The 55617-nt window shown below is 59.2% G+C and carries 57 protein-coding genes (2 of these 57 running past the window's edge); 26 read left to right on the top strand and 31 right to left on the bottom strand.

The genetic code is table 11. The annotated features are described in order from the left end of the window. The 3 genes in view from sdhA to sdhC are tightly spaced (at most 3 nt apart) and all read right to left on the bottom strand, a layout consistent with a single transcriptional unit that may run on beyond the window. Positions 1 to 1343, bottom strand: the 5' portion of a protein-coding gene (gene sdhA / locus PSEBG33_RS17830; RefSeq protein ID WP_005786572.1) for a succinate dehydrogenase flavoprotein subunit. It extends 430 nt beyond the left edge of the window; the window shows 1343 of its 1773 coding nt (coding positions 1-1343); its start codon is at positions 1341 to 1343; its stop codon lies beyond the left edge, outside the window. Between the two features lie 3 nt (positions 1344 to 1346). Beyond that, complete coding sequence (gene sdhD / locus PSEBG33_RS17835; protein WP_003172805.1) at positions 1347 to 1715, bottom strand: succinate dehydrogenase, hydrophobic membrane anchor protein; 369 nt, start codon at positions 1713 to 1715, stop codon at positions 1347 to 1349. Beyond that, positions 1709 to 2083 (bottom strand): succinate dehydrogenase, cytochrome b556 subunit, encoded by a 375-nt coding sequence (sdhC, locus tag PSEBG33_RS17840; protein WP_003190005.1) that lies wholly within the window; start codon positions 2081 to 2083, stop codon positions 1709 to 1711. The genes sdhD and sdhC overlap by 7 nt, the downstream gene beginning before the upstream one ends. Before the next feature lie 365 nt (positions 2084 to 2448). On the opposite strand from sdhC, the gene gltA reads away from it, so the two are divergent. Then, positions 2449 to 3738: a citrate synthase gene (gene gltA / locus PSEBG33_RS17845; protein WP_005786568.1), complete on the top strand. Its 1290-nt coding sequence runs from the start codon at positions 2449 to 2451 to the stop codon at positions 3736 to 3738. Positions 3739 to 3919: 181 nt separating this feature from the next. On the opposite strand, the gene PSEBG33_RS17850 is transcribed toward gltA, so the two are convergent. The 3 genes from PSEBG33_RS17850 to PSEBG33_RS17860 all read right to left on the bottom strand — a co-directional run bounded on the left by PSEBG33_RS17850 (position 3920) and on the right by PSEBG33_RS17860 (position 6996). After that, a complete protein-coding gene (locus PSEBG33_RS17850; RefSeq protein ID WP_005786566.1) occupies positions 3920 to 5578 on the bottom strand; it encodes a cation acetate symporter in 1659 nt (552 codons plus the stop codon). Beyond that, the gene (locus PSEBG33_RS17855; RefSeq protein WP_005786564.1) at positions 5575 to 5886 is read right to left on the bottom strand and encodes a DUF485 domain-containing protein; all 312 of its coding nucleotides are present in this window, start codon (positions 5884 to 5886) and stop codon (positions 5575 to 5577) included. The genes PSEBG33_RS17850 and PSEBG33_RS17855 overlap by 4 nt, the downstream gene beginning before the upstream one ends. Before the next feature lie 258 nt (positions 5887 to 6144). Next, a complete protein-coding gene (locus tag PSEBG33_RS17860) occupies positions 6145 to 6996 on the bottom strand; it encodes a glycine betaine ABC transporter substrate-binding protein (RefSeq protein ID WP_005786563.1) in 852 nt (283 codons plus the stop codon). A 333-nt stretch (positions 6997 to 7329) separates the two neighbouring features. Here PSEBG33_RS17860 and PSEBG33_RS17865 point away from each other — a divergent pair, with 333 nt between their 5' ends. Beyond that, complete coding sequence (locus tag PSEBG33_RS17865; RefSeq protein ID WP_005786561.1) at positions 7330 to 8883, top strand: glycosyl hydrolase family 17 protein; 1554 nt, start codon at positions 7330 to 7332, stop codon at positions 8881 to 8883. Between the two features lie 106 nt (positions 8884 to 8989). On the opposite strand, the gene PSEBG33_RS17870 is transcribed toward PSEBG33_RS17865, so the two are convergent. Then, positions 8990 to 9358 carry a hypothetical protein gene (locus PSEBG33_RS17870; protein ID WP_005786559.1) on the bottom strand — a complete coding sequence of 123 codons (369 nt, stop codon included), beginning with the start codon at positions 9356 to 9358 and terminating at the stop codon, positions 8990 to 8992. A 234-nt stretch (positions 9359 to 9592) separates the two neighbouring features. Between PSEBG33_RS17870 and PSEBG33_RS17875 the strand changes: the two genes are divergently transcribed. Together PSEBG33_RS17875 and PSEBG33_RS17880 are read left to right on the top strand one after the other, a co-directional pair. After that, positions 9593 to 10891, top strand: a complete 1299-nt coding sequence (locus PSEBG33_RS17875) for a serine protein kinase PrkA (protein ID WP_005786557.1) — start codon at positions 9593 to 9595, stop codon at positions 10889 to 10891. After that, positions 10884 to 11672 (top strand): VacJ family lipoprotein, encoded by a 789-nt coding sequence (locus PSEBG33_RS17880; RefSeq protein WP_005786555.1) that lies wholly within the window; start codon positions 10884 to 10886, stop codon positions 11670 to 11672. The genes PSEBG33_RS17875 and PSEBG33_RS17880 overlap by 8 nt, the downstream gene beginning before the upstream one ends. 55 nt (positions 11673 to 11727) lie before the next feature. Here the strand turns inward: PSEBG33_RS17880 and PSEBG33_RS17885 are convergent, their stop codons facing one another. Further along, positions 11728 to 12642: a DUF808 domain-containing protein gene (locus PSEBG33_RS17885; protein WP_005786553.1), complete on the bottom strand. Its 915-nt coding sequence runs from the start codon at positions 12640 to 12642 to the stop codon at positions 11728 to 11730. Positions 12643 to 12776: 134 nt separating this feature from the next. On the opposite strand from PSEBG33_RS17885, the gene PSEBG33_RS17890 reads away from it, so the two are divergent. Together PSEBG33_RS17890 and PSEBG33_RS17895 are read left to right on the top strand one after the other, a co-directional pair. Beyond that, positions 12777 to 13382: a TetR/AcrR family transcriptional regulator gene (locus PSEBG33_RS17890; protein WP_005786551.1), complete on the top strand. Its 606-nt coding sequence runs from the start codon at positions 12777 to 12779 to the stop codon at positions 13380 to 13382. A gap of 203 nt (positions 13383 to 13585) precedes the next feature. Continuing rightward, positions 13586 to 14044, top strand: coding sequence for an REP-associated tyrosine transposase (locus tag PSEBG33_RS17895; protein WP_005786549.1), 459 nt, complete (start codon positions 13586 to 13588; stop codon positions 14042 to 14044). Positions 14045 to 14174: 130 nt separating this feature from the next. On the opposite strand, the gene PSEBG33_RS17900 is transcribed toward PSEBG33_RS17895, so the two are convergent. Beyond that, positions 14175 to 14615: a GlcG/HbpS family heme-binding protein gene (locus PSEBG33_RS17900; RefSeq protein WP_005786547.1), complete on the bottom strand. Its 441-nt coding sequence runs from the start codon at positions 14613 to 14615 to the stop codon at positions 14175 to 14177. Positions 14616 to 14870: 255 nt separating this feature from the next. Between PSEBG33_RS17900 and gcl the strand changes: the two genes are divergently transcribed. The 9 genes from gcl (at position 14871) to PSEBG33_RS17945 (ending at position 25733) form a co-directional block, all read left to right on the top strand. After that, positions 14871 to 16646 carry a glyoxylate carboligase gene (gcl, locus tag PSEBG33_RS17905; RefSeq protein WP_005786545.1) on the top strand — a complete coding sequence of 592 codons (1776 nt, stop codon included), beginning with the start codon at positions 14871 to 14873 and terminating at the stop codon, positions 16644 to 16646. Positions 16647 to 16656: 10 nt separating this feature from the next. Further along, positions 16657 to 17439 carry a hydroxypyruvate isomerase gene (hyi, locus tag PSEBG33_RS17910; RefSeq protein WP_005786543.1) on the top strand — a complete coding sequence of 261 codons (783 nt, stop codon included), beginning with the start codon at positions 16657 to 16659 and terminating at the stop codon, positions 17437 to 17439. A 135-nt stretch (positions 17440 to 17574) separates the two neighbouring features. Continuing rightward, on the top strand, positions 17575 to 18465 hold the full coding sequence (locus tag PSEBG33_RS17915) for a 2-hydroxy-3-oxopropionate reductase (protein WP_005786541.1): 891 nt from the start codon (positions 17575 to 17577) through the stop codon (positions 18463 to 18465). 179 nt (positions 18466 to 18644) lie between these two features. After that, entirely contained in the window at positions 18645 to 19925 is a 1281-nt protein-coding gene (locus tag PSEBG33_RS17920) for a glycerate kinase type-2 family protein (RefSeq protein ID WP_005786538.1), read from the top strand. After that, positions 19915 to 21330 carry a pyruvate kinase gene (gene pyk / locus PSEBG33_RS17925; protein ID WP_005786536.1) on the top strand — a complete coding sequence of 472 codons (1416 nt, stop codon included), beginning with the start codon at positions 19915 to 19917 and terminating at the stop codon, positions 21328 to 21330. The genes PSEBG33_RS17920 and pyk overlap by 11 nt, the downstream gene beginning before the upstream one ends. A 137-nt stretch (positions 21331 to 21467) precedes the next feature. Beyond that, on the top strand, positions 21468 to 22343 hold the full coding sequence (locus PSEBG33_RS17930) for an urea transporter (RefSeq protein WP_005786534.1): 876 nt from the start codon (positions 21468 to 21470) through the stop codon (positions 22341 to 22343). A gap of 31 nt (positions 22344 to 22374) precedes the next feature. Next, the gene (locus tag PSEBG33_RS17935; protein WP_005786531.1) at positions 22375 to 23199 is read left to right on the top strand and encodes an ion transporter; all 825 of its coding nucleotides are present in this window, start codon (positions 22375 to 22377) and stop codon (positions 23197 to 23199) included. A 94-nt stretch (positions 23200 to 23293) separates the two neighbouring features. Beyond that, positions 23294 to 24295 carry a sulfate ABC transporter substrate-binding protein gene (locus PSEBG33_RS17940; RefSeq protein ID WP_005786529.1) on the top strand — a complete coding sequence of 334 codons (1002 nt, stop codon included), beginning with the start codon at positions 23294 to 23296 and terminating at the stop codon, positions 24293 to 24295. A 241-nt stretch (positions 24296 to 24536) separates the two neighbouring features. Beyond that, positions 24537 to 25733, top strand: a complete 1197-nt coding sequence (locus tag PSEBG33_RS17945) for an MFS transporter (RefSeq protein WP_005786527.1) — start codon at positions 24537 to 24539, stop codon at positions 25731 to 25733. A 117-nt stretch (positions 25734 to 25850) separates the two neighbouring features. Here PSEBG33_RS17945 and PSEBG33_RS27120 read toward each other — a convergent pair whose 3' ends face one another. The 16 genes from PSEBG33_RS27120 to ccmA form a co-directional block, all read right to left on the bottom strand. After that, positions 25851 to 26450 carry a M10 family metallopeptidase C-terminal domain-containing protein gene (locus tag PSEBG33_RS27120; RefSeq protein ID WP_050989033.1) on the bottom strand — a complete coding sequence of 200 codons (600 nt, stop codon included), beginning with the start codon at positions 26448 to 26450 and terminating at the stop codon, positions 25851 to 25853. After that, positions 26447 to 27595 carry a hypothetical protein gene (locus tag PSEBG33_RS29295; RefSeq protein WP_157264137.1) on the bottom strand — a complete coding sequence of 383 codons (1149 nt, stop codon included), beginning with the start codon at positions 27593 to 27595 and terminating at the stop codon, positions 26447 to 26449. The genes PSEBG33_RS27120 and PSEBG33_RS29295 overlap by 4 nt, the downstream gene beginning before the upstream one ends. Before the next feature lie 238 nt (positions 27596 to 27833). Next, complete coding sequence (locus PSEBG33_RS27110; protein ID WP_005786525.1) at positions 27834 to 29546, bottom strand: M10 family metallopeptidase C-terminal domain-containing protein; 1713 nt, start codon at positions 29544 to 29546, stop codon at positions 27834 to 27836. Between the two features lie 882 nt (positions 29547 to 30428). Beyond that, positions 30429 to 31553 carry a M10 family metallopeptidase C-terminal domain-containing protein gene (locus tag PSEBG33_RS28185; RefSeq protein WP_005786523.1) on the bottom strand — a complete coding sequence of 375 codons (1125 nt, stop codon included), beginning with the start codon at positions 31551 to 31553 and terminating at the stop codon, positions 30429 to 30431. A 305-nt stretch (positions 31554 to 31858) separates the two neighbouring features. Then, on the bottom strand, positions 31859 to 33391 hold the full coding sequence (locus PSEBG33_RS17950) for a M10 family metallopeptidase C-terminal domain-containing protein (protein ID WP_005786522.1): 1533 nt from the start codon (positions 33389 to 33391) through the stop codon (positions 31859 to 31861). 417 nt (positions 33392 to 33808) lie between these two features. Continuing rightward, positions 33809 to 34372, bottom strand: a complete 564-nt coding sequence (gene phnN, locus PSEBG33_RS17955; RefSeq protein ID WP_005786520.1) for a phosphonate metabolism protein/1,5-bisphosphokinase (PRPP-forming) PhnN — start codon at positions 34370 to 34372, stop codon at positions 33809 to 33811. Positions 34373 to 34692: 320 nt separating this feature from the next. Next, on the bottom strand, positions 34693 to 35088 hold the full coding sequence (locus tag PSEBG33_RS17960) for a hypothetical protein (protein ID WP_005786516.1): 396 nt from the start codon (positions 35086 to 35088) through the stop codon (positions 34693 to 34695). Positions 35089 to 35104: 16 nt separating this feature from the next. Further along, the gene (ccmI, locus tag PSEBG33_RS17965; RefSeq protein ID WP_005786514.1) at positions 35105 to 36289 is read right to left on the bottom strand and encodes a c-type cytochrome biogenesis protein CcmI; all 1185 of its coding nucleotides are present in this window, start codon (positions 36287 to 36289) and stop codon (positions 35105 to 35107) included. Next, a complete protein-coding gene (locus PSEBG33_RS17970) occupies positions 36282 to 36755 on the bottom strand; it encodes a cytochrome c-type biogenesis protein (protein WP_005786512.1) in 474 nt (157 codons plus the stop codon). Before PSEBG33_RS17970 ends, ccmI begins: the two co-directional genes overlap by 8 nt. After that, positions 36752 to 37288, bottom strand: coding sequence for a DsbE family thiol:disulfide interchange protein (locus PSEBG33_RS17975; RefSeq protein WP_005786510.1), 537 nt, complete (start codon positions 37286 to 37288; stop codon positions 36752 to 36754). Before PSEBG33_RS17975 ends, PSEBG33_RS17970 begins: the two co-directional genes overlap by 4 nt. Further along, positions 37285 to 39273, bottom strand: coding sequence for a heme lyase CcmF/NrfE family subunit (locus tag PSEBG33_RS17980; RefSeq protein ID WP_005786508.1), 1989 nt, complete (start codon positions 39271 to 39273; stop codon positions 37285 to 37287). The genes PSEBG33_RS17975 and PSEBG33_RS17980 overlap by 4 nt, the downstream gene beginning before the upstream one ends. A 3-nt stretch (positions 39274 to 39276) precedes the next feature. Then, positions 39277 to 39735, bottom strand: a complete 459-nt coding sequence (gene ccmE, locus PSEBG33_RS17985) for a cytochrome c maturation protein CcmE (RefSeq protein ID WP_005786506.1) — start codon at positions 39733 to 39735, stop codon at positions 39277 to 39279. Further along, positions 39732 to 39908 carry a heme exporter protein CcmD gene (gene ccmD / locus PSEBG33_RS17990; RefSeq protein ID WP_005786504.1) on the bottom strand — a complete coding sequence of 59 codons (177 nt, stop codon included), beginning with the start codon at positions 39906 to 39908 and terminating at the stop codon, positions 39732 to 39734. The genes ccmE and ccmD overlap by 4 nt, the downstream gene beginning before the upstream one ends. Then, a complete protein-coding gene (locus PSEBG33_RS17995) occupies positions 39905 to 40660 on the bottom strand; it encodes a heme ABC transporter permease (RefSeq protein ID WP_005786502.1) in 756 nt (251 codons plus the stop codon). The genes ccmD and PSEBG33_RS17995 overlap by 4 nt, the downstream gene beginning before the upstream one ends. A gap of 88 nt (positions 40661 to 40748) precedes the next feature. Then, on the bottom strand, positions 40749 to 41417 hold the full coding sequence (ccmB, locus tag PSEBG33_RS18000) for a heme exporter protein CcmB (RefSeq protein WP_005786500.1): 669 nt from the start codon (positions 41415 to 41417) through the stop codon (positions 40749 to 40751). Then, positions 41414 to 42049 carry a cytochrome c biogenesis heme-transporting ATPase CcmA gene (gene ccmA, locus PSEBG33_RS18005; protein WP_005786498.1) on the bottom strand — a complete coding sequence of 212 codons (636 nt, stop codon included), beginning with the start codon at positions 42047 to 42049 and terminating at the stop codon, positions 41414 to 41416. The genes ccmB and ccmA overlap by 4 nt, the downstream gene beginning before the upstream one ends. Before the next feature lie 200 nt (positions 42050 to 42249). On the opposite strand from ccmA, the gene PSEBG33_RS18010 reads away from it, so the two are divergent. Beyond that, positions 42250 to 43827, top strand: a complete 1578-nt coding sequence (locus tag PSEBG33_RS18010) for a flagellar hook-length control protein FliK (RefSeq protein ID WP_005786496.1) — start codon at positions 42250 to 42252, stop codon at positions 43825 to 43827. Beyond that, a complete protein-coding gene (locus PSEBG33_RS18015; RefSeq protein WP_005786494.1) occupies positions 43824 to 44153 on the top strand; it encodes an EscU/YscU/HrcU family type III secretion system export apparatus switch protein in 330 nt (109 codons plus the stop codon). Before PSEBG33_RS18010 ends, PSEBG33_RS18015 begins: the two co-directional genes overlap by 4 nt. A gap of 65 nt (positions 44154 to 44218) precedes the next feature. Here the strand turns inward: PSEBG33_RS18015 and glp are convergent, their stop codons facing one another. Together glp and moaB are read right to left on the bottom strand one after the other, a co-directional pair. After that, on the bottom strand, positions 44219 to 45445 hold the full coding sequence (gene glp, locus PSEBG33_RS18020; RefSeq protein WP_005786492.1) for a gephyrin-like molybdotransferase Glp: 1227 nt from the start codon (positions 45443 to 45445) through the stop codon (positions 44219 to 44221). Further along, on the bottom strand, positions 45429 to 45968 hold the full coding sequence (moaB, locus tag PSEBG33_RS18025) for a molybdenum cofactor biosynthesis protein B (RefSeq protein ID WP_005786490.1): 540 nt from the start codon (positions 45966 to 45968) through the stop codon (positions 45429 to 45431). The genes glp and moaB overlap by 17 nt, the downstream gene beginning before the upstream one ends. 76 nt (positions 45969 to 46044) lie before the next feature. On the opposite strand from moaB, the gene mobA reads away from it, so the two are divergent. Beyond that, positions 46045 to 46647, top strand: a complete 603-nt coding sequence (mobA, locus tag PSEBG33_RS18030) for a molybdenum cofactor guanylyltransferase MobA (RefSeq protein ID WP_005786488.1) — start codon at positions 46045 to 46047, stop codon at positions 46645 to 46647. Between the two features lie 79 nt (positions 46648 to 46726). Further along, positions 46727 to 46948, top strand: a complete 222-nt coding sequence (locus PSEBG33_RS18035; RefSeq protein WP_005786486.1) for a YgdI/YgdR family lipoprotein — start codon at positions 46727 to 46729, stop codon at positions 46946 to 46948. A 55-nt stretch (positions 46949 to 47003) separates the two neighbouring features. Here the strand turns inward: PSEBG33_RS18035 and PSEBG33_RS18040 are convergent, their stop codons facing one another. From PSEBG33_RS18040 to PSEBG33_RS18050, 3 genes are all read right to left on the bottom strand, one after another. Next, the gene (locus PSEBG33_RS18040) at positions 47004 to 47894 is read right to left on the bottom strand and encodes a pseudouridine synthase (protein WP_005786484.1); all 891 of its coding nucleotides are present in this window, start codon (positions 47892 to 47894) and stop codon (positions 47004 to 47006) included. A gap of 69 nt (positions 47895 to 47963) precedes the next feature. Beyond that, entirely contained in the window at positions 47964 to 48299 is a 336-nt protein-coding gene (locus PSEBG33_RS18045; RefSeq protein ID WP_003189932.1) for a hypothetical protein, read from the bottom strand. 74 nt (positions 48300 to 48373) lie between these two features. Next, complete coding sequence (locus tag PSEBG33_RS18050; RefSeq protein ID WP_005786480.1) at positions 48374 to 48610, bottom strand: glutaredoxin family protein; 237 nt, start codon at positions 48608 to 48610, stop codon at positions 48374 to 48376. Between the two features lie 153 nt (positions 48611 to 48763). Here PSEBG33_RS18050 and PSEBG33_RS18055 point away from each other — a divergent pair, with 153 nt between their 5' ends. Next, a complete protein-coding gene (locus PSEBG33_RS18055) occupies positions 48764 to 50500 on the top strand; it encodes a cation:proton antiporter (RefSeq protein WP_157264135.1) in 1737 nt (578 codons plus the stop codon). On the opposite strand, the gene PSEBG33_RS18060 is transcribed toward PSEBG33_RS18055, so the two are convergent. Continuing rightward, positions 50487 to 51695 (bottom strand): ammonium transporter, encoded by a 1209-nt coding sequence (locus PSEBG33_RS18060; RefSeq protein WP_005786477.1) that lies wholly within the window; start codon positions 51693 to 51695, stop codon positions 50487 to 50489. The genes PSEBG33_RS18055 and PSEBG33_RS18060 overlap by 14 nt on opposite strands. A 345-nt stretch (positions 51696 to 52040) precedes the next feature. Here PSEBG33_RS18060 and PSEBG33_RS18065 point away from each other — a divergent pair, with 345 nt between their 5' ends. The 6 genes from PSEBG33_RS18065 to PSEBG33_RS18090 form a co-directional block, all read left to right on the top strand. After that, on the top strand, positions 52041 to 52355 hold the full coding sequence (locus tag PSEBG33_RS18065) for a DUF883 family protein (RefSeq protein ID WP_005786475.1): 315 nt from the start codon (positions 52041 to 52043) through the stop codon (positions 52353 to 52355). 2 nt (positions 52356 to 52357) lie between these two features. Then, positions 52358 to 52762 carry a phage holin family protein gene (locus PSEBG33_RS18070; RefSeq protein ID WP_005786473.1) on the top strand — a complete coding sequence of 135 codons (405 nt, stop codon included), beginning with the start codon at positions 52358 to 52360 and terminating at the stop codon, positions 52760 to 52762. Beyond that, positions 52759 to 53097 carry a hypothetical protein gene (locus PSEBG33_RS18075; protein WP_005786471.1) on the top strand — a complete coding sequence of 113 codons (339 nt, stop codon included), beginning with the start codon at positions 52759 to 52761 and terminating at the stop codon, positions 53095 to 53097. Before PSEBG33_RS18070 ends, PSEBG33_RS18075 begins: the two co-directional genes overlap by 4 nt. A 163-nt stretch (positions 53098 to 53260) precedes the next feature. Then, positions 53261 to 54592: a deoxyguanosinetriphosphate triphosphohydrolase gene (locus PSEBG33_RS18080; RefSeq protein ID WP_005786469.1), complete on the top strand. Its 1332-nt coding sequence runs from the start codon at positions 53261 to 53263 to the stop codon at positions 54590 to 54592. Between the two features lie 169 nt (positions 54593 to 54761). Continuing rightward, positions 54762 to 55142 (top strand): response regulator, encoded by a 381-nt coding sequence (locus PSEBG33_RS18085; protein ID WP_005786468.1) that lies wholly within the window; start codon positions 54762 to 54764, stop codon positions 55140 to 55142. Positions 55143 to 55411: 269 nt separating this feature from the next. After that, positions 55412 to 55617 carry the 5' end (the start) of a response regulator transcription factor gene (locus tag PSEBG33_RS18090; protein ID WP_005786466.1) on the top strand. Its footprint extends 421 nt past the window's final position, so only the first 206 of its 627 coding nucleotides appear in the window; the start codon lies at positions 55412 to 55414; its stop codon lies off the right edge, out of view.

Here is a 55617-nt window from a genome sequence, read left to right as displayed (position 1 = left end):
GCGTTCAGGCGCGCCAGGGCCGCTTCGATGTTGGCGTCGGTGGCGTCATCGTATTCGATGCCGTCGGTCAGCGCCTTTTCCAGATGCAGGCCGGCCGCGCGACCGAACACTACCAGGTCGAGCAACGAGTTGCCGCCCAGGCGGTTGGCACCGTGAACCGATACACAAGCCACTTCACCTACCGCGAACAGACCATGGATGATCTCGTCCACGCCTTCGGCATTCTGGGTGATCGCCTGGCCGTGAATGTTGGTCGGTACGCCGCCCATCATATAGTGGCAGGTCGGAACAACCGGAACCGGAGCAACCACTGGATCAACGTGGGCAAAGGTCTTGGACAGTTCGCAGATGCCTGGCAGGCGGCTGTGCAGCACTTCTTCACCGAGGTGATCGAGTTTGAGCAGTACGTGGTCACCATTCGGGCCACAACCGTTACCGGCAATGATCTCTTTAACCATCGAACGGGCCACGACGTCACGGCCAGCCAGGTCTTTGGCGTTCGGAGCATAACGCTCCATGAAACGCTCACCATGCTTGTTGATCAGGTAACCACCTTCACCACGGCAACCTTCGGTTACCAGTACACCGGCGCCGGCGATGCCGGTGGGGTGGAACTGCCACATTTCGATGTCTTGCACCGGTACGCCAGCACGCAGTGCCATGCCGACGCCGTCACCGGTGTTGATCAGGGCATTGGTGGTCGAGGCGTAGATACGGCCTGCACCGCCAGTCGCCAGCACGGTAGCCTTGGCGCGGATGTAGGTGGTTTCACCGGTTTCGATGCAGATGGCGATCACGCCGACGAACTCGCCCTTGCCGTTCTTCACCAGATCAACAGCGTAGTACTCGTTCAGGAACGTGGTACCGGCTTTCAGGTTGCCCTGATAAAGGGTGTGCAGCAGCGCGTGACCGGTACGGTCGGACGCAGCGCAAGTACGGGCAGCCTGCCCGCCTTTACCGTAATCCTTCGACTGGCCGCCGAATGGACGCTGGTAGATACGACCCTGCTCGGTACGCGAGAACGGCAGACCCATGTGGTCCAGCTCGAACACTGCGGCCGGGCCTTCCTGACACATGTACTCGATAGCGTCCTGGTCACCGATGTAGTCGGAACCCTTGACGGTATCGTACATGTGCCAGCGCCAGTCATCGTTCGGGTCGGCGGAGGCGATGGCGCAGGTGATGCCACCCTGGGCCGATACGGTGTGGGAGCGCGTCGGGAACACCTTGGTGATCACGGCAGTCTTGTGACCACCCTGGGCCAGCTGCAGCGCAGCGCGCATGCCCGCACCGCCGCCACCAATAATGATGGCGTCGAATGAAATAGTTGGAATGTTAGCCATGAATCAGATACCCCAAAGAATCTGCACACCCCAGACGAAGTAAGCGAACATCGCGACGCCGCATACTGCCTGGAAGAGGAAACGTACTGCAGTCGCGGACTTGCCCAGCGCCATCGGCGTCAGGTAGTCGGTCGCGATGGTCCACATGCCGACCCAGGCGTGTGCGCCCAGGGCTACAAGGGCCAGCAGACTGAAGATTCGCATCGCATTGTGGGAAAACAGGCCATGCCACTGCTCATAGCCGATGCCCGGGTTTGCGACGAGGTATCCGATCAGAAAAATGAAATAAGCCGCGAGAACGACCGCAGACACACGCTGTGCCATCCAGTCATAGAGGCCCGAACGCGACAGATTCGTTACGCTGGTTACCATATCCAAACTCCTGCCAGAACGATCAGCACCACGGAAATGGCGATGATGATTTTCGAGCCCAGGCGGCCGCCTTCCAGCGTCTCACCGATGCCCATGTCCATGATCAAGTGGCGCACACCGGCTACCAGGTGATACAGAAGAGAGGACAGGAGGCCCCATGCTACGAACTTGGCCAGCGGGCTGGTCAAGCATGCCTTCACCTCGGCGTAACCTTCCTCGGAACCCAGGGATTTGCTCAATGCATAAAGCATGATGCCCAAGCCCAGGAACAGGATGATGCCGGAAACACGGTGCAGGAACGACGTAACGCCGGTGATGGGGAGTTTGATGGTCCTTAGGTCTAGGTTTACAGGTCGTTGGCTATTCACGGCTTTTTTTCACACTGAAGAGCCCCTAACAATCAGGGCAAAGTTGTTGGGGAGTGCGACTGGTCAGGTAAGCACCACCCAGGGAGTGCGACCCCCAATGAAAGCAAGCCCAAAAGCCCTTGGCGGTCGGTGGCCGAGTATAGACAGTTAGGTTACTAATGACAACGCGCGCACCTCACCCTAATAGCTGATTGCGCTGGCGGGATAAAAGGCGTAAATGGCAGGCAATTTCGACGAAAAAGTACGGTTAAAGCCTTCTGGCGCAAGACTTTAGGCAAATTGACATCTGGATTTATATCAATATAGTGGTGCGGGCCCTGCGTGGGGGGTCTGTCTGATGATTTGAAGCATAAATAGGAGGCCACATGGCTGACAAAAAAGCGCAGTTGATCATCGAGGGCGCAGCCCCCGTCGAGCTGCCCATTTTAACCGGCACCGTTGGTCCCGATGTTATCGACGTACGGGGCCTGACGGCCACGGGCCGTTTTACTTTCGACCCAGGCTTCATGTCGACCGCTTCCTGCGAGTCGAAGATCACCTATATCGATGGTGACAATGGCATTCTGCTTCATCGCGGCTACCCGATCGAACAACTGGCTGAAAAGTCGGACTACCTGGAAACCTGCTACCTGCTGCTAAATGGCGAATTGCCAACAGCCGAGCAAAAGGCCCAGTTCGTCAGCACCGTGAAGAACCACACCATGGTTCACGAGCAGTTGAAGACCTTCTTCAACGGCTTCCGTCGCGACGCCCACCCGATGGCCGTCATGTGCGGCGTGGTCGGTGCCCTGTCGGCCTTCTATCATGACTCCCTGGACATCAATAACGCCGAGCATCGCGAAATTTCCGCGATCCGCCTGGTTGCCAAGATGCCGACCCTGGCCGCAATGGTTTACAAGTACTCCATGGGCCAGCCCATGATGTACCCGCGCAACGATCTGACGTACGCGGAAAACTTCCTGCACATGATGTTCAACACCCCGTGCGAGATCAAACCGATCAGCCCGGTGCTGGCCAAGGCAATGGATCGGATCTTCATCCTCCATGCCGACCACGAGCAAAACGCCTCCACTTCTACCGTCCGCCTGGCCGGCTCTTCGGGTGCCAACCCGTTTGCCTGTATCGCCGCCGGTATCGCCGCACTGTGGGGCCCTGCCCACGGCGGTGCGAACGAAGCCGTATTGACCATGCTCGATGAAATCGGCGATGTATCCAACATCGACACGTTCATCGCCAAGGCCAAGGACAAGAACGATCCATTCAAGCTGATGGGCTTCGGTCACCGGGTCTACAAGAACCGCGACCCTCGCGCGACCGTCATGAAGCAGACCTGCGACGAAGTGCTGAAGGAACTGGGCATCAAGAACGATCCGCAACTCGAACTGGCCATGCGCCTGGAAGAGATCGCCCTGACCGACCCGTACTTCATCGAGCGCTCGCTGTACCCGAACGTCGACTTCTACTCGGGGATCATCCTCAAGGCGATCGGCATTCCAACCAGCATGTTCACCGTGATCTTCGCCCTAGCGCGGACCGTAGGCTGGATTTCCCACTGGAAAGAAATGCTCTCCAGCCCGTACAAGATTGGCCGCCCACGCCAGCTGTACACCGGCTACGAGTCGCGTGACATTACCAAGCTGGAAGATCGCAAGTAAGCATCGACTGGCGATAAAAAAGCGGCCTCCTTCTCGGAGGCCGTTTTTATTTGTGCAGGAATTGAGAAACTGTTTTGTCTGAAATGTTTGCCCCCGATGAGGCCAGTAGCAGCCCCAATAAACCCCAGACAAAAAAATACCCCGGCCTTTCGACCGGGGCATTTTCTATCCAGCTATAACCTTAGTGGTTAACCGCCCCACTCGCCCCCAGGCCAGTCTGCGAACGCACAAACTGCGGGAAGTACAGCGCACGCTCCTTCTCTGCCGCCGCCGACTTGTCGGTGATGGAGAAGAACCAGATGCCGATGAACGCAATGATCATCGAGAACAGCGCCGGGTATTCGTACGGGAAGATCGCCTTTTCATGGTGCAGGATCGAGACCCAGATGGTCGGGCCGAGGATCATCAGGCCCACGGCACTGATCAAGCCCAGCCAGCCGCCGATCATGGCGCCACGGGTGGTGAGGTTTTTCCAGTACATGGAAAGCAGCAACACCGGGAAGTTACAGCTGGCGGCAATCGAGAACGCCAGGCCGACCATGAACGCAATGTTCTGGCTTTCGAACAGGATGCCCAAGCCAATCGCCAGCACCGCCAGGGCGATGGTGGTGATCTTCGATACGCGAATTTCATCCTTCTCGTTGGCCTTGCCTTTCTTGATCACGCTGGCATACAGGTCATGGGACACCGCCGAAGCACCGGCCAGGGTCAAGCCGGCAACCACCGCAAGGATGGTGGCGAAGGCCACGGCCGAGATGAAGCCCAGGAAGATACTGCCGCCCACCGCGTTGGCCAGGTGCACCGCCGCCATGTTGTTACCGCCAAGCAAGGCGCCTGCTGCATCCTTGAACGCCGGGTTGGTGCTGACCAGCAGAATCGCGCCAAAGCCGATGATGAACGTCAGGATGTAGAAGTAACCAATGAAGCCGGTTGCATACAGCACGCTTTTACGCGCTTCCTTGGCATCGCTCACCGTGAAGAAGCGCATCAGGATGTGCGGCAGGCCGGCGGTACCGAACATCAGGGCCAGCCCAAGGGAGAATGCCGAGATCGGGTCTTTCACCAGCCCACCCGGGCTCATGATCGCTTCACCTTTAGGGTGAACCTTGATCGCCTCGGCAAACAGCGTGTTGAAGTCGAAGTTGACGTGCTTCATCACCATCAGCGCCATGAACGAAGCACCGGAGAGCAGCAGCACTGCCTTGATGATCTGCACCCAGGTGGTCGCCAACATGCCGCCGAACAACACGTACAGGCACATCAGAATGCCGACCAGAATCACCGCCACATGGTAATCCAGGCCGAACAGCAGCTGGATCAACTTGCCCGCGCCAACCATCTGCGCGATCAGGTAGAACGCCACCACCACCAGCGAGCCACAGGCCGACAGGCTGCGGATCTGGGTTTGCCCGAGGCGATAGGACGCCACGTCGGCAAAGGTGTACTTGCCCAGGTTACGCAGGCGCTCGGCGATCAGGAACAGAATGATCGGCCAGCCCACCAGAAAGCCGATCGAGTAGATCAGGCCGTCGTAGCCGGAGGTGAACACCAGCGCGGAAATCCCCAGGAAGGACGCGGCCGACATGTAGTCGCCGGCAATCGCCAGGCCATTCTGGAAACCAGTGATCTTGCCGCCTGCCGCATAGTAGTCAGCCGCCGACTTGTTGCGCTTGGACGCCCAATACGTGATGCACAGGGTGGCGCCGACAAACGCGACGAACATCACGATGGCCGAGACGTTCAGCGGTTGCTTGTGCACTTCACCGGTCAATGCGTCCGCCGCCCAGACGGCCGGAGCAAACAGCGAAGCGCCGAATATAGCCAATAGACGCCGGATCATTGCGCAGCCTCCTTGAGAATCGCATTGTTCAGGTCGTCAAATTCGCCGTTGGCCCGGCGTACGTAGATGCCGGTGAGAATGAAGGCAGACACAATCAGCCCGACGCCCAGGGGAATGCCCCAGGTAATCGAGGAACCGGGGCTGATCTTGGCCCCCAGTATTTGTGGCCCGTAGGCAATCAACAGGATGAAAGCGGAGTAAAGCCCTAGCATGATCGCCGAGAGAATCCAGGCGAATCTTTCCCTTTTCCTGACCAGCTCCTTGAAACGCGGGCTGTTTTGAATCGAGAGGTAAATGCTGTCGTTCATTGTTTTTATCCTCGCAGCACAGCTTTTTTATTATTTTGGAACATATCCACTGTATGCGGCTGCGGAAGAGGTTCCAGACGACCTTAGTAGTAGATCGAGTGTAGCGAGGGATGACCAAAGCGCAGGAAGATTTGAGGCGGTGCGAAACCAATGTGGGAGGGGGCTTGCTCCCGATAGCGATGTGCCAGTCAAAAAATCTGTGACTGGCCTACCGCTATCGGGAGCAAGCCCCCTCCCACAGGGGTACATCAGCGGCTTTTATTTAGCGGTCCACTCAGCGACGCGCTCAGGGTGCTTGGCCACCCAATCCTTGGCCGCTGCGTCTGGCTTGGTGCCTTCCTGGATAGCGAGCATGACTTCACCGATTTCATCCTTGGAGGCCCACTGGAATTTTTTCAGGAAAGCTGCCACTTCCGGCGCTTTCTTTTCCAGGCCCTTGCTGCCGATGCTGTTGACGGTTTCAGCAGCACCATAAATCCCTTTTGGGTCGTCCAGGAAACGCAGTTTCCACTTGGCGAACATCCAATGGGGCACCCAACCGGTCACCGCAATGGATTCCTGCTTGTCTTCGGCACGTGTCAGCTCAGCGATCATCGCCGCGCCCGAGCTGGCTTGCAGTTTGTAGTCAAGGCCGTATTGCTTGATGGCGTCGTCGGTCTTGAGCATCACGCCTGAACCGGCGTCGATGCCGACGATCTTGTTTTTGAAGGTGGTGTCGGTCTTGAGGTCTTCGATGGATTTGGCCTTGACGTACTCCGGTACGATCAAGCCAATTTTTGCATCCTTGAAGTTGGGGCCGTAGTCGACCACCTTGTCCTTGTTCTTGGCCCAGTATTCACCATGGGTCACCGGCAGCCAGGCAGACAGCATGGCATCGAGCTTGCCGGTGGCGACGCCCTGCCACATGATCCCCGTGGCGACCGCTTGCAGTTTCACGTCATAACCGAGCTTTTGCTTGATCACTTCCGCCGCCACATGGGTCGTGGCAACGCTGTCGGACCAACCGTCCACGTAACCGATGCTCAGGGTTTTGCTGTCGGCACTGACCAGTGTGGAGCCCATCGCAACTACCAGCGTGGCAGCTGCGCCCAAGAGTCGTCGCATCTTCATATGTACTTCCCCGAAAGTGCTGCGCCCGACGGATGCCGAGCGACATCAACCTGTTGTTATGCGGTGCACCGCGCCCCCTTCACGCGCATCGATCCGGTTGCTGAGGCATCAGTGGAGTACTGACAGTTTTATCATCAACCTGCGTAGGCCTTTGCCCTGCTCTGTGGGCGACCTTGGTTGAGCAAGAAACGACATCACATCGCCAGCAGGACGTTTTGTAGGAGTTATCCTCAGAATCCCGCCCGAAGTTTGCATGTCAAAATTATGCAGCCGCACTGGCACGCGCCAAATCCGGGTAAGATGCGCGCCTTTGCTCCCCCAGATAAGCCGACCATGCCTGCGACTGCCCGCTTTCCTGCCCTGCCCTATTTTCTTGCCTTGATCCTTGGTGTGCTTGCCCTCGCCGGCTACTGGTATGGCCTCGGCCGGCCGGTAGTGCTGCCGGATGTGGCGAGCGCCAGTCACAAGTTGCAGTGTGCGTCCTACACGCCCTTCGACAAGGACCAGTCGCCGTTTGACCAGCCATTCAAGCTGCGCCCCGAACGCATGGATGCCGACCTGGCCTTGCTGGCCACACGCTTTGAATGCATCCGCACCTACTCCATGACCGGCCTGGAAGCCTTGCCGGGCATGGCGCGCAAGCATGGTTTGAAGGTCATGGCCGGCGCCTGGGTCAGCAGTGATCCGGTGGCGACCCAGAAAGAAATCAACGAACTGATCGCGGCGGCCAACACCAATCCCGACATCGTCACTTCGGTGATCGTCGGCAACGAGGCGCTGCTGCGCAAGGAAGTCACGGCCAAGCAACTGGTGGCGCTTATCCATCAAGTCAAAAGCCAGATCAAGCAACCGGTCACCTATGCCGATGTGTGGGAGTTCTGGCTGCAACACCCGGAAATCGAGCCGGCGGTGGACTTCCTGACCATTCACCTGCTGCCGTACTGGGAAGATGAGCCGTCCGGCATCGACCAGGCGCTCAAGCATGTAGGCGATGTACGCCAGACCTTCGGCCACAAGTTCGCGCCCAAGGACATCGTGATCGGCGAGACCGGTTGGCCCAGCGAAGGCCGTCAGCGCGAGACTGCTGTGCCGAGCCGGGTGAATGAAGCCAAGTTCATGCGCGGCTTTGTCGCCATGGCCGAAGCCAATGGCTGGCGCTACAACCTGATCGAAGCGTTTGACCAGCCATGGAAACGTGCAAGTGAAGGCGCAGTGGGCGGTTATTGGGGGCTGTTCGATGCAGACCGCCAGGACAAGGGCATCCTCGCAGGGCCGGTGACCAATGTGCCGTACTGGCCGTTGTGGCTGGGCGTAGGCGCAGTGATTCTGCTCGGCACCCTGGCGCTCGGTGGCCGCGTTCGCAGCAAGCGCTCCGCGGTGCTCCTGCCACTGCTCGGTGCGGTGGCTGCCTGCTCCATCGGCACCTGGGCCGAACTGACCCGCGTCACTGCGCGTTTCAACGATGAATGGGTATGGGCAGGCTTGCTGGTGGTCTTGAACCTGTTGGTGCTGGCCCACGCCGCCCTGACCCTCGGCGCCCGTGACGGGTGGCGTGAGCGAGCGTTCAACTGGCTGGAGCAACGCGCAGGCTGGTTGATGGCAATCGCTGGGTTTGCGGGAGCCGTCATGATGCTGGCGCTGGTGTTTGACCCGCGTTATCGCAGCTTTCCAAGCGCGGCGCTGGTGCTGCCAGCCCTGGTGTACCTGGTGCGCCCGGTGACCGGGCCGCGTCGGGAGATTGCGCTGCTGGCCTTCATTATCGGTGCCGGCATTGCGCCACAGCTGTACCGTGAAGGTCTGTTGAACCAGCAGGCTTGGGGTTGGGCGGTGGTCAGCGTGCTGATGGTTGCGGCTTTGTGGCGTTGCTTGCGAGTGCGCAAGGCTTAAGATCGCTATCGCAGGCAAGCCAGCTCCCACATTTGACCGTGCTCACAGATAGAAATGTGTGAACCCAATCAACTGTGGGAGCTGGCTCGCCTGCGATGAGGCCACATCAGGCGCCGCCAGGCTTCCTGACCAACCGCAATCCCGCAATCACCACCGCAAACACCGCAAACGTGGTGTTATACAACGCCAAGGCCGGTAACCCGAACACCATCCCCAGCACCGCCAAGCCCCACCCCGCACGCCCCGGTACAAAAAAGCCCAACACCGAGGTGATCAACGCCGCCCAGCCCAGCACCTTGAAGTGAATCATCAACCCCAGGTTCGCACGCACCTGGCACTCCCAGCGGCTGGCCTCCTCTGCGCAGAGGCCGACCCACTGCCCATCCTCCATAAAGCCATAACGTGCGGCATAACTGGCAGCCAGCCATAACGGCAGAGCAACAAGCAGCAAAATCAACGGCAAGCGGCGGGACATGGGGCACTCCGATAGGCAAAAACGGCGCTCAGCTTAATCCCACCGCGGCCGTTAGCAAGGTGTTCGCGCAGATATCTGTTCAACAATGCATGGCAAAGTGTATCGTCTGGCTACTATTACCCCGATTCCGACGTTTTTTCCGACTTTTCGTGCCGCTGCCTGGCACTTCGGTGGCAACGCGGTGGTCATAGCCTGCGAATTTCATTCAGCACGTTTCCTCTTAGGGATTAAGTCATGCTCCGTTCCTTGCGCTGTGCTGCCTTGCTGGGCAGCCTATTTTTGAGTGCGTCAGCACTGGCCGTCGATATCGACCAAGCCAGCTATGGCTACCCTTTGACCAACCCGTTCGAAGCGACCATCGCCACCACGCCTCCCGATCTTCGGCCAACCTTGCCGACCGATGATGAGATCAACCAATCCGATTACACCCTGAATATGCGCCCCGAGCGTGAGTTCAGCCTGCCCGATAACTTCTGGGCAGTGAAGAAGCTCACCTATCGCATCGCCAAGCAGGACCGCGCCGCGCCGCTGATCTTCCTGATCGCGGGCACCGGTGCGCGGTTCGACAGCAGCATCAACGAATACCTGAAAAAGCTGTATTACCAGGCCGGCTACCACGTGGTGCAGTTGTCATCGCCCACCAGTTTCGACTTCATCAGCGCCGCCTCGCGCTTCGCCACCCCGGGTATCACCCAGGAAGACGCCGAAGACATGTACCGCGTGATGCAAGCCGTGCGTGCACAAAATGCCTCGTTGCCGGTGACCGACTTCTACCTCACCGGCTACAGCCTGGGCGCCCTGGATGCAGCGTTTGTCAGCAAGCTGGATGAGACCCGCCGCAGCTTCAACTTCAAGAAAGTGCTGCTGCTCAACCCGCCGGTCAACCTCTACACCTCGATCACCAACCTCGACAAGCTGGTACAGACCGAGGTCAAGGGCATCAACAACACCACCACCTTCTACGAGCTGGTGCTGAGCAAACTGACCCGTTACTTCCAGCAAAAAGGCTATATCGACCTCAACGATGCCCTGCTCTATGACTTCCAGCAGTCCAAGCAGCACCTGAGCAACGAACAGATGGCCATGTTGATCGGCACCTCGTTCCGCTTCTCGGCTGCCGACATTGCCTTCACCTCGGACCTGATCAACCGCCGTGGCCTGATCATTCCGCCTAAATACCCGATCACCGAAGGCACCAGCCTCACGCCGTTCCTCAAGCGTGCCCTGCAATGCGACTTCGACTGCTACCTCACCGAGCAAGTGATCCCGATGTGGCGCGCCCGCTCCGACGGCGGCAGCCTGCTGCAACTGATCGATCAGGTCAGCCTGTACGCCCTCAAGGACTACCTGCGCGACAGCCCGAAAATCGCCGTAATGCATAACGCCGATGACGTGATCCTCGGCCCTGGCGATCTGGGTTTCCTGCGTAAAACCTTCGGCGATCGCTTGACCGTCTACCCGCTGGGCGGCCACTGCGGCAACCTCAATTACCGCGTCAACGCCGACGCCATGCTGGAGTTCTTCCGTGGCTAAATATCTTCTGCTGCTCGCCGCACTGATGTGCGCAGGCGTGGCCAATGCCGACAACAGCAAGGCTCAAGAGCCCATCAAGGTCGATGCCGACGGCTTCAAGGAGCCGCTGACCAAGCTCAAGTTCAACCCGGGCCTGGACCAGCGTGAATTCGAGCGTTCCACGCTCACCGCGCTCAACGTCTACGACCCGCTGGAGTCGTGGAACCGCCGCGTTTACCACTTCAACTACCGCTTCGACCAATGGGTGTTCCTGCCGGTGGTCAATGGCTACCGCTACGTCACGCCGAGCTTCCTGCGCACCGGTGTGAGCAACTTCTTCAACAACCTGGGCGATGTGCCCAATCTGTTGAACAGCCTGTTGCAACTCAAGGGCCATCGCTCCCTGGAAACCACCGGGCGCCTGCTGGTCAACACCACCATCGGCGTCGCCGGCCTGTGGGACCCGGCAACGGCCATGGGCCTGCCACGCCAGAGTGAAGACTTCGGCCAGACCCTGGGCTTCTACGGCGTACCGGGCGGTGCCTATGTGATGTTGCCGATCTTTGGCCCGTCGAACCTGCGTGATACCACCGGCTTGCTGGTGGACTACACGGCAGAATCGCAGATCAACTTCCTCAACGTGTCCGAAGTCAGCTCCAACCACCCGGAAGTCTGGGCCCTGCGCGCAGTGGACAAGCGCTACCAGACCAGCTTTCGCTATGGTCAGATGAACTCGCCATTTGAGTATGAGAAGGTGCGGTATATCTATACGGAGTCGCGTAAGTTGCAGATTGCCGAGTAATTCGCGCCAATAAAAAAGGCCATTCGATTGAATGGCCTTTTTTGTGCCTGCTACGTCATGCCCTGAGCGCTTTCCAGCCCTTGCCCACGATGCTGACCGCCGCCAGCACCACAGCCCCGGCAATAATCCCCGCCACCGCATTCAGCAACGTCGGCATCAGCCACGCCAGCGCCCCTGTGCTTTGGCTGACTGTCTCGATCCAATGGTGCACCACCGGCACGCCATGGGTGAGAATCCCGCCGCCGACCATGAACATCGCCGCCGTGCCAATCACTGACAGGCTCTTCATCATGTAGGGGGCCGCACTCAGAATCGCGCCGCCAATACTGCGCGCCACCTGACCCGGCTTCTGCGTCAGCCACAGCCCCAGGTCGTCGAGCTTGACGATACCGGCGACCAAGCCGTAAACGCCAATGGTCATGACAATGGCGATACCGGACAGCACGATCACCTGTTGAGTCAGCTGCGCATCGGCAACGATGCCAAGGGTGATGGCGATGATTTCCGCTGAAAGGATGAAGTCGGTACGGATTGCGCCCTTGATCTTGTCCTTTTCAAAGGCCACCAGATCGGTTGCCGGGTCGGCCACGGCCTCTGCCAACTGCGCGTGTTGGGCTTGGTCTTCAGCCTTGCTGTGCAGGAATTTGTGCGCGAGTTTCTCAAAACCTTCGAAACATAGATAAGCGCCGCCAAGCATCAGCAAGGGGGTCACTGCCCAGGGCGCGAAGGCACTGATCAGCAACGCGGTCGGCACCAGTATCAATTTGTTGAGAAACGAGCCTTTGGCCACGGCCCATACCACGGGAATTTCGCGCTCGGCACGCACGCCGGAGACCTGCTGGGCGTTGAGCGCCAAGTCATCCCCGAGCACCCCCGAGGTCTTCTTCGCGGCCATTTTTGTCATCAGTGCAACGTCATCGAGTACCGCGGCGATATCGTCGAGCAAAACCAACAAGCTGCTTCCTGCCATGAATCGGGCATCCGTCAAGAAAAGGTGCTGCGAGCATAGCGCGGCGCAAGGGGTTGCGGGCAGATTGTTGAGGCCCGCGGATGGCCGGTGCTACCATGCGCAACCGCCTGTCATGGCAAGGAAACGTCTGGTTTATGAGCAGCATTCGCGAGCGCAACAAAGAAAAAATCCTGCGGGCGGCGAGCGAGGAGTTTGCCGACAAGGGCTTCGCCGCGACCAAAACCAGCGACATCGCCGCCAAGGCCGGGCTGCCCAAGCCCAACGTCTACTACTACTTCAAGTCCAAGGACAACCTCTACCGCGAGGTGCTCGAAAGCATTATCGAGCCAATCCTCGCCGCTTCCACGCCGTTCAACCCCGACGGCGAGCCCAAGGAAGTATTGAGCAACTACATCCGCTCCAAAATCCGCATCTCCCGCGACCTGCCGTTCGCCTCCAAGGTGTTCGCCAGCGAAATCATGCACGGCGCCCCGCACTTGAGCACCGAGCAGATTGAACAGCTCAACGCCCAGGCCAAGCACAATATCGATTGCATCCAGAACTGGGTGGATCGTGGGTTGATTGCGGCTATCGACCCTAATCACCTGATGTTCAGCATCTGGGCGGCGACCCAGACCTATGCGGACTTTGACTGGCAGATCTCTGCCGTTACCGGCAAGGCCAAGTTGGATGAAGCCGATTATGAGGCGGCGGCGCAGACGATTATCCGGCTGGTGCTCAAGGGGTGTGAGCCGGACTGATAGACCGCGGCGAGGCTATCGCAGGCAAGCCAGCTCCCACACGGATTTGCGCCGGACACAAAATGTAAAGTGGTCACAATCCCCTGTGGGAGCGGGCTTGCCCGCGATAGCGCCCATCCAGACACATCCTGCTAAAAGCCTGCCGATCAGCCTTCGCCCCTCAGTCTAGCCTCTCAGAACACCATCTGAAGAGAGGCCAAGGAATGCCCGATCTCCCTGCTTCAAATCACCTGCGCATCGGTCGCTATAACGAATCCAACCGCATTTACCTGCTCACCACCAACACCCTTGAACGCGAGGCCATCTTCAGCGACTTCAAACTCGGCCGTCTGGTCGTACAACAATTCAGGATCGCTCAATATAAAGGGCTCGCAACATCATTGGCCTGGGTAGTAATGCCTGATCATTTCCATTGGCTTGTTTCTCTGGAGAAAGGTTCGCTTGCCGACTTGATACGCCAAGTTAAATCCAAGAGCACCCGAGTGGTGAATGCGGTGGCTGGCCGCCAAGGTCGCCTCTGGCAGCCTGGCTTTCATGATCATGCTGTGCGTCGAGAGGAAAGCCTTGAGGGGATTGCTCGTTACATCGTAGCCAATCCACTCAGGGCCGGGCTGGTAAAGAAATTTGGCGACTATCCGCTATGGGATGCCATTTGGGTTTGACTGTAGACCGAGTCGACTGCATCGCAGGCAAGCCAGCTCCACACTGAGTGGGCTCACACAGTTAGATCTGTGAACACCGTCAATGTGGGAGCTGGCTTGCCTGCGATAGCTTACTCACAGTCAGAACGATTCAAGCAGACACCCCCGCATCCGCCATCAACCCCACCCCCTCAATCGCCGTGATCGCACACTGCTCGTCAATGTCCGACGTATCCCCGGTGATTCCAATCGCCCCCAACACCACCCCCGACTGATCCCGTATCAACACCCCGCCCGGCGCCGGCACCACACTGCCCTGCCCCAGGCTGTTCAACGCTGCGATAAACGCCGGCCGCTGCTGCGCATCCAGTGCCAGTAAACGTGAGCCCTTGCCCAAGGCAATCGCCCCCCAGGCCTTGCCGATGGCGATTTGCGGGCGCAGCAGGCTGGCGCCGTCTTCGCGCTGCAAGGTAATCAAGTGCCCTCCGCTATCGAGTACCGCGATGGTCAGCGGCGCTGCAGAAATCGTGCGGCCTGCGGCGATGGCCTGGCCGGCCAATTGGGTGGCGAGTTTCAAGGTTAAAGCGCTCATGGTGCCGTCCTTCTTTTGTTATTGGAAAGCGGTGGAGTTCTGTTTGATCAGATGCTCAATCGAATAAATAGAACACAATGACATTTATTTTTGTATACAATATTTTCAAACAAAGGCTCCATACGTCGAAAAAAGCCGTTCCGACGAACGCAAAGGCCGTTTCATAAAATGCATTGACCTGCGCAGTCCGCCGTGAATACACTTTGGACAGACACCACTTGTATACAATTACAAAACGCAAGAGGCACCAAAACCATGAGCAAAATGAGAGCAATCGAAGCCGCTGTCCTGGTGATGCGCCGTGAAGGTGTGGATACCGCCTTCGGTATCCCGGGCGCCGCGATCAACCCGCTGTATTCAGCCTTGCAGAAGGTGGGTGGCATCGATCACGTCCTTGCTCGCCACGTTGAAGGCGCCTCGCACATGGCCGAGGGCTATACCCGCACCAAGGCCGGCAATATCGGCGTGTGCATCGGCACTTCGGGCCCGGCAGGCACCGACATGGTCACCGGCCTGTACAGCGCCTCGGCCGACTCGATTCCGATCCTGTGCATCACCGGGCAAGCGCCGCGTGCACGGATGCACAAGGAAGACTTCCAGGCCGTCGATATCACCAGCATCGTCAAGCCCGTGACCAAGTGGGCCACCACCGTGCTCGAACCCGGCCAGGTGCCCTACGCGTTCCAGAAGGCTTTCTATGAAATGCGTTCCGGGCGCCCAGGCCCGGTACTGATCGACTTGCCGTTCGACGTACAAATGGCCGAGATCGAATTCGATATCGACGCCTACCAGCCACTGCCCCTGGTCAAGCCGTTGGCCACTCGCATTCAGGTCGAGAAAGCCCTGGCGATGCTGGACCAGGCTGAGCGCCCATTGCTGGTGAGCGGTGGTGGCGTGATCAACGCCGACGCCAGCGAGCTGCTGGTGGAGTTCGCTGAGTTAACCGGCATCCCGGTAATCCCAACCCTGATGGGCTGGGGCACCATTCCCGATGACCACCCGCTGATGGTCGGCATGGTCGGCCTGCAGACGTCCCACCGTTATGGCAACGCGACGATGCTCAAGTCGGACGTGGTGCTGGGTATCGGCAACCGCTGGGCCAACCGTCACACCGGCTCGGTGGAGGTGTACACCGAAGGGCGCAGATTCATTCACGTTGACATCGAGCCGACGCAGATTGGCCGCGTGTTCACCCCGGACCTGGGTATCGTCTCCGACGCCGGTTCCGCGCTGACGATGTTCATTGAAGTGGCCCGCGAATGGAAAGCCGCCGGCAAGCTCAAGGATCGCAGCGCCTGGCTGCACGACTGCCAGCAACGCAAAGCCACCCTGCACCGCAAGACGCACTTCGACAACGTGCCGGTCAAGCCGCAGCGCGTGTACGAAGAGATGAACCAGGTGTTCGGCAAAGACACCTGCTACGTCAGCACCATCGGCCTGTCGCAGATTGCCGGTGCGCAGTTTTTGCATGTGTACAAGCCACGCCACTGGATCAACTGCGGCCAGGCGGGCCCGCTGGGCTGGACCATTCCGGCGGCACTCGGCGTGGTCAAGGCCGACCCGAGCCGCAAGGTGGTGGCGCTGTCAGGCGACTACGACTTCCAGTTCATGATCGAAGAACTGGCGGTGGGCGCGCAGTTCAAGCTGCCGTACATCCACGTGGTGGTGAACAACTCCTACCTGGGGCTGATCCGCCAGGCCCAGCGCGGCTTTGAAATGGACTACTGCGTGCAGCTGTCTTTCGACAACCTCAACGCGCCGGAACTCAACGGTTATGGCGTCGACCATGTGGCCGTCGCCGAGGGCCTGGGCTGCAAGGCGCTGCGTGTGTTCGAGCCGGGCCAGATCCAACCGGCCCTGCGCAAGGCTCAGGAAATGATCGAAGAATTCAAAGTGCCGGTGATCGTTGAGATTATTCTGGAGCGAGTGACCAATATTTCCATGGGCACCGAGATCAACGCCGTCAACGAATTCGAAGACCTCGCCCTGGTCGGCAACGATGCGCCGACTGCCATTTCCCTGCTCGATTAAGGAGAACCCTATGCCGCGCTTTGCCGCCAACCTGTCCATGCTGTTTACCGAACAGGACTTCCTTGCTCGCTTCAAGGCAGCCGCCGATGCCGGCTTCGAGGGTGTGGAATACCTGTTCCCGTATGAATTCAGCTCTGCCGATATCAAGGCGCAACTCGATGCCAACGGCCTGACCCAGGTGCTGTTCAACCTGCCGGCCGGTGATTGGGCCAAGGGCGAGCGCGGCCTGGCCTGCCACCCGGACCGGGTCGAGGAGTTTCGCGCCGGGGTCAAGCTGGCCATCGCCTACGCCCAGGTGTTGGGCAATACCCAGATCAACTGCCTGGCGGGTATCCGGCCACAAGGCGTCGATGACGAGACCGTGGAAAAAACCTTCGTCGCCAACCTCAAGTACGCCGCCGAGAAGCTGCAGGCGGCGGGTATCAAGCTGGTGATGGAGATGATCAACACCCGCGACATTCCGGGCTTCTACCTCAACAACACGGCGCAGGCTCTGTCGATTCGCGAGCAAGTGGGCAGCGCCAACCTGTTCCTGCAATACGACATCTACCACATGCAAATCATGGAAGGCGACCTGGCGCGGACCCTGCAAACGCACCTGGGTGAGATCAACCATATCCAGCTGGCGGACAACCCGGGGCGCAACGAGCCAGGTACCGGTGAGATCAACTACCGCTTCCTGTTCGAGCATCTGGACCGCATTGGTTACGCGGGTTGGGTCGGCTGTGAGTACAAGCCGTTGACCACGACCGAGGCGGGTTTGGGTTGGCTCAAGACCCATAACGCCATCTGACAACTGACAACTGACACAACATAAAACAATGTGGGAGCGGGCTTGCCTGCGATGCAAACACCTCGGTGTATCAGTCAGGTCCGGTTGATGCCATCGCAGGCAAGCCAGCTCCCACATTAAAAGAGGATTTTGATCATGGCTAAAATCGGATTTATCGGCACCGGCATCATGGGCCAACCCATGGCCGCCAACCTGCAGAAAGCCGGTCACCAACTGTTTCTCTCCGAGCACCACGGCAAAGCGCCCGCCGAGCTGCTTGCTGCCGGCGCCATCGCCTTGGCCAACCCGCAGCAGGTCGCCCAGGAAGCGGAATTCATCATCGTCATGGTGCCCGACACCCCACAGGTCGAAGACGTGCTGTTGCGCGCCGATGGCGTGGCCGCCGGTCTGTCACCCAATAAAGTAGTGATCGACATGAGCTCGATCTCCCCCACCGCCACCAAGGCGTTCGCGGCGAAGATCAACGAAACCGGCGCGCAGTACCTGGATGCACCGGTGTCTGGCGGTGAAGTCGGCGCCAAGGCCGGTACCTTGAGTATCATGGTCGGTGGTGAACCGCAGACGTTCGAACGCGCATTGCCGCTGTTCCAGGCCATGGGCAAGAACATCACCCTGGTGGGCGGTAACGGCGATGGCCAGACCGCCAAGGTGGCCAACCAGATCATCGTCGCGCTGAACATCCAGGCGGTCGCCGAAGCCTTGTTGTTTGCCTCGAAAAACGGCGCCGACCCGGCCAAGGTGCGCGAAGCGCTGATGGGTGGCTTTGCATCGTCGAAGATTCTGGAAGTACATGGCGAACGCATGATCAAGGGCACCTTCGATCCGGGCTTTCGCATCAACCTGCACCAGAAAGACCTGAACCTGGCATTGGCCGGCGCCAAGGAACTGGGGATCAACCTGCCGAACACCGCCGGCACCCAGCAAGTGTTCAGCACCTGCACGGCGATTGGCGGCGGTAACTGGGACCACTCGGCACTGATCAAGGGCCTGGAGCATATGGCCAATTTCTCCATCCGCGACAAGTAACCCACCTTGGAATGCAATCCAGTGTGGGAGGGGGCTTGCTCCCGATAGCAATCTGTCATTCAACCACTATGTCGACTGATACACCGCTATCGGGAGCAAGCCCCCTCCCACATTTTGACCGCATTTCAAATCTGAAATGGCTGCACTCCTAACAACAAGAATCCCCCGGGAGCCCGCTTATGTCGGTCGATCCGCAACACCTGCTTCGCGAGCTGTTTGCCACAGCCATCGACGCCGCCCACCCCCGGCAAGTCCTTGAACCCTACCTGCCTGTTGACCGCAGTGGCCGAGTGATCGTGATCGGCGCCGGCAAGGCCGCGGCCGCCATGGCGCTGGTCGTCGAAGACTGCTGGCAGGGAGAGGTCTCGGGCCTGGTGGTCACCCGCTACGGGCACGGTGCGCCGTGCAAAAAAATCGAGGTGGTCGAAGCGGCCCACCCGGTGCCGGATGCTGCCGGCCTGGCTGTGGCCCAGCGCGTACTGGCGCTGATCAGCAACCTGGGCGAAGAAGACCGTGTGATTTTCCTGCTGTCCGGCGGCGGATCCGCGCTGCTGGCCTTGCCCGCCGAAGGCATCAGCCTGGCCGACAAGCAAAGCATCAATAAAGCCCTGCTCAAATCCGGTGCCACCATTGGCGAGATGAATTGCGTACGCAAGCACCTCTCGGCGATCAAGGGCGGGCGACTGGCCAAGGCCGCATGGCCGGCTACCGTGTACACCTACGCAATTTCCGATGTGCCGGGCGACCAGGCCACGGTGATCGCCTCGGGCCCAACCGTCGGTGACCCGAGCACTTCGCAACAAGCCCTGGCAATCCTCAAGCGCTATGGCATCGACGCTCCCGCCTCGGTGCGCAGTTGGTTGCAAAACCCCGCCTCGGAAACCGTCAAGCCTGGCGACCCGGTGCTCGCCCGCAGCCACTTCCAATTGATCGCCCGCCCCCAGCAATCCCTGGAAGCCGTGGCCGTGAAGGTCCGCCGGGCAGGGTTCAGCCCACTGATCCTCGGTGACTTGGAAGGTGAAGCGCGGGAGGTGGCCAAGGTGCATGCCGGCATCGCCCGGCAGATTGTGCAGCACGGCCAGCCCCTGGCAGCGCCGTGCGTGATCCTTTCGGGCGGCGAAACTACCGTCACCGTGCGCGGCAACGGCCGTGGCGGACGCAATGCCGAATTCCTGCTCAGCCTCACCGATAGCCTCAAGGGCATGCCCGGCGTTTACGCCCTGGCCGGCGACACCGACGGCATCGACGGCTCGGAAGACAATGCCGGCGCGATCATGACCCCCTGCAGCTACCGCCGTGCCGAAGCCCTCGGCCTGAGCGCCAGCGACGAGTTGGATAACAATAATGGCTACGGCTATTTCGCCGCCCTGGGCGACTTGATCGTCACCGAGCCGACCCGCACCAACGTCAACGATTTCCGCGCCATCCTGATCCTTGAGACTGCCAACCATGACGCCTGACAAGAAGGTCAAAATCCTCGCCACCCTGGGCCCGGCCACCGACGGTATCGATGACATTCGCGAGCTGGTGCAAGCCGGGGTGAATATCTTCCGCCTCAACTTCAGCCACGGCGAGCACGCCGACCATGCGCAGCGTTACCAGTGGATTCGCCAAGTGGAGCGCCAGCTGAATTACCCGCTGGGCATCCTCATGGACCTGCAAGGGCCGAAGCTGCGGGTCGGACGTTTTGCCGAAGGCAAGGTGCAGTTGATTCGCGGCCAGGCTCTGCGCCTGGACCTCGACCCGACACCCGGCGACCAACGTCGCATCAACCTGCCCCACCCGGAGATCATTGCGGCCCTTGAACCGGGCATGGACCTACTGCTCGACGACGGCAAACTGCGCCTGCGGGTAATCACCAAACACGCCGACGCCATCGACACCACCGTGCTCAACGGCGGCGAGCTGTCCGACCGCAAAGGCGTAAACGTCCCCCAAGCGCTATTGGAACTCAGCCCGCTCACCGCCAAGGACCGCCGCGACCTGAGCTTTGGCCTGGAGCTGGGCGTGGACTGGGTGGCGCTGTCCTTTGTGCAGCGCCCGGAAGATATCCGCGAGGCCCGCGAGCTGATTGGCGACAAGGCCTTCCTGATGGCCAAGATCGAGAAGCCCTCAGCCGTGCAGCGCCTGCAGGAAATCGCCGAGTTGAGCGATGCGATCATGGTGGCCAGAGGCGACCTGGGCGTGGAAGTGCCGGCCGAAAGCGTGCCGCAGATCCAGAAAGACATCATCAGCACCTGCCGCCAACTGGGCAAGCCGGTAGTGGTCGCCACGCAGATGCTCGAATCCATGCGCTTCTCCCCGGCGCCGACGCGCGCCGAAGTCACCGATGTCGCCAACGCCGTGGCTGAAGGCGCGGACGCGGTGATGCTGTCGGCCGAAACCGCGTCGGGCGAGTACCCGCTGGAAGCGGTACAGATGATGAGCAAGATCATCCGTCAGGTGGAAAATGGCCCGGATTACCAGGCGCAACTGGACGTCAGCCGGCCCAAGGCGGATGCCACAGTGTCGGACGCCATCAGCTGCGCGATCCGGCGCATCAGCAGCATCCTGCCGGTGGCGGTACTGGTGAACTACAGCGAGTCGGGCAGCTCCAGCTTGCGCGCCGCAAGGGAGCGCCCGGTGGCGCCGATCCTCAACCTCACGCCGAACCTGTCCACGGCGCGACGCTTGAGCGTGGCGTGGGGCGTGCATTCGGTGGTCAATGATCGTTTGCGCCAGGTCGACGAGGTGTGTTCCACCGCGCTGGAAATTGCCCAGGCCCAGGGTATGGCGCAGCGTGGGGATACCTTGGTGATTACCGCAGGGGTGCCGTTCGGGCAGCCGGGGTCGACCAACTCGCTGCGTATCGAGACATTGATTTAGCGCCTGTTCGGGCCTCATCGGGAGCAAGCCCCCTCCCACACTTGATTGGGTTCACATACTTACGATTGTGAATGCAGTCCAATGTGGGAGGGGGCTTGCTCCCGATGGGGGCAACTCGGTCTTATCGATTCCCCCAAATGCACAACCCAACCTGCCCCGACTGGGCCGAAGCCCTGCTCAACGGCTTCAGCCAGATTTTCCTGCAGCGCCACCCGCTGTGCGGCCTGCTGTGCCTGCTGGCGATCCTGATCGGCGCCCCGGCCTTGCTCGGCGGTGCACTGCTGGGCGGTGTCGCGGGGTTGCTCACCGCCCAGCGCCGCGGGTATCCCAAAGCTGAGCGTCAGGCCGGGCTGTATAGCTACAACGGCGTACTGCTGGGCTTGTTGATCAGCCAGCACTTTGCCTGGTCGGCGCTGGTGCCGCCGTTGATCCTGGCGGGCGGCGGCTTGAGCGCTATCCTCACCCGACAATGGTTGAAACACGCCAGCCGGCCCCACAACTTGCCCGCCTACACCGCGCCCTTTGTTGGCCTCGGCTGGCTGCTGCTCGGCCATGTACCTCAAACTACGCTTGCGCCGGCCCAGGCCGACATGTTCGCGGTACTCACGGCGCCCTTTTCCGGTCTTGGGCAAATCATGCTGCTGGAGCAGCCCCTGGCGGGTCTTTTAATCGCCCTGGGTTTGCTGCTGGCTGACCGCCGTGCCGCCGCATGGGTCATGATCGGCGCCAGCCTCGGTGTGCTGGCCGGCCTGTGGCTGAACGAGCCTTCCGGTGCCCTGCTCGGTCTGCACAGCTATAACCCGGCATTGGCGGCCCTGGCCCTGAGCCCGTTAAGTCGCCAGCCCTGGTTGCCGCTGCTGGGCATCGGCCTGGCCATCCTGCTCACGCCGGGCTTTGCCGCCCTGCACCTGCCCGCACTGACCGCACCGTTTATCCTCGCCTGCTGGCTGGTGCGCGCCGGCCACCGGTTGCTTCACAAACCCCGCATGGACAGCCCGTTCGAATCCCCCTAGGCTTGCTCGATATTCGCTTCAGGCAGGATTTATGGACAGCAACAACGACTGGCGCCAGCGGCTCTACATCATGGTGTTTCAAAGCGATACCGTCGCCGGGCGGCGCTTTGACGGCATCCTGCTGCTGATCATCCTCGCCAGCCTGGTGATCGTGATGCTCGACAGCATCGACCAGATCCACCAGAACTACGCGGACGTGCTGGCCTATATCGAGTGGGGCTTCACGCTGATCTTCGCCATCGAGTACGGCCTGCGCCTGTATTGTTCGCCCAAGCCGCTGCGCTATGCCTTCAGCTTTTATGGCCTGGTGGACCTGCTGGCCATCGTCCCCGGCATCCTCGCCCTGTACTACAGCGATGCGCAGTACCTGCTGATCATCCGCATCATCCGGATGCTGCGAATCTTCCGCGTGCTCAAGCTCAGCCCCTACCTCAAGCAAGCCAATTATTTGATGGCGGCGCTGCGCGGCAGCAAGCAGAAGATCGTGGTGTTCCTGGTCAGCGTGTGCACGCTGGTGACGGTGTTCGGTACCTTGATGTACGTGATCGAGGGCCCGGAACATGGGTTCACCAGCATTCCCAAGGGCATCTACTGGGCCATCGTGACCCTGACCACCGTGGGCTTCGGCGATATCGTGCCCAAGACACCGCTGGGCCAGGTGATTTCATCGTTGGTCATGATCACCGGTTATTCGATCATTGCCGTACCTACAGGCATTTTTACCGCCGAGCTGGCCAGTGCCATGCGCGGTGAACAGCTGCGTACCGAGTGCCCGGCGTGCAAGAAAGACAGCCACGAACCCAACGCCGCGTTTTGCTCGCGCTGTGGCAGCAATCTTTTCCATAAACTGGAATAAGCAAAGTTCGTTTTAATCTTTAAAGGTCTATGCAGGCCCGGCTATAGTCGCTGGCAAATTGCCTCCCCTCTTCTCGAACAACAAGGAATGAGCAGTGAAAAAAATCCTCAGCGCCTCTCTTCTGGCCGCCGGCCTGGCCTTGGCGGGCTCTGCCCAGGCAGCGACCACCCTGCTCAACGTCTCCTACGACGTGATGCGCGACTTCTACAAGGACTACAACGCCGCTTTTCAGAAGCATTGGGAAGCCGAGCACCCGAACGACAAGTTGACGCTGCAGATGTCCTTCGGCGGCTCCAGCAAACAGGCGCGCTCGGTAATCGACGGCCTGCCGGCTGATGTGATCACCATGAACATGGCCACCGACATCAATGCCCTGGCCGACAATGGCAAGCTGGTGCCGGACAACTGGGTCACGCGCCTGCCGAACAACAGTGCCCCCTTTACCTCTGCGACCGTATTCATCGTGCGCAAAGGCAACCCCAAAGCCCTGAAAGATTGGCCGGACCTGCTCAAGGACGGCGTGCAAGTGATAGTGCCCAACCCGAAAACCTCGGGTAACGGCCGCTACACCTACCTGTCGGCCTGGGGTTATGTGCTCAAGAACGGCGGCGACGAAGAGAAGGCCAAGGCCTTCGTCGGCAAACTGTTCAAACAAGCGCCCGTGCTGGACACCGGTGGACGTGCCGCGACCACTACGTTCATGACCAACCAGATCGGCGACGTGCTGGTGACCTTTGAGAACGAAGCAGAAATGATCGCCCGTGAGTTTGGCCGCGATCAGTTCGAAGTGATCTATCCAAGCGTTTCCGCCGAAGCCGAGCCGCCCGTTTCGGTGGTCGACAAAGTGGTCGAAAAGAAAGGCACCCGTGCTGCCGCTGAAGACTACCTGAAGTACCTGTGGTCGCCAGAGGGTCAGGAAATTGCGGCCAACAACTACCTGCGCCCACGGGATCCTAAGGTGTTGGCCAAATACACCGACCGCTTCCCGAAGGTGGACTTCCTGTCGGTGGAGAAAACCTTTGGTGACTGGCGCACGGTGCAGAAGACCCACTTCAACGATGGTGGGGTGTTTGACCAGATCTACTCTGGCCAGTGAATGATCTTGACTGAATAGACTCGATCAAAATTGTGGGAGGGGGTTTGCTCCCGATAGCGGTGTGTCAGCCAATGCCTGTGCTGACTGACACACTGCTATCGGGAGCAAGCCCCCTCCCACATTGGGTTTTGTATTGAGTCATTATTTCGCGGCATGACAGTTATCACGCCAAGCGGCCTACTCACTGCCGGCCCTTGCCTTTACTCTCTCACCCCATCGTCCTTCGCCTTACGAGCACGCCATGAACGCTACCGCTCACGCCACAGGCACCATGACCCGGAGCATGGTCATGCTGTTCGCGTTTTGCTGCGGCGCCATCGTCGCCAACATCTACTACGCGCAGCCAATCATCGAACTGATCGCCCCGGACATCGGCCTGACACCGGCGATGGCCAGCCTGATCGTGTCGCTGACACAAATCGGTTATGCCCTGGGCCTGTTCTTCCTGGTGCCGCTGGGTGACTTGCTGGAAAACCGCAGGCTGATGATCTTCACCACCGTGCTGGCTATCGCGAGCCTGTTGGGCGCAGCGTTCACCGAACAGCCCAACCTGTTCCTGCTGGTGTCGCTGCTGATCGGCTTCAGTTCGGTATCGGTGCAGATCCTCATCCCGCTGGCCGCGCACCTGGCCCCTGCCGAATCCCGTGGCCGTGTGGTCGGTAGCATCATGGGCGGCTTGCTGCTGGGCATTCTGCTGGCGCGGCCGGTGTCCAGCGTAGTGGCCGACCACTTCGGCTGGCGTGCGATGTTTATGGCCGCCGCCGCCTTGATGGCGTTTATCAGCGGGGTGCTGATGCTGACCATTCCCAAGCGTCAACCCGATCACAGCGCCAGCTACGCGCAATTGCTGCGCTCCCTGGGCACCTTGCTGCGTAAGCAGCCGGTATTGCGCCAGCGTGCGTTTTATCAGGCGTGCATGTTTGCCACCTTCAGCCTGTTCTGGACCGCTGCTCCACTGGAGCTGGCGCGCAACCATGGCCTGAGCCAAAGTGAAATCGCGCTGTTCGCCCTGGTGGGTGCCCTGGGCGCCATCGCCGCGCCCATCGCCGGTCGCCTGGCCGATGCCGGCCACACCCACCGCGCCTCGCTGCTGGCAATGCTGTTTGGCGCGTTGAGTTTCCTTCCGGCGTTCGTGCATCCGTTGTACAGCGTGATCGGCTTGGCAGTGACCGGCGTGGTTCTGGACTTCTGCGTGCAGATGAACATGGTCCTCGGCCAGCGCGCTGTATACGCCCTCGATGCCCACAGCCGCAGCCGCCTGAACGCGCTCTACATGACCAGCATCTTCATCGGCGGTGCGTTCGGTTCGGCAATTGCCAGCAGCGTGTATGAACACGGCGGCTGGCTGAGTGTGATGCTGGTGGGCAGCGCTTTCCCACTGGTGGCGTTGCTAGGGTTCCTGGGTACTTCCCGTAAAGTCTCCGTGACTACCGCCTGACCACTCTCATCAACACTTTTTATCACGCACAAAAGGGCAGGACTGGATCAACTACTGATCAGTCCTGCCCAGCTTGACTTCATGCAATGACGATTCTAGAAAATCGCCATTAATCTATCAGAGATAACCGTCATCCTTGACGTTCAGCCCAATGACATCTTCCGGGCTGATCATTCGCGTGCTTTTAATCAGGAAGTCGGTCTTGCCATCTCCATCCAGGTCTATTGCCAGCAGATAACGGCCCGATTGCGGATTGAACTTGATAATAGTGTCACCCGCTTTACCGCTGTAGCTATCAACGAAGTTAAACGCGACCTTGCCGTCAATGGCCATTTGCGACAAATCTATCTTGTCCTGGCCCGTGTTGAAGTCCACCAGTAGATCGGCATTGGTGCGGCTCGAGTCCGTGAAGGCATTGAACTTGAACGTGTTCCAGCCACCTCCGCCGACTAGAGTATCGCTCCCACCCCCACCGACCAACACGTTGTCCGCACTGTTGCCAATGATCCGATCATTACCGTGACCACCGATCGCATTTTCGATCACAGTTTTCTCGGTGATCCTGACGTTCTCCTTCATGCCACCTACGCTGGAGCGCGAACCACCTCGCAAGTCAATCGACTGATCCTGCTTGAAACCGGAGAAATCGAACGTATCGTTGCCTCGATCATCCCAAACGGTAAAGTCTGGTTTGTCCGAAGCGGATGTCAGGGTCATCTCTGGCTTTCCGGTGTTGGAGTTGAAGCCATAGATAGTGTCATCCGAGTTGGAGTTGCGGCTTGGCTTGGGCTCGTCATTTGGCGTTTTATCGACGCCTGGCTTGGGCTCGTCCTTTGGCGTTTTATCGGCGCCAGCCTTGGGCTCGCCCTTTGGTGTTTTATCGGCGCCAGCCTTGGGCTCGCCCTTTGGCGTTTTATCGGCGCCTGGCTTGGGCTCGTTTTTGGCGTTTTATCGACGCCTGGCTTGGGCTCGTCCTTTGGCGTTTTATCGACGCCTGGCTTGGGCTCGTCCTTTGGCGTTTTATCGACGCCTGGCTTGGGCTCATCCTTTGGCGTTTTATCGACGCCTGGCTTGGGCTCGTCCTTTGGCGTTTTATCGACGCCTGGCTTGGGCTCGTCCTTTGGTGTTTTATCGGCGCCAGCCTTGGGCTCGTCCTTTGGCGTTTTATCGACGCCTGGCTTGGGCTCATCCTTTGGCGTTTTATCGGCGCCAGCCTTGGGCTCGTCCTTTGGTGTTTTATCGGCGCCAACCTTGGGCTCGTCCTTTGGTGTTTTATCGGCGCCAGCCTTGGGCTCGTCCTTTGGTGTTTTATCGGCGCCAGCCTTGGGCTCGTCCTTTGGTGTTTTATCGACGCCAGCCTTGGGCTCGTCCTTTGGTGTTTTATCGGCGCCAGCCTTGGGCTCGTCCTTTGGTGTTTTATCGACACCAGCCTTGGGCTCGTCCTTTGGTGTTTTATCGACACCAGCCTTGGGCTCGTCCTTTGGTGTTTTATCGACAATTGGCTTGGGGTGATCATCTCCCTCAGGCTTGGGTTCACATCTAAGTACTTCAGTGCCAAACCCGGAGATGAACGAAAAAGACAAAGTGGAAGTGGCGACTTCTCCAAGTTGCAGCAGCCTGGGGGGCACACCGATATTGACGCTCGATCCGAACAATCGAGGCAGGAGGGTGAGTCCGCCTGTCACCTGCTCAGATAAACTCAGCAGCTGGGAGTTATTTGAGGGGTTCAGACGAGTGGTCGAGTGCTCGTGGTGATGCGCTCTACTGGCTTCATTGTTGCCAGGAAGTGCCGCAGGTGACGACGGCTGAGCGGCATGGCTAGAAACCTGGAGGCTCAAAACAGGTGCACTTATATTCAACATAATGTTACCTTCTCGATTAGTAATAGAAAAACAACAACCCAACATTTCGCAAACACTACCATTTACGAACTTTTGCAAAATCGTTTCGCCCAACGTACAAGCCCAGCAAAAATTGCACTTTTTACATACTGGAAAGTTTACGTGCAGCAGCGATTATCAAACTGCAGGCAACATAATGCAGCCGACGCATATGCGAATTTAAAAACAACATCACGACAACTAGACTAGTTACAGTATTTTATTTGAAAGCTCTTATCGCATTCGCACTTTTGAACTGTTCGACCCGCCAAGCCCGCTCTGTAAAGCCATGCTGCTCAAGGGCTGGCAGTAGTACCGATCGAAGCTCTCCATTTGGCTCGGGGCATGGCTCCGGCTTGGGATCCGGTGGCTCGGGGCATGGCTCCGGCTTGGGATCTGGTGGCTTAGGGCATGGCTCCGGCTTGGGATCCGGTGGATTAGGGCATGGCTCCGGCTTGGGATCCGGTGGATTAGGGCATGGCTCCGGCTTGGGATCCGTTGGCTTAGGGCGCGGCTCCGGCTTGGGATCCGTTGGCTTAGGCCGCGGCTCCGGCTTGGGATCCGTTGGCTTAGGCTGCGGCTCCGGGGTACCGCCGTGCCCCATTACGTCGCCGGCTTTAATCCGGCCAATGCTTTTTATCAGCAAATCAGCTTTACCATTTCCCGTCACGTCCAGGGCTAGGCTACCCTCGCCACTGCCCTCGTCGTACTTGAGCATGATTTGGCCTGGATGGCCGCTTAAATGATCGACAACCTTTGGCGCACTAATACCTGACGCTTTCAGGATACCTGAGAGATCAATCTTGTCTGTACCGCTCTCAAAATCCAGAATGACGTCGGGATTGTCGGGGGTTGATTCACTTGCTCGGCCATAAACAAAGGTGTCCCCTCCCCCGCCCCCGAGTAATCTGTCCGCCCCACCGCCCCCTTTGAGGCGATTAGCGACCTCATTACCTTTCAGGGTGTCGTTGCCTTTACCCCCCACTGCGTTTTCAAGTACAACGCCCTTGGCGATAGAGACATTCCCCTTCAACGCCCCAACATCTGAAAATGACTCTGCATTGAGATTGATGTTCTGGTCCTGTGAAAACCCGGAGAAATCCAATGTGTCATTTCCACCTCCATCCCAAACACAGAAGACAGGACTGTCGTTCGCTCCCTTCAGACTCAACGCTTCACGGTTGGTATTGGAGTTGAACCCATAGGTCGTATCAGTATTACGGGTTTTGGTATTGACCCCGTATAGCCTCTGTACAGCTGCAATATCATCCATCAACGGTGCAGAAGGCAGCTTTGAGTTGAAATTATGTCCGGGCTGATTTTTCTCCGAGAAATAGCTCATTACCGAGCGCGCCCTGGTATCCCCCGCGTACACCGCGTCACGCCCATAGTCCGCAAAACCATTATATGCACCAGGATGCTCTAAGCCGATGGAGTGCCCTATTTCATGAACAAGTGCTGTGCGGAAAAAACTTCCGACTTCTGGATTCTCCCCTGCGTTCGCCGTTCCAATATTTGCAAATGTTTTATACCTGTACTTGTTGGGCAAAATGGCCACACCACCCGCCGTTCCAGGCATATCATTGATATCTATATGACCGTCAGCGTTTTGTGCATTTTCAGCGAATGTCACGTTGGCGACATCCGCCCAAGACTGCATCGCTTGCCTGGCCTGCTCCGCCTGCTGCGCGGTGAACCCCTTGGAAATACGAAACGACAAATCGATTTTTTTATCGTTGTTGCGATCACTAAAACGCAAACCCTGCCGGGTGATTTGTTTCCCAGCCTGCTCCGTCGTGAATTCCCTCTTATTACTGTGCAGCGTATACCCCTCGCCAGGCCCATCAACAGGTCTATCAGGATTAACATCACGCCTGGGATCAAGTCTTTCAAAAACACCAACTTGAGCAGCTGGCGCTATTAACGAGCTCATAAGCAAAATTCCTCACGCAACCAAATTCAAAGTAGCAACCGCCAAACTCGAAAGACTAAATACCAACACAGAAACGGTGCCAGTCATCGGCACATGGCTAAGTTCTCACATCACACTCATTCATACCACGCGCAAATTAATTCACTCCGACACACTCTAAACCCTGAACACACTTTGAGCGCACAACTGCAAAAACCTGAAACCATACAAACATATGATATCTTTTAGACTTGATCGCAACCTGCTGATCTTGTTAAAAATAAAGAACTAAAAACAAAATAAACCATGAAATATTATCAACCCATTACTCACAATTAGATAACACCACTTGCCCTCAACAACAACATCCAATCGATTACTCACACCCCCTACTACTTTGCTCACCGTATAACCAAAAAATCTCAGCACCTAACGTTAACGAAAAAACCCGCACTTCCAACCCTCGTGTATTGTGTCTGCCTGACAACCATGACTTTATACACTTCCATAACTGAACGGTCTTACGACCGAATGCTTAGTGGTTTGTAGAAGGTAAGTAAGTGAAGAAAACCCTACATATAGGGCGGCGACGCTGCTTGGAATCTGACACGCCGTGCTGTTTACCCGTAATAACGCAGATCATTTCGCAGCAACAAACATTCGTCCTCCCGCGTCAACACGTGCAGCGAGACTGTCAGTTTTTGTCCGTTGGTTTCAGCGAGTAGAGAGAAAGCATCAAGCCCTGATGGCCTGACGAGCGCATGAGCACATGCCTTGATGCTGCAATGCAAAAAAAAACAGACTTGATCGCGATGTCACCCGCGTATCAAGTCTGTAGATAAAAGTGAAAAATGATTGTTTAGCGCATAGAACAACATCAACGCGAATATTGGTTCACGTCGCTCACACCCGTGTAGGCATTTCATGCCATCCCATTACGTCTCGCGAGCCGAAAGGCCGAGTACTTTTTATCAGGAAGTCAATTTTTTGGTCACCCGACAGGTCAACCCCGAGGAAATAACGTCCGCTCTGCGGGTTGAATCTAATAACGGTTTCGCCAGGTCGACCCGTGAACCTGGGCACCAGCTTCAACTCAACGCCGGTCGTCGCAGCCAGGCCCCTTAAATCGATTTTGTCCCAACCGGCCTTGAAATCAGTCAGTAGGTCAGCCTTCGCGTAGGTAGAGTCTGACGCTGTATTATATTTGAAGATATTGCTCCCACCGCCGCCGCTTAATGTATCCGCGCCCTCACCACCGGTCAGTACATTATTAGATGCATTGCCAAGGATCCGATCATCGCCTGAACCGCCGATAGCATTTTCAATGGCCGACCCGATGCTGATGTGAACATTATTAACCAGCCCACCCAAGCTGGAATAGGCACCGGCACCCAAATTTATGACTTGATGCTGCCTGAACCCGGAGAAGTCCAATGTATCGTTACCCAGTATATCCTCAACCCTGAACCATGGCGTGTCATACGTCGAGGTGAACGACATATCGGGATTTCGGGTATTTGAATTAAAGCCATACACTGTATCCCCCGGAAAATACTGCGTAGACACTTCATTCAGCGCGGGGTTTAAATAGGCCCTTGCCTCAGGTATCGGGCGTGTCTGGACCAAGGGTCTCGAATTCGGCCGTGGCTCGAATTGCGGAATTGGCTTGCGCTCACCCCATTCGTCGCGCCCTGTGAAAACCTGCTTAAACTTTCCGTAATAATCTGTGAACTTACTCACGGTGTCCCTGAAGGCGCCGCTCATCCAGTAATAATGGGTGAGCGCCTGAGTGTGTTCGTTTCTGGAGAAAGGCGGGGTCAGCCCTCCATTGTTGCTATACGTGCGGTTAGTGCCCTCCTTGAACGCCGAAAAGCGCTCAGCAGATGATGAATAGCCGCTATATTGTACGGTGCGCTCGCTGGAGTACCTGGGCATCATCGCTTCGCCAGCAGCGCCTTGCGGCGGGAAGCTGGAGAATGCTGACGGGTTATACACCTGGGAACCCATACCGGAACCATATACATTCATAATGTCAATACTCCATCCAAATCATATATCAATTTAAATAATTACCATCTATCGCATGATTAGGAGATACGTACAAAACAAACACTCACACGATCAAAGCGCGGCCAAATTCGCACAAACATTCCCCCGCTCACAACAGCCTATTTATTTCAAACTAAAACTTACACCCCACAGACAAGAAAACTTAGGAAAACACCACCTAACCGAAACATCAACATACAACCAGACATTCCAGACCTATGATTTTCAAACAACAGTCTTAGACAAGGCCGCTGAACCACAGGTTGTTCACTAACAAAATTACATTATCTGAAAATCGATAACACTCCGTTCACCATACGCTTGAAGACCGAAGTCACTTTCTTGATAACCCCCATTCCAGACCAGGGTGACGGCTCAGGCGCAGGGCGCGGATCCGTGTCTGAATGCGTATCCGGATCGGACGGTGGAACGGGAGCCGGGTACGGGTCGGGCACAGCAGTAATGTTGGTTTCAGAAGCCGGAATCACCGTGGGTGACTGATTGTTCCAAACCACATCCGTCGGTTTTATCTGGCCTTGGCTGACCACCAACAGATCCGCCGTACCATTGCCTGTCGTATCCACCGCCAGGGTGTAACGGCCAGTTGTAGAGTCGCGGCCAAGCACCGCCTCACCTGCACTGCCGCTGAATTGATCGGCAAAGCTCAACGACTTGAGCCCCACCGCCCGAAGGGCTCCGGTCAGGTCGATCTTATCGATCCCGCTGTGAAAGTCCTGGATGATATCCGGATGCTGCGGCGTCGAATCGCTGACGCGCTGATAGACGAACGTATCCGCCCCGGCCCCACCGTGCAGCTTATCTACGCCCCGGCCGCCCGTGAGGCGATTGTTTTCTTCGTTGCCTACCAAGGTATCGTTGCCGGAGCCGCCAATGGCGTTTTCCACGCTCACGCCCTTGGCAATCGACACATTCCCCCGCAAGCCACCTACATCTGAGAATGTCTCGGCCTTGAGGTTGATGGTTTGGTTCTGGGTAAACCCGGAGAAGTCGAGCGTGTCGTTACCACCGCCGTCCCAAACGGTGAAAACTGGTTTTTCATTCCCGCGCTTGAGGCTATAGAACTCCCGGCCAGAGTTGGAATTGAAACCGTAGGTGGTATCGGTATTGCGTGTTTTTGTATTCGCGCCATAAAGCCGCTGGGCAGCGGCAATATCATCCATCATTGGCGCCATCGGGCTGTGCCCGGCAAAGTTGTGCCCAGGCTGATGAGTCTCCGCCCAGTAACTCATGACACTGCGTGCCTTGGTGTCCTGCGCATATTCGGCAGAGCGGGAATAATTGAAGCCCCCGCCATCGTATGCACCCGGATGACTGAGCCCCAGGGTATGTCCCAACTCGTGGATCAACAGCCCAAGGAAATGGCTGCCCATTGTCGGGTTATGCTCACCACTGGTCCCGATATTGGCCTGCATTCTGGAGTTATACCGGTTAGGCAAGCTCGCCCAGCCTGACGAACCTGACATACCCCTGATACTAATGGTTCCGTCGGTGTTAGAGCCGTTTTCTACAAATTCGATATTGGCTATGTCCGCCCAGTATTGCAGGGCTTGTCTGGCGCGTTCCTTCTGAGCAGCGTTGAAGCCACTGGAAAAATTGAAACCCACTACAACTTTGCCATCTTTATTGAGGTCATGAAACTTGGAGCCACTGCGCGTGATTTGTTTCGCCGCCTGATCCGTGGTAAAGGCTTTTTTATTATTCGCCCAACGTAGAATGTCGTGCTCGGCGGTTGATAAATTGAAGTGCGATGTCACTGGGGACTGCTCGCGGGCAGCCTGTCTGACAGGGAGATGCATGGCGTATTGTCACTCTCAACAGTGAAGAGTTAACCGTCCATGTATGAATTACCGACACTGGTCGATCCATTGCCAGCCCGATAAAAATCCCATATTTAAAACATCTTCACTACCGCTATTTAATTGCAGTAACACGCAATAAACGCGCCAGTAAAAAAACCGTACAAGTTTTAGTTGGCGCGACACATCCGTACATATCAACACGCCCAAAAGCCTGATAACAGAAAAAGAAAAACGTAGAAAATATTTAATTAAATGGGTCAAGAATTGAGCTTCAAACATTACGAAACCCACTCAAACACCCCGAAGAAAAAAAACTCAACGCCAAGGTTCTGATCTGATGCTCGAGCATGGCCGAGCCTTACACGAAGAGGTTGTCCTGACCTACCGCGACATGCTGCGCATCACCCGTGACGATCACGAGTATCCGTGATCCAGGCAACACAGCAGGCGCTCAACGGTATGCTCCAGAGGCCCGGAATTATCCAGCACAAACAAACCCGCGCCGTTTCCGGCAATCAGCTCAGCGGTAAATCGCGCGTTGCGCGCCAATCGCTCTTCGATGTCCGCCAATGACTCACGCCCGCGTGCGATCAAACGTTGGCGCAATACGGCTTGATCGACCGTCAGCAGCAACACCAACAATGTGGGGTAACGCTCACGGGTCTGCGCCAGGTGGGCGCGAGAGCCATTGACCAGCACATCGTCCCCTGCGGCCAGCCACTCGTCGATTTCCCTGGGGATGCCATACGACAAGCCATTGGCCTGCCAGCTCAAGGCAAACGCGCCCTCGGCGTCCATCCGCGCAAACTCCTGCGGGCTCACCCCTTGCGCCGCTTCGCCCACTGCCTCCGCCGAGCGTGTGATCACCCGGCGCACCATGCGACAACCACGCGCCTGCAAGCGCAGGCGTGCGGCATCCAGCAGGCTGTCCTTGCCCGAACCCGATGGCCCGATGAGATAGATCAACCTGCCCGTCATCAAAACACCCTCTTGGCTTGTCTCCAGGCTTGTTGCGCCCCCGGCAACGCGTCGCAGTAACCGACCTGCGCCAAGTAGCGACCACTGGAAAGTATATCCAGCAATTTTTCGCCAGCCAGGCCGGCGGCGGCCACATTACCCGAGTGCGCGCTGCCGCGCACCTGTGGGAGGGGGCTTACTCCCGATGGCGGTGTGATATTCAGCTGATCCTTGACTGACCTGATGCTATCGGGAGCAAGCCCCCTCCCACATTTGCCCTCTAGTGCTTGGAAAAATGCATTTCACAGGCACGAAAAAGGCGACCCTCAGGTCGCCTTTTGTCATTGCGCGTACTGCTTGCTCAACCCCGGCGGCACGCCCTGCACATTGGTTTCTTCCCAGGGCCCGTTGGGGCTGATGGAACGGCTCCAGCCGTTGCTCCAACGGTAGTAGGTACGCTGGCGGTAGAAGGTGTCGGGCTGGTCGTCGAGCACGTACACCTGCATCTTGCCGTCCCAGTGGCTGGCAGCCCCCGGTGGTGGAGCAAAGGTGGGTGACTTGCTTGGCAGTGGCTTTGGCGGCGGGGTCACCGGGCCGGAAGGCTTGGTACTCGGCTGAGTCGACGGGCCCGATGGCGGGATGGTCGGGCCGGTGGGTGCCGCAGGTGGGCGGTGGACCGCACAGGCGCTCAGGCCGAGTACCAGGCTGAGCAGGGTGATGCGTGCAAATGCGGTCATGGGCGTTTCCTCAGAATTACTTGTCCGGAGTGTCGATGGTCAATTGCTGCAGCGCAGTGGTGCTGCTGGCCAGCGGTTGGCTGCGGCCGATCCATTCGCCAGTGGTCGGTTGGCCGGCCCGGGATATGCGCGCAACCAATTGGACTTCGGGGAAGTTGGACAGTTTCAACTGCGGCATCATCGCGTCGGCATCGCCCAGTTCGACGGTGATGGGAAGTTCGGCAACGGTGACGCGCTTGGCCGCCAAGGGTGCCGGTGGGCCGCTGACTGCACGGGCGAAGATGAACACACTGTCGGTCGGCAAGGCTTTGGCTTTCGCTTCGGCGGACAGGTCTACACGCACGGTCATTACCGCCTTGCGCGCGACCGTACCGCCGCTCTCTTTAAGCTTCTCGCCAGCCCGGTCAATACCGCCTTGCAGCGCTACACGGGAGTTGTCCTGCGGTGGCAGTTGCGCCAGCAGACGGTTCCAGTAATCGATTGCTTCCTGATAACGCTGGCCTTCAAAAGCGGCGATCCCCAACAGGCCAAGGCTGGTGACTTCCTTGGGATCGAGCTTTAACGCCTCGTCGGTCAGCGCCTGCACCTTGGGCGACCACTGTTTGTTGTCGGCAAAGTATTGTGCCTGGGCCCACTGGCCAAGCAATTCCGGCTGGCGCCCGGCCAAGGCTACGGTGCGTTCAAAGACTTTGGCGGCATCGGCGGAACGGTCCTGAGCCATGTAGGCGCGCCCCAGGAAATACAGGCCCTCGGCCGAATCCGGCTGGGCTGCCGCGGCACGCTCCAGGCGCTGAGTCATGTCGGCCATGGACACCGGAGGCTGTGAGAATTCACGGGTCAGTTCGACCTTGTCGCTTGCCCCATAATGCAGGTACAGCGCAACGCCAAGCACAGGCACCAGAAACGCCGCCAAAAACGGCAGCGGTTTGCCCAGGCGCGATTCACGGGGCTTTTCCACGCCCTCGGTATCGGCCAGCAACTCGCGAGCCGCCTCGGCGCGGCCCGTATCCAGTTGCACGGCGTTCAATACACCTTCGTCTTGCTGCACTTGCAGCTCGGCGACACGTTCCTGATACAGCGCCACGTTCAGCGCGGTACGATCCTCTTCACGCTGGGCGCGACGGTCACGCAGTACAGGAATCAACAGGAAACTCAGGGCAATCAGAAGCAGCAAGCCGGCTGCGAGCCAGAAATCAATCATCAGTCTTGGTGTCCAGCAATTGGTCGAGGCGTTTACGCTCTTCAGGGGACAGCGCGTCGGAACCATCGGTAGGCGCGGCGCGGCGACGGCGCACGATCACCGCCATCACCACGACGCCGGCCAGCAGCAGCCCGGCGGGGCCGAACCACAGCAGCGCGGTCTTGCCGGTAAGGGCCGGTTTGTAGCGCACGAAATCACCGTAGCGGTCGACCATGAAGTCGATGATCTGCTGGTTATCCTTGCCCTCCCCCAACATGCGGAAGATTTCTTTACGCAGGTCAGCGGCGATGGGCGCGTTGGAGTCGGCGATGTCCTGGTTCTGGCACTTGGGGCAGCGCAGTTCCTTGGTCAGGTCGCGGAAACGCTCACGCTCGGCGTCATTGGCAAATTCATAGGTGTCGATGGCGGCATGGGCCACACCGGCCAGGCCCAGGGCTAAAACAGCAGCGGTCAACCAACGCTTCATGGCTTGGCCTCATCGACCAGGGCCTGGTACTTGGCGGCCAGTTGCTCACGCCAGACTACCTCGTCGATCACGCCGACGAACTTGTCGCGGATCACGCCCTTGGCATCGATGAAGAAGGTTTCCGGCGCGCCATAGACGCCCAGGTTCAAACCCAGGTTGCCGTCTTCATCACGGATATCGAGCTGGTACGGGTTATGAAACTCGGCCAGCCATTTCAAGGCCGCCGCATTGTCGTCCTTGTAGTTGATGCCGTAGATCACCACGCCCTTTTCGGCCAGCTTGTTCAGCACCGGGTGTTCGACGCGGCATGAGATGCACCAGGTGGCCCACACGTTGACCAGCGCCGGCTTGCCCTGCAGGTCTGCCTGGGTCAGGGTCTTGTCACCCTGCACCGTCGGCAGGTTGAACGCGGGAAACGGCTTGCCGATCATCGCCGAGGGTAACTCGGCCGGGTCCAGGTACAGCCCGCGATACAGGAACACTGCCATCAGCAGAAACAACGCCAGCGGCACCACCATCAACCAACGTTTCATACTGCCGCTCCTGAAAGGCCCAATGCTTCACGCACACGGCTGCTGACCTTGACCCGATAACGCCGATCCAGCGCGGCGAGCAAACCGCCAAAGCCTGTGAGCAACCCGCCGAACCAGATCCAGCGCACGAAGGGTTTGACATGCACCCGCACAGCCCAGGCGCCGTCGCCCAAGGGTTCACCCAGCGCCACATACAGGTCACGGGTGAAACCGGCGTCGATACCGGCTTCGGTCATCATTGAACTTTGCACTGTGTACAGGCGCTTTTCAGGGTGCAATACGGCGATTTCCTTGCCATTGCGCACTACGCGCACGGTGCCTTTATCCGAGGTGAAGTTCGGCCCTTCGAAGTGCCTGGCGCCTTCGAAGATGAACTGGTAACCGGCCAGGTCCATGGACTCACCCGGCGCCAGGCGCAGGTCGCGCTCGGCGCTGTTCTGGCTGGAGAGCACTACGCCCAAAGCACACACGGCGATGCCAATGTGAGCGATCTGCATGCCCCAGTAACTACGGGTAAGGGTGGGCAAGCCTTTGATCAGGCCTTTGTGGCGCGTCTTGTCGAAGATGTCCCGCACGCCGGCCAGCAACACCCAGGCCGCCAGCAGGAACGTGGCGAGTACCGCCCAATTGAAGTCGCCGTAGGCGAACCCGGCGATCACTGCCAGGGCCACGCTGCCCAACAGCACCGGCATCAACATGCCTGCCAGCCACTTCACCGGGGTGTCTTTCCAGCGCACCAGCACACCGACCGCCATCACTACCATCAACAGGCCCATCAACGGGATGAACAACGCATTGAAGTACGGCGGGCCCACGGACAGCTTGGCGCCGCTCAAGGCATCCAGCACCAGCGGGTAGAGGGTGCCGAGCAGGATCATTGAAGCGGCGACCACCAGTACCAGGTTATTGCCCAGCAGCAGGGTTTCGCGCGACCACGGGTTGAAACCGACCTGGCTCTTGACCACCGGTGCGCGCAGGGCGAACAGGGTCAGGGAACCACCCACCACAAACAGCAGGAAGATCAGGATGAACACGCCGCGCTCGGGGTCGGAGGCAAACGCATGCACTGACGTCAGCACCCCCGAACGCACAAGGAAAGTGCCGAGCAGGCTGAGGGAAAACGCGGCGATGGCGAGCAATACCGTCCAGCTTTTGAATACGCCACGCTTTTCGGTCACTGCCAGGGAGTGAATCAGCGCCGTGCCCACCAACCAGGGCATGAAGGACGCGTTTTCCACCGGGTCCCAGAACCACCAGCCGCCCCAGCCGAGTTCGTAGTAGGCCCACCACGAACCCAAAGTGATACCGATGCCGAGGAAAGCCCAGGCGACGATGGTCCATGGCCGTGACCAACGCGCCCACGCCGCATCCAACCGCCCGCCAAGCAAGGCAGCGATGGCAAACGCAAAAGCTACGGAGAAGCCCACGTAACCCATGTAGAGCATCGGCGGGTGCACGATCAGGCCGATGTCCTGCAACAGCGGGTTGAGGTCATGCCCGTCTGCCGGGATCTGCGGCAGGATGCGGCTGAACGGGTTGGAGGTCATGATCAGAAACAGAAGGAAGCCGATGCTGATCATGCCCATCACCGCCAGGACTCGCGCCAGCATCACTTGCGGCAGTTGGCGCGAGAACACCGACACGGCAAAAGTCCAGCCGCCGAGGATCAGCGCCCACAGCAGCAACGAACCTTCGTGGGCGCCCCACACGGCGCTGAACTTGTAGTACCAGGGCAAGGCGCTGTTGGAGTTGTTCGCCACATAGGCGACGGAAAAGTCGTCGGTCATGAAGGCATAGGTCAGGCAACCGAAGGCGAACAGCAGGAAGGCAAACTGACCCCAGGCGGCCGGCTGCGCCAGGCTCATCCACAAACGATCGCCGCGCCAGGCACCGAGCAACGGCACCACGGCCTGGACCACGGCAAAGCACAGGGCGAGGATCATCGCCAGTTGGCCCAGTTCAGGAATAAACAATGCGGACGTCATCACTTAGCCCTCCTTGGCTGGGGTCGCGGGTGCGGACTGGCCACTGTCTTTCAGGGCCTTGGTGACCTCGGGCGGCATGTACTTTTCATCGTGCTTGGCCAGTACTTCGTCCGCCACTACCACACCATCGGCGTTGAGTTTGCCCAGAGCGACGATGCCCTGGCCTTCGCGGAACAGGTCCGGGAGGATGCCGCGGTAGGTGATGGTCACGGCCTTGTTGAAATCGGTGACCACGAAGGTCACGTCCAGAGAATCGCCGGAACGCTTCAACGAGCCCTGCTCCACCATGCCGCCGGCACGGATGCGCGTGTCCAGCGGGGCTTCGCCGTTGGCGATCTGGGTGGGGGTGTAGAACAGGTTGATGTTCTGCTGCAGGGCGCTCAAGGCCAGGCCCACGGCAATGCCGACGCCGACCAGGATGGCAAGGATGATCAACAGACGCTTTCTACGCAGCGGATTCACTTTTCGGTCTCCCGGCGCAGACGTCGCGCCTCTTGTTGCAGGTAACGCTTGCGGGCCAGGATCGGCGCGGCGACGTTGAGGGCCAGCACCGCCAGGCAGATGCCGTAGGCGCTCCAGACATACAGGCCGTGGTGGCCCATGGCGAGAAAATCACTGAAAGAAGCAAAGCTCATCCCCGCGCTCCCAGGCTGGCTTGCACTTGGGCTTTGACCCAACTGGTGCGGGCTTCGCGCTTGAGCACTTCAAGGCGCATGCGCAGCAACAGCACGGCGCCGAAGAAGCAGTAGAACCCCAGCACCATCAGCAGCAGTGGCGCCCACATTTCCACGGGCATCGCCGGTTTTTCGGTGAGGGTGAAGGTGGCGCCCTGGTGCAGGGTGTTCCACCACTCTACCGAGTATTTGATGATCGGGATGTTGATCACGCCGACAATCGCCAGCACCGCGCAGGCTTTGGCGGCGCTATCGCGATTGCTGATGGCGTTGCCCAGGGCAATCAGGCCGAAGTACAGGAACAGCAGGATCAGCATCGAGGTCAGGCGTGCATCCCACACCCACCAGGAACCCCAGGTCGGCTTGCCCCAGATCGCGCCGGTGACCAGCGCCACGGCGGTCATCCACGCACCAACAGGTGCAGCGCACTGCAGGGCTACATCGGCCAGTTTCATCTTCCACACCAGGCCGACGATGCCGCACACCGCCAGCATCACGTAGCAGGACTGGGCCAGCATCGCGGCAGGGACGTGGATATAGATGATGCGAAAGCTATTGCCTTGCTGGTAGTCCGGCGGCGCGAAGGCCAGGCCCCAGACCAGGCCGGTGCCGATCAGCAATACGGCGGCGACGCTCAACCACGGCAGCAGCTTGCCGCTGATGCCATAAAACCATTTGGGCGAGCCGAGCTTGTGAAACCAGGTCCAGTTCATTGCATTTTCCATCACGGGTGCTTTTCGTCGTGGCGAAAAGCTTAGGGTCTTTACTGACTCAACGTCATTAACGCCGAGTCAGACCTCATTATTCACCGACGCTGATTTTCAGGCCGGCGGCTATAGCAAAGGGTGTCAGGGTTACCGCCAGGGCGGTCAGGCTACCAAGCCACAAGAGGTAACCGGTCGCCGGCATCCCCATGAGCGCGGCTTGCAAAGCGCCGCTGCCCAGGATCAACACCGGGATATACAAAGGCAGAATCAACAGGGCCAGCAGCAGGCCACCCCTTTTCAAGCCCACAGTCAAGGCGGAGCCCACCGCCCCCAACAGGCTGAGCACCGGCGTACCGAGCAACAAGGACACCAGCAACACGGGCAGGCATTCGACAGGCAAGCCCAGCATCATCGCCAGCAGCGGCGAGAGCAAGACTAGCGCCAGGCCGGAAAAAGCCCAGTGTGCCAGTACCTTGGCCAGTACCAGAAGTGGCAGGGGGTGCGACGAAAGGACCCACTGCTCCAGGGATCCGTCTTCGAAATCACTGCGAAACAGCCCGTCCAGCGAGAGCAGGACCGATAAAAGCGCCGCGACCCACACCAGTCCCGGGGACAAGGTTTGCAACAGTTTAGTCTCCGGGCCGACCGCCAGCGGGAACAGCGCGATCACAATCGCAAAGAACACCAGCGGGTTGGCCAGCTCGGCCGGGCGACGGCACAATAGCCGCGCTTCACGGGCCACCAACAGGGCAAACACACTCATGCCGACCACCGTCCGAGATCCAGCTCCCGGTAACCACCCGGCTTGCGCGCCAGGGTATGGTGGGTGGTGAGCACCACCAGGCCGCCCTGCTCGCAGTGCCGGGCCAGGTGCTCTTCGAGCTGGGCTACGCCCTGTTTGTCGAGAGCGGTGAAGGGTTCGTCGAGAATCCACAGCGGCGGGCCGGGCAGGTACAAACGCGCCAGGGCCACGCGGCGCTGCTGGCCGGCTGACAGCGTGTGACAGGGCACATCTTCAAAGCCCTTGAGGCCAACGGCGGCCAGGGCCTGCCAGATGCCATCGCGAGTAGCAGGGTGATGCAGGGCGCTGAGCCAGCTGAGGTTTTCTTCAGCGCTGAGCACGTCCTTGATACCCGCGGCGTGGCCGATCCAGACCAGGTTGCGCGCCAGCTCGGCACGTTGTTCGTGCAGGGGCTTACCGTTGAGCCGAACAACACCCGCCGTGGGCTGCATCAAACCGGCCAGCAGACGCAGCAGACTGGTCTTGCCGCTGCCATTGGGGCCGCTGATTTGCACCATGTCGCCAGCCGCCAGACGCAGGTCGAGTTGCTCGAACAACAGGCGAAGGTCGCGTTCACAGGCAAGCGCTACGGCTTCAAGAAGAGGGCTGGTCAAGAGATCGCGGGCCTTTACGGTTCAAGTCGGCGGTGCAGCGGCCGTTATAGAGAGATGCACAATAACGACTTTGGCGACCGATTTTAGAGAGCTGGATCAAATAGTTGTGAGGTTTTTACCGCTCTCTTTGCAGACGGGCGGCATTATACATGCGATGCCCTACTCTAAAGAGGGCAATTTCCCCAGAGACGATGCGCACGATGACCGGTGAGATCAATCTTCCTCCACTGCCTCCAGCCTCAGCACCCAAGGCTGCCCCGCTGCCTGCGGCTGGCGAGTTGCTCAAGCTCCTGGAGCCACAGGCCGGGTTGATTGGCGCCGGAAAAACCGTAAACGCTGAAGTCATCGCGCTGAAACAAGGCAGTGAAGCCTTTCAGCTGTTGCTCAAGCTGACCCTTGAAGGTGGTCGCCAGACCCTGGTTCAAGCCAGCAGCGCCCAGCCCTTGCCTCTGGGCAGCAATGTGGCAGTCAGCCAAACGCCAGCGGGCAACCTGGCCATTACCTTGCAGCAAGCCATGAGCGCCAACGTCGCTGCCCTCACCCGCCTCGACACCACACAAATGCCGGTGGGCACCCTGCTGCAAGCCAAGGTGCTGACCACACAGATGCTGCCTCAAGGTTCAGCGCAAGCGGCGATCTATCGCTCGCTGGTGAGTGTGCTCAATAACGCGCTGGCCGGCACCACGCTGACGCTGGAAAGCCCTCAACCCTTGCGGGTCGGCAGCTTGCTCAGTGCCGTGGTGCAGAACGCGCAAACCCTGAATTTTGTGCCGCTGAGCGGGCTGAAAGACCAACTGGCCGTGACGCAGCAACTGGCAACCCAGCAAAGTCGCCAAGGCTCGCTGGATGCGGTGTTCACTGCCCTGCAGAACCTGCCCCGTGGCGACAACACCTCGGCCGAGCTGCGGGCCGCTGCCGAGCGTTTACTGGCAGCCTTGCCCGATCTGGCGCAAGTCAGCAATCCCAAGGTACTGGCACAAGTGGTGCAAAACAGCGGCGCCTTCCTGGAAGCCAGATTGCTCGCTGGGCAGAACCCACAAATCCCACCGCTGGATATGAAAGGCGCGCTGTTGCGCCTGGTCGCGGACCTGCTGCCCGCCCTGCCCGCCAACACCAACCTGAATGCGATCCTCGCCGCCAATACCCTGGCCCAGGTGCTGCCGCACTTTGTGCGCAGCCCGTTGAACACTCTCGGCCAGGTCGGCGCTCGGCAGATACCCGCCGGTTTCCCGTTGCCGGAGCGGCTGATCGCGAAACTGGAAGGTGAAGGCGACCTGGAAAACCTGCTGCGCCTGGCCGCCGGGGCGATCTCGCGCTTGCAGAGCCACCAACTGTCGAGCCTGGAACAGACCGGCACCACCGCCGATGGCCGCCTGCAAACCACGTGGCAGTTGGAAATCCCCATGCGCACCCTGCAAGACATCGTGCCGTTGCAGGTCAAGTTTCAGCGCGAGGAGCCTGCGCCTGACAAGGATCAGCCCGAGCGCAAGGATAAAAAAGATCCGAAGCAGATGCTCTGGCGCGTCGAACTGGCCTTCGACATGGAGCCGCTGGGGCCGCTGCAAGTTCAGGCGCAGTTGTCCCAGGGCAAACTGTCCAGTCAGTTGTGGGCCAGTCGCCCTTTCACCGCCAGCCTGATCGAAAGTCACCTGGGCAGCCTGCGCGAGCGCCTGGTGTCATCCGGACTCAACGTCGGCGACCTGGATTGCCACCTGGGCACCCCGCCACGCGGTGCAAAAACCGGATTGGAACAACGCTGGGTGGATGAAACCGCATGAAGAACGCCGCCCCACTCCGCCAGGCCATCGCCCTCAAGTACGACGGCCAACAAGCCCCCACCCTGACCGCCAAGGGCGATGACGCCCTGGCCGAAGCGATTCTCAAGCTGGCACGGGAAAACGAAGTACCCATCTATGAAAACGCCGAGTTGGTGAAGCTGCTGGCGCGTATGGAACTGGGGGACAGCATTCCAGAAGAGCTCTATCGCACGATTGCCGAGATCATTGCGTTTGCATGGACGTTGAAGGGCAAGTTCCCGGTGGGCTACGACCCGGATGCGGGGCCGATGGAGCGGGATGTCACTGAGCGTGGCGACGATTACTGAGTAGCCACAGGCATACCAAGATCCACTGTGGGAGGGGGCTTGCTCCCACATTTTTTGATCTGTGTTCAGTTCAGAACTTCACTCAGAGGAATGAAATTGACCCGGTCGCCAATGGCCAATGTGGTCCCCTCCATCACCTCCACAAACCCTTCCGCCCACGCTGCGCTACGCAGCACCCCGGAGCTCTGGTTGCGATAGATAATCGCCTTGCCCTGCTCGATACGCCCGCGCAGGTATTCGCGGCGGTTGCCAGGCTTGGGCCAGTCGAATCCTGCCGGCACCTCGAAACGCAGCGGCTGCACCTGCGCCACGCCTTGGCGGCGCAGCAGGTACGGGCGCGCCAATAGCGCAAAGGTCACCAGGGTCGAGGCCGGGTTACCTGGCAGGCCGATCACCGGCACGCCACGAAAATGCCCGAAGGTCAGCGGTTTGCCTGGCTTGATCGCCAGCTTCCACAACGCCAACTCGCCCTCTTCACGCAAGGCAATGCCGAGGAAGTCCGCTTCGCCCACCGACACACCGCCGGTAGACAGAATCAGGTCGACGCTACCCAGGCCGGCCAAACACGTACGGGTCTGTTGCAGATCATCCGGCAGAATCCCGGCATCGATCACTTCGCAGCCCATGCGCGCCAGCCAGCTGCACAGCACGCGACGGTTGCTGTTGTAGATCTGCCCCGGGCCCAGCGGCAAGCCTGGCTCGATCAATTCATCCCCGGTCGACAGCACGGCCACGCGCGGGCGACGCACCACATCGAGCCGATCCCGCCCCAGAGACGCAGCCAGGCCCAACTCGATGGGCCCCAGGCGCGTTCCGGCACTGAGTACGCACTCACCCACCGTGGTCTCCTGGCCCTGTGGTCGGATGTTGTCGCCCACCCGTAACGGCTCGGTGAAACTCACGCGCTGATCGGCATGAACCACGGCGTTTTCCTGCATTTGCACGCAGTCTGCGCCTTCAGGTACCGGCGCGCCGGTAAAGATCCGTGCGCAGGTGCCGGCCGCCAGCACCTCGGGCGCAGTGCCGGCGAAAATCCGTTGGCTCACCACCAGCGGTTCGCCGGTCCAGTCCGCCAGGCGCACGGCGTAGCCGTCCATGGCACTGTTGGGCCACGGCGGCAGGTCGAGCGTCGAGATCAGGTCCTGGGCCAGTACGCGGCCATCGCACTGCGCCAGGGGCAGCGCCTGCTGGTCACGGATCGGCGCCGATTCCGCCATGGCGAGCAGCCGCTGCAAGGCTGCTTCCACCGGCATCAGTGCGCCGGTCTTGCCCGGCTTATCCACGGGATTCACAGGGTAGGGCCTGCTTCAGGTGCGGGACGAAATTGCATGGGCGGTGACGATTATCCAGTTGCTCGGCGAGGATGCCATCCCAACCAGTGCGCACGGCATTGGTGGAGCCCGGCAGGCAGCACACCAGGGTGCCATTGGCCAGGCCGGCCAGGGCGCGTGATTGCACGGTGGAGGTGCCGATATCGGCCACGGAGATCTGGCGGAACAGTTCGCCGAAGCCATCGACCTGCTTGTCGAGCAGGCAGCTCACGGCTTCAGGGGTGCTGTCACGGCCGGTGAAGCCGGTGCCCCCGGTGATCAGCACCACTTGCACCACGTCTTCGGCGATCCAGTGGGCAACCTGGGCGCGAATCTTGTAGAGGTCGTCCTTGAGCAGCACGCGCTCGGCCAGATGGTGGCCGGCGGCGGTCAGGCGATCGACGAAGACCTGGCCGGAGGTGTCGGTGTCCAGGGTGCGGGTGTCGCTGACGGTCAATACAGCAATATTCAGGGGTACAAAGGGCGCATCGGCCTTGGCTTTCATGGCTCGGTCCAGTTGTCGAAAAAACAGCCCGATGTTATATCACAGGCCCCTCTTTACCTGCCGCAGTGGAACCGCCATGTCTCTTGAATCTTCACCCCTGCCTTGTTCGATTCTGTTGTTGGCCGGTGGTCGTGGCCAACGCATGGGCGGCCAGGACAAGGGGCTGCTTCAATGGCGGGGCGAGCCCTTGATTGCCCACCTGCAACGGCTGGTCAGGCCGCTCACGGATGACCTGATCATCTCGTGCAATCGCAACCTTGAACACTACGCGCCCTATGCCGACCAACTGGTCAGTGATGACAGCTCGGACTTTCCCGGCCCGTTGGCGGGTATCCGAGCAGGACTCTTCGCTGCACGCCATGAACATCTGCTGATCTTGCCGTGCGATGTGCCGCAGATTGATGAGCGACTGCTGGCCGACCTGCGTCAGATTGCCCAACGCAATCTGCAGGTTCCCGTCATGGTGCGTCATGGCGAGTTCTGGGAACCCTTGCTGTGCATTATCCCAACAGGCCTGAAAGATCAGGTGGAACGGGCCTGGCAAGCGGGTGAACGCAGCCCGCGCAAGGTCCTGCTGCAACTGGGTGGCGTCGGCCTGGAATGCCCGGCCGATGACCCGCGCCTGGCCAATCTTAATACGCCCGAGCTGTTGCACCCACGGGCTGGCGTGTCAGAATGAGCCTTTCACAAGGAACTTTGCCGACGTCCCATACGTCACAAGGTCAGCAATTTAAAAGTATTTTCTCGGAGACAAACTCATGACTCAACGGACCATCGCCGCTCTCATGCTTGCACTGGGCCTCGCCACCCTCGCCGGTTGCGCCTCGCCAACAGTGATCACCCTGAATGACGGTCGCGAAATCCAGGCCGTCGACACCCCGAAATTTGACGAAGATTCGGGTTTCTACGAATTCCAACAGCTTGACGGCAAGCGCACCCGCATCAATAAAGATCAGGTTCGCACCGTTAAAGATCTGTAAGCCTTAACGCTTGCCAACAAGGCCCGCCTCGCGCGGGCCTTGTCGTTTGCGGCGTTTACCAGTCGAGGGTGATACGGCTGTGAAAACTGCGTTCTTCACCATTTAGCGGGTCGATGAAACGCACGCCCTGGGCCAGCAGCTTCAGGGGGTGGGCGTAGTCGTCCTCGGCGTCCTTGACCACCTCGGGATAGAACGGGTCATTGCAGATACTCGCCCCGAGGGCAGTCATGTGTACGCGCAGCTGGTGTTTCTTGCCAGTCACCGGGAACAGACCGTAACGCCATAAACCACCCTTTTTCTCGCGCACCTCAACGGCCGTCTCGGTGTTGCTGGCGCCCGGCCCTTCCTGCATCCGAAAGAAGGGTTCGCCATCCACCAGGCGGCTTTTATGCACCAGGGGAAAGCTCAGGTTCGGCAGGGCCGGGGCGATGGCTTCGTAGAATTTGTCGATACGCCGCGTGGGAAACAGTTGCTGGTACGCCGAGCGGCTTTGCGGGTTGGCCGAGAACAGCACCAGCCCCGCCGTGTGCCTATCGATGCGGTGCAACGGCACCAGGGCGGGGTTGTCCAGGCGACGGATCAGGCGACGCAACAGGGTTTGCTCAACGTACTCGCCGGCGGGAGTTACCGGCAGGAAATGCGGCTTGTCCGCCACCACCAGATGTTCATCGGCGTACAGGATAGTTTCCTGTGCCGGAATCACTTTTTCGTTGGGTACTTCGCGAAAGTAATAGATGCACAGGCCTTCCTTGTAGGCCAGGCCCTGGCTGATCGGGCTACCGTTGATATCCAGCACTCGCCCCCGGGCAATGCGGTCCCGCCACTGTTCACGGCCAATGGCCGGGAAGTGATCGCACAGGCAGTCGATCACCGTTGCCCAAGGCCCCGGTGGCAGATACAACGTGCTGGCTTGGTGCTGGGCGGCGGAAAAACCGGAAGTGGACATGCAAATGCTCGAACCTGGAAACAGGCGGGTATTATCCCGCATGGAGCGCGATTGAGCCTAGGGCCGTTCTCATGCCTTGGCCAGTTGGGCCCGCAGCACCGGCGAAGCGCTCGCCGCCTCGGTGAACTCCTTGAGCCAGCGCAGTACGTCCACTGCTTCCCAACGGCCCGGATCATAGAGCGCGTAGAGCAAGCCTTGATAACCCACCACATCCAACTGTTTGTGATAACCGGCACGCTGGAACAGCGCCTCGATTTCCGCAAAGCAGGTGTTGAAATGCACTTTGTTGAAGGGCGTCTTGCCTTCCGTGACCAGCCCATCGAGGCGCAGCTCGTTGACCGCGTCGCGCACCACATCGGCGGACATGCGATTGACGCTGCTTTTCAATTGTTCAACATTCACCACGGGCGTTCCCTCTATTCAATCGCTGTACGAATATACAGTAACGTAATATCGGCGAACCCGCCATCGGATAAACGTCAGCGCAGAAAGGCAACGACCTGGTCGGTGTCGAACGGCCAGTCCAGTTCCGCCCCGGTGTCCTTGCGGCGAAGCACCGGAATCCGCAGGCCGTAGTCTTCTGTCAGGTCATCTGGCTCAGTGATATCCACCAACTCCACCAGCAGCCCGTGTTCGACGAGCGGCATGATTTCGGCTTCGGCAATTTCACACAGATGGCAACCCAGGGTGCCGAACAGCTGGCATTCAGGAGGCATGACGAGAGAACCCGGTCAGAAAAACAAGTGACCATTCTAAACCCGCTCGCGCCATGAAATCCCATTGCCGACAAAACACCTGACCCAAGTCACCATGGCCTATAACTGATTCAGCGATTCTCGCGGCTTTTTGCCCGTCCACCTGCAATGGAGATGCCTGTGTTTGCCAACCTGCTGATCATCCTGGCCTCATCCCTGGTGGTGATTGCGCTGTTTCGCCGGCTGCAACTGCCGCCCGTGCTGGGCTACCTGTGCGTGGGCCTGGCGGTAGGGCCTACCGCGCTGGACTGGGTGAACGACAACGAGGACCTGCCGGACCTGGCCGAGATGGGCGTGGTGTTTCTGCTGTTCTCCCTGGGCCTGGAGTTTTCCCTGTCGAAAATGTTCGCCCTGCGCCGCGTGGTGTTTGGCCTGGGCAGTTTGCAGGTGTTGGGATGCGGCGCCTTGCTCGGCGCTGCGCTGATGGGCTTGGGCCTGGCGCCCGGCGTCGCGCTGTTGCTGGGTGCTGGGTTGGCGTTGTCGTCCACGGCCATCGTCAGCAAGGAACTGACCAGTCTTGGGGAGATCTTCAGCAGCCACGGCCAGAATGCGATAGGCGTGCTGCTGTTCCAGGATGTGGTGGCGGTATTGCTGCTGACACTGGTGCCGGTGTTTGCCGGCAGCAGTGACCAAGCCTGGTACTGGGCGTTGCCGCTGACCCTGGGCAAGACTGTGGTGTTGTTCGTGGGGCTGTTATTCGCCAGCCGCTGGTTGCTGCCGCGGTTGTTCCGTGAAGTCGCCGCGTCCCATTCCGCAGAGTTGTTCGTGCTGCTGGCGCTGGTGATTGTGTTGCTCACGGCCTGGCTCACCCATCTACTCGGCCTGTCCCCTGCCCTTGGGGCGTTCCTGGCCGGCATGTTGCTGGGTGAAAGTCATTACCGTCACCAGATCGAAGCGGATATCCGGCCGTTCCGAGACATTCTGCTGGGGCTGTTTTTCGTCAGCATCGGCATGTTGATCGACTTGCAGTTGTTCATCAGCCATAGCCTGTTGATCCTAGGTCTGACCATCACGCTGATGTTGGTCAAAGGTTGCGTAGTCGCCACACTGGTCAAGCTGCGCGGCAGCGACACTGAAACCGCCTGGCGCAGCGGCCTGGCCCTGGCCCAGGGCGGCGAGTTCTGTTTTGCGCTGATGGCGCAGATGCAACAGAGCCGGTTGATTCCGGATGAGTTCAACGGCCTGCTCCTGGCCGCCACGTTCTGCTCGATGCTGTTGACGCCGCTGCTGTTGCGCGCAGCGCCGGCCATTGCCCTGCGCCTGCATCGCAAGCCCAACCAGCAAGTGCAACTGGAGCACATCACCGCGCTCAACGCTCAGTTGCACGGGCACGCGGTGATTTGCGGTTATGGTCGGGTGGGACAATCGATCGGGCGTTTTTTGCGCCGCGAGCACCAGGCGTTTATCGCCCTGGATGACGACCCCGAACGGGTGCAGGAGGCCGCCACCGAGGAAAGCAGCGTGCATTATGGCGACTGCCGCCGGGGTGCCTTGCTCAGTGCTGTGGGCCTGGAGCGAGCGCGGTTGGTGGTGATCGCCGTCGACAACAGCGATGTCGCCCTGGTGGTGCTCAAGGAAGCGCGACGGATCAACCCACAGGTGCCGATCCTGGTGCGCACCCGTGATGACAGCCAGTTGGCTGAACTCAAGGCCGCGGGGGCCAGCGAAGTGGTGCCCGAGTTGCTTGAATCAAGCCTGATGCTCGCTTCCCACGCCCTGATCCTGCTGGGCCTGCCGGACCAACAGGTACAGGCGCGGGTGGATGAAGTGCGGCAGAACCACTATCGCTTGCTGCACGGGTTTTATCCGCCGCCACACACTGATGAACAAGCGCCGATCAATCCTGACTGACCGCACCGATCTTGTGGATCGACAGGTCCGCGCCGTAATACTCCTCTTCCTGACTCAAGCGCAGCCCTTGCACGCGCTTGATCACGCCGTACACCAGCAAGCCGCCACCAAACGCCACCGACACGCCCAGGCCGGTGCCGATCAACTGGCTGATCAAGCTGACGCCGCCAAGCCCGCCCAGGGCGGCCTGCCCGAAGATGCCGCAGGCGATGCCGCCCCACACGCCACACAAGCCGTGCAACGGCCACACGCCCAGCACGTCGTCGATCTTCCAGCGCGCCTGGGCAGCGATAAAGCACCACACAAACAAGCCACCTGCGACCACGCCGGTGACCAGCGCGCCCACCGGATGCATCAGGTCGGAACCTGCGCAGATCGCCACCAGCCCGGCCAGGGGGCCATTGTGCAGGAATCCTGGGTCGTTACGGCCAATCACCAGCGCGGCCACGGTACCGCCAACCATAGCCATCAACGAATTGACGGCCACCAGGCCGCTGACCCCGTTGAGGGTCTGCGCACTCATCACGTTAAAGCCGAACCATCCCACGATCAGGATCCACGACCCCAGCGCCAGGAACGGGATGCTCGACGGTGCAAACGCCACCAGGCGCCCTTCGCGATAACGTCCATTGCGCGGCCCCAGCAGCAACACCGCCGCCAGCGCCAGCCAGCCACCCATGGCGTGCACCACCACGGAACCGGCAAAATCGTGAAAACTGGCACCAAAGCTTGCAAGCAGCCAGGCTTGCAGACCGAAATTGCCGTTCCACACCATACCCTCGAAGAACGGGTAGATAAACGCCACGATCAGCGCAGTGGCGCACAACTGCGGGGCAAACTTCGCACGTTCGGCTATGCCACCGGAAATGATCGCTGGGATCGCGGCGGCGAAGGTCAGCAGGAAGAAAAACTTCACCAGGCCGTAGCCATGATCGGCGCTGATGACGGCTGCCGGTTGCATGAAGCTCACACCGTATGAGATCCAATAGCCTATAAAGAAATAGGCCAGGGTGGAGATGGCGAAATCGCTGAGGATTTTCGACAGGGCGTTGACCTGATTCTTCTGGCGCACCGTGCCGACCTCAAGGAAGGCAAAGCCGGCGTGCATGGCCAGAACCATGACCGCGCCAATCAGGATAAACAGGGTGTTGGAACTGTGGACGAGTGTATCCACCGCACTTTGCAGATTTTCCATGGAGGTTGGCAGGCCTGCATCAAGGCAAAAAGCACCAAATCGGTTCAAGCTGAGGGTTGGTGCACTAAATGGGTACCACCAGTTTCGTCCCTCTTGGGAGGGCACGAACCGCTTTAGCGCAGCGATCAACACAACTGACCGTTGCCGACAGGGTTTTTCCGCGGGTTTTAGTTATTTAGGGTAAGGTTTTTCAAGGCTTGCGCCCCGACCGCCCATATTCGGCGCGGGCCTCGGAGCCTGCGCACCAATGCAAAGCAAAAGCTGTACCACACAATTGCAGTGAACCTTCAGCGAACGCCGCGACTCGAAACCACACGTACAGATCAGCCACACACGGAGACAACCATGGCCGGTAAAACAGCAAAGACTGCTCAAGAGATACTGATGGCGGATTTTCAAACCCTGGTCAGTGATACCGAAAGGTTGCTGGACGACACCGCAGTACTGGCCGGCGATCAGGCCGACGAACTGCGCACCAAGATCCACGAGAGCCTGCTCAAGGCCCGCGAGACCTTGCAACTGACCGAAGACTCCCTGCGCGAGCGCGGTCAGGCGGCCATCACCGCCACCGAAGACTACGTGCAAGCCAACCCATGGCAGTCAGTCGGCATCGCTGCCGGCGTGGGCTTTTTGATCGGTCTGCTGGCTACAAGGCGCTAATCATGTCTATCGGCGAATCCAGCTCATCAACGAGCGCACACTCTTCGGCAAGCGGCTCCACCTCCCGGCGCTTGGGCGCCGCTGTGCTGGGCTTGCTGCACAGTCATGTCGAGTTGTTTGGCATCGAATTGCAGGAGCAAAAGGCCCGCACTGTCAGCCTGTTGTTGTTTGCCGGTCTGGCGTTGGTGTTCGCCCTGCTGTTGCTGGTAGGGTTGTCGACGCTGGTGATGATCCTGGTGTGGGATACCGGCTACCGCCTGACAGGGATCATCTGCCTTTGCGTGTTCTATAGCCTGGCCGCGGCCTTCTGCGGTGTGCGCCTGAAAGCGGCGGTGTTCGATGAATCCACGCCCTTCCACGCCACGCTCGAAGAGCTGGCCAACGACCGGGAGCGCCTGCTGCCATGAGCATGACCGAGATCCCGAAAAATACCTCCCGCCGGGAAATGCGCAAGACGCTGATCCGCCTGCGCATGGAAATGCACCGCCAGGAAATCCGCCATGAGTCCCAGCAACTGATGGCCCCTCTGCAGAAAATGCGCAACATGCGCCACAACTGGCAGGACAGCCTGGGCATCAAGCACGCGCCACTGTGGGGCGTGGCGGCGGTAACGCTGATGGGCTTTTTCACCGGCAAGGGCGCCAAGGGCGGCAGTATCAGCAGCGTGACACGTCTGGTGCGGCTGGGTGCAGGGTTGATCCCATTGATCAAATTGGCCATGCAAGGCTCACGCAAGGGTTAAACCTTTGCCAGCGGTTAGCTTGCCGATACCAGTGGCCCGGCCCTCCTCAACAGGTGCCGGGCCTTTTTTCGCCCGCACCGCCGACCTGTAGATTTTTGCTTGCTCCGCCACGCCGGAAACGGGAAGCTGGCGGATGTCATTCACCGAACGGAGAGTAGTTGCCTTGGATTGGCCCACCCTGCTGAACCGCGAACGCCTGGGAAAACCTCTGCACAGCCCTGAAGAACTGGGCCGCAGCCCCTTTCACAAAGACCACGACCGCATTATTTTCTCCGGCGCGTTCCGGCGCCTGGGCCGCAAGACCCAGGTGCATCCGGTATCGAGCAACGACCATATCCACACGCGCCTGACCCATTCGCTGGAAGTCAGTTGCGTCGGCCGCTCCCTGGGTATGCGCGTGGGTGAAACGTTGCGCGGCGCCCTGCCCGACTGGTGCGACCCGAGCGACCTGGGCATGGTGGTGCAATCGGCTTGCCTTGCCCACGACATCGGTAACCCGCCGTTCGGGCACTCTGGCGAGGATGCCATTCGCCACTGGTTCCAACAGGCCGCCGGGCGCGGCTGGTTGGACGACATGAGCAGCGCCGAACGCAATGACTTTCTCAACTTCGAAGGCAATGCCCAGGGCTTTCGTGTACTGACCCAACTTGAATACCATCAGTTCGACGGCGGCACGCGGCTGACCTACGCCACCTTGGGGACATACCTCAAGTACCCCTGGACCGCCCGCCACGCCGACTCGCTGGGCTACAAGAAGCACAAATTCGGCTGTTACCAGAGCGAGCTGCCGATTCTGGAGCAGATCGCCCATAAGCTCGGCCTGCCCCAGCTTGAAGAGCAACGCTGGGCCCGTCACCCGCTCGTATACCTGATGGAAGCGGCCGACGACATCTGCTATGCGCTGATCGACCTGGAAGACGGCTTGGAAATGGAGCTGCTGCAGTACGCCGAAGTCGAGTCGCTGTTGCTTGATCTGGTGGGCGATGACTTGCCGCAGACGTACCGCCAATTGGGCCCGCTTGACTCTCGGCGCCGCAAGCTGGCGATCTTGCGCGGCAAAGCGATTGAGCACCTGACCAATGCGGCGGCGCAGGCCTTTGTCGAACAGCAGGACGCCCTGCTCGCTGGCACGCTGCCGGGTGATCTGGTCGAGCATATGCACGGGCCGGCGAAGCGCTGTGTGCTGGATGCCAAGGACATGGCGCGCAAGAAGATCTTCCAGGATAAGCGCAAGACACTGCACGAAATCGGCGCCTACACCACCCTGGAAATCCTGCTGAACGCCTTCTGCGGCGCGGCCCTTGAACAACATGGCGGGCGCACGCCGTCATTCAAGAATCGGCGCATTCTGGACTTGCTGGGCAATAGCGCGCCGGATCCGGCCTGGCCGCTGCACGCCTCGTTCCTGCGGATGATCGACTTCATCGCCGGTATGACCGACAGCTACGCCACTGAAATGGCACGGGAGATGACCGGGCGTTCCAGCCCTCAATAACGATCCGATCAAGCCGCCCGTTCCCTGAAACGAATCGCCCTACGATGGGAACAGAGCGGCCTGATCGAATTCGTACAGGCGCCCGAAGAATAATCACGCACGCTCCTAACGGGCCAGCCGCGCAATTCCTACCGCCCCCATCGACGCTTGCATCACTGTGTGCACTTTTATGCCCAGACACTCTCTTCGTATTCTTTTGGTGGAGGATCACCCTTTTCAACTTCTGGCCACCCAGTGCTTGCTCAAAAGCTTCGGCTTCGAGCAACTGACACCCGTGGAAAATGCCGAGCAGGCCATACACACGATGAGTCGGTCCGAACACCCCTTCGACCTGATGCTGTGTGACCAATGCCTGCCTGACCTGCCAGGGCTTGAACTGATCGAAATCGCCAACCGCCAGCGCTTCATCACTGGCGCCATTCTGTTAAGCGGCTTACCCATGCAGGAATTGATCAACCTGAGCAGGCAAGCCTTGCAACGACGTCTTCCACTGCTTGGCTATTTATCCAAGCCCTTGAACAAAGATGAGTTGGAAAGGCTAATAGGTTAACTTTTAACTCTCTCATGTAGGAACTTAAACACCATTTTCAACGAAAAACACTATAAGGCCCGTCGTAAAATCCAAGGCCCCGTTTGTTGGCGTAACCACCTTCAAATTATTGATATACCCTGTAACGCCACCCTGACAACTTATAGGCTTTTGCCTTATTAAATGTAGGAACTTTCCTGTTTTGCATTTACTCCCTGTGCGCTTCATGCTGCACCCTCATCTTCTGAGCTAATGTGCCCGCTTTATTTGCACCAGCATGGAATGTAATTATGAACTCAGTTTTTATTATCGATGACCACCCGGTAATCCGGCTTGCCATTCGAATGTTACTGGAGCATGAGGGTTACAAGGTCGTCGGCGAAACAGACAATGGGTGCGATGCGATACAGATGGTCCGCGAATGCCTTCCAGACCTGGTGATTCTCGACATCAGCATCCCGAAACTCGACGGCCTTGAGGTGCTCTGCCGATTCAA

Origin of the sequence: Pseudomonas synxantha BG33R, from assembly GCF_000263715.2 — a bacterium.
Taxonomy (GTDB): Bacteria; Pseudomonadota; Gammaproteobacteria; order Pseudomonadales; family Pseudomonadaceae; genus Aquipseudomonas; species Aquipseudomonas synxantha_A.
The sequence above is the reverse complement of the archived record's forward strand: the minus strand, read 5'-3'. Positions and strand labels throughout refer to the sequence as shown.

Excerpts from the sequence above, each read along its gene's own strand:
- PSEBG33_RS18035 (WP_005786486.1), top strand. The coding sequence starts at position 46,727 with ATGACTCAACGGACCATCGCCGCTCTCATGCTTGCACTGGGCCTCGCC.
- sdhD (WP_003172805.1), bottom strand. The coding sequence starts at position 1,715 with ATGGTAACCAGCGTAACGAATCTGTCGCGTTCGGGCCTCTATGACTGG.
- PSEBG33_RS17960 (WP_005786516.1), bottom strand. The coding sequence starts at position 35,088 with ATGACCGCATTTGCACGCATCACCCTGCTCAGCCTGGTACTCGGCCTG.
- PSEBG33_RS17855 (WP_005786564.1), bottom strand. The coding sequence starts at position 5,886 with ATGAACGACAGCATTTACCTCTCGATTCAAAACAGCCCGCGTTTCAAG.
- PSEBG33_RS27120 (WP_050989033.1), bottom strand. The coding sequence starts at position 26,450 with ATGACCCTGACATCCGCTTCGGACAAACCAGACTTTACCGTTTGGGAT.
- PSEBG33_RS17975 (WP_005786510.1), bottom strand. The coding sequence starts at position 37,288 with ATGAAACGTTGGTTGATGGTGGTGCCGCTGGCGTTGTTTCTGCTGATG.
- PSEBG33_RS17945 (WP_005786527.1), top strand. The coding sequence starts at position 24,537 with ATGAACGCTACCGCTCACGCCACAGGCACCATGACCCGGAGCATGGTC.
- PSEBG33_RS17850 (WP_005786566.1), bottom strand. The coding sequence starts at position 5,578 with ATGATCCGGCGTCTATTGGCTATATTCGGCGCTTCGCTGTTTGCTCCG.
- PSEBG33_RS18075 (WP_005786471.1), top strand. The coding sequence starts at position 52,759 with ATGAGCATGACCGAGATCCCGAAAAATACCTCCCGCCGGGAAATGCGC.
- pyk (WP_005786536.1), top strand. The coding sequence starts at position 19,915 with ATGACGCCTGACAAGAAGGTCAAAATCCTCGCCACCCTGGGCCCGGCC.
- PSEBG33_RS18070 (WP_005786473.1), top strand. The coding sequence starts at position 52,358 with ATGTCTATCGGCGAATCCAGCTCATCAACGAGCGCACACTCTTCGGCA.
- PSEBG33_RS17980 (WP_005786508.1), bottom strand. The coding sequence starts at position 39,273 with ATGACGTCCGCATTGTTTATTCCTGAACTGGGCCAACTGGCGATGATC.
- PSEBG33_RS17920 (WP_005786538.1), top strand. The coding sequence starts at position 18,645 with ATGTCGGTCGATCCGCAACACCTGCTTCGCGAGCTGTTTGCCACAGCC.
- moaB (WP_005786490.1), bottom strand. The coding sequence starts at position 45,968 with ATGAAAGCCAAGGCCGATGCGCCCTTTGTACCCCTGAATATTGCTGTA.
- PSEBG33_RS17995 (WP_005786502.1), bottom strand. The coding sequence starts at position 40,660 with ATGAACTGGACCTGGTTTCACAAGCTCGGCTCGCCCAAATGGTTTTAT.
- PSEBG33_RS18085 (WP_005786468.1), top strand. The coding sequence starts at position 54,762 with ATGCCCAGACACTCTCTTCGTATTCTTTTGGTGGAGGATCACCCTTTT.
- PSEBG33_RS18055 (WP_157264135.1), top strand. The coding sequence starts at position 48,764 with ATGCCTGTGTTTGCCAACCTGCTGATCATCCTGGCCTCATCCCTGGTG.
- PSEBG33_RS17915 (WP_005786541.1), top strand. The coding sequence starts at position 17,575 with ATGGCTAAAATCGGATTTATCGGCACCGGCATCATGGGCCAACCCATG.
- PSEBG33_RS29295 (WP_157264137.1), bottom strand. The coding sequence starts at position 27,595 with ATGTTGAATATAAGTGCACCTGTTTTGAGCCTCCAGGTTTCTAGCCAT.
- PSEBG33_RS17860 (WP_005786563.1), bottom strand. The coding sequence starts at position 6,996 with ATGAAGATGCGACGACTCTTGGGCGCAGCTGCCACGCTGGTAGTTGCG.
- PSEBG33_RS18040 (WP_005786484.1), bottom strand. The coding sequence starts at position 47,894 with ATGTCCACTTCCGGTTTTTCCGCCGCCCAGCACCAAGCCAGCACGTTG.
- ccmI (WP_005786514.1), bottom strand. The coding sequence starts at position 36,289 with ATGATTGATTTCTGGCTCGCAGCCGGCTTGCTGCTTCTGATTGCCCTG.
- PSEBG33_RS18060 (WP_005786477.1), bottom strand. The coding sequence starts at position 51,695 with ATGGAAAATCTGCAAAGTGCGGTGGATACACTCGTCCACAGTTCCAAC.
- PSEBG33_RS18065 (WP_005786475.1), top strand. The coding sequence starts at position 52,041 with ATGGCCGGTAAAACAGCAAAGACTGCTCAAGAGATACTGATGGCGGAT.
- PSEBG33_RS17875 (WP_005786557.1), top strand. The coding sequence starts at position 9,593 with ATGCTCCGTTCCTTGCGCTGTGCTGCCTTGCTGGGCAGCCTATTTTTG.
- PSEBG33_RS27110 (WP_005786525.1), bottom strand. The coding sequence starts at position 29,546 with ATGAGCTCGTTAATAGCGCCAGCTGCTCAAGTTGGTGTTTTTGAAAGA.
- PSEBG33_RS17885 (WP_005786553.1), bottom strand. The coding sequence starts at position 12,642 with ATGGCAGGAAGCAGCTTGTTGGTTTTGCTCGACGATATCGCCGCGGTA.
- ccmB (WP_005786500.1), bottom strand. The coding sequence starts at position 41,417 with ATGAGTGTGTTTGCCCTGTTGGTGGCCCGTGAAGCGCGGCTATTGTGC.
- PSEBG33_RS17870 (WP_005786559.1), bottom strand. The coding sequence starts at position 9,358 with ATGTCCCGCCGCTTGCCGTTGATTTTGCTGCTTGTTGCTCTGCCGTTA.
- PSEBG33_RS17900 (WP_005786547.1), bottom strand. The coding sequence starts at position 14,615 with ATGAGCGCTTTAACCTTGAAACTCGCCACCCAATTGGCCGGCCAGGCC.
- PSEBG33_RS18050 (WP_005786480.1), bottom strand. The coding sequence starts at position 48,610 with ATGCCTCCTGAATGCCAGCTGTTCGGCACCCTGGGTTGCCATCTGTGT.
- PSEBG33_RS28185 (WP_005786523.1), bottom strand. The coding sequence starts at position 31,553 with ATGAATGTATATGGTTCCGGTATGGGTTCCCAGGTGTATAACCCGTCA.
- gltA (WP_005786568.1), top strand. The coding sequence starts at position 2,449 with ATGGCTGACAAAAAAGCGCAGTTGATCATCGAGGGCGCAGCCCCCGTC.
- PSEBG33_RS18015 (WP_005786494.1), top strand. The coding sequence starts at position 43,824 with ATGAAGAACGCCGCCCCACTCCGCCAGGCCATCGCCCTCAAGTACGAC.
- PSEBG33_RS17895 (WP_005786549.1), top strand. The coding sequence starts at position 13,586 with ATGCCCGATCTCCCTGCTTCAAATCACCTGCGCATCGGTCGCTATAAC.
- gcl (WP_005786545.1), top strand. The coding sequence starts at position 14,871 with ATGAGCAAAATGAGAGCAATCGAAGCCGCTGTCCTGGTGATGCGCCGT.
- phnN (WP_005786520.1), bottom strand. The coding sequence starts at position 34,372 with ATGACGGGCAGGTTGATCTATCTCATCGGGCCATCGGGTTCGGGCAAG.
- PSEBG33_RS17950 (WP_005786522.1), bottom strand. The coding sequence starts at position 33,391 with ATGCATCTCCCTGTCAGACAGGCTGCCCGCGAGCAGTCCCCAGTGACA.
- PSEBG33_RS18010 (WP_005786496.1), top strand. The coding sequence starts at position 42,250 with ATGACCGGTGAGATCAATCTTCCTCCACTGCCTCCAGCCTCAGCACCC.
- hyi (WP_005786543.1), top strand. The coding sequence starts at position 16,657 with ATGCCGCGCTTTGCCGCCAACCTGTCCATGCTGTTTACCGAACAGGAC.
- PSEBG33_RS17865 (WP_005786561.1), top strand. The coding sequence starts at position 7,330 with ATGCCTGCGACTGCCCGCTTTCCTGCCCTGCCCTATTTTCTTGCCTTG.
- PSEBG33_RS17890 (WP_005786551.1), top strand. The coding sequence starts at position 12,777 with ATGAGCAGCATTCGCGAGCGCAACAAAGAAAAAATCCTGCGGGCGGCG.
- PSEBG33_RS17970 (WP_005786512.1), bottom strand. The coding sequence starts at position 36,755 with ATGAAGCGTTGGTTGACCGCTGCTGTTTTAGCCCTGGGCCTGGCCGGT.
- mobA (WP_005786488.1), top strand. The coding sequence starts at position 46,045 with ATGTCTCTTGAATCTTCACCCCTGCCTTGTTCGATTCTGTTGTTGGCC.
- ccmD (WP_005786504.1), bottom strand. The coding sequence starts at position 39,908 with ATGAGCTTTGCTTCTTTCAGTGATTTTCTCGCCATGGGCCACCACGGC.
- PSEBG33_RS17935 (WP_005786531.1), top strand. The coding sequence starts at position 22,375 with ATGGACAGCAACAACGACTGGCGCCAGCGGCTCTACATCATGGTGTTT.
- PSEBG33_RS17930 (WP_005786534.1), top strand. The coding sequence starts at position 21,468 with ATGCACAACCCAACCTGCCCCGACTGGGCCGAAGCCCTGCTCAACGGC.